A 54,713-nucleotide genomic window follows, 5' to 3' on the forward strand; every position below is an offset into this window, starting at 1 on the left:
GGTGTGCGCTGGGTCAAGGCGCGGGTGCAGGGTTTCGACCCTCTGGGCCAGCTGGTCATCCTTGAGGACGGCCGCGCCATCAGCTATGAACAGCTGGTGGTCTGCCCCGGGCTCACGCTGGACTGGGCGGGCATCGATGGGCTCAGCGAAACCCTGGGCCGCAACGGTGTCACCTCCAACTACCGCTATGACCTCGCGCCCTACACCTGGGAGCTGGTACAGAAACTCAAGCAAGGCCGCGCCGTGTTCAGCCAGCCGCCCATGCCGATCAAATGTGCGGGCGCGCCGCAAAAGGCGCTGTACCTGTCTTGCGACCACTGGTTGCGCAACGGCCATCTTGGTGCGGTGAAAGCCAGCTTCTTCAATGCCGGTGCAGTCTTGTTCGGTGTGGCGGACTATGTGCCCGCGCTGATGAAGTACATCGAAAAATACGCGGTAGACCTCAATTTCTCCCACCGACTGGTCGCCGTGGATGGCCCGAACAAGCGCGCCACCTTCGTGCGCACCCTGCCCGATGGCAGCAGCGAAACGCGCATCGAGGCTTTTGACATGCTCCACGTGGTACCGCCACAAGTGGCGCCGGCGTTTATTCGCGAAAGCCCGTTGGCCGATAATGGCGGCTGGGTCGATGTCGACCCGCATACCCTGCGCCATCGCAAGTACACCAACATCCATGCCCTGGGTGACGTGGCCAATACCAGCAATGCCAAGACCGCCGCAGCGGCCCGCAAGCAGGCGCCGGTAGTGGCCAACAATGTGCTGGTGGCACTGGGCCGGCTGCCCACCCTCGCCCAGTACGATGGCTATGGTTCGTGCCCGCTGACGGTAGAGCGCGGCAAGATCGTCCTGGCCGAGTTCACCTATGGCGGCAAACTGGCACCGAGCTTTCCCAGTTGGTTGCTGGATGGCCGCAAGCCGACGCGCCTGGCCTGGTTGCTCAAGGCGCAGGCGCTGCCGCCGCTGTACTGGCAAGGCATGCTCAAGGGCCGCGAGTGGCTGGCGCGCCCGCAGCTGGTAGCCGAGGGTGGGCAGTGATCGAACATCAATTGTTGGGGGCGGGCCTGGGCGCGATCATCGGTGCGGTGCTGGCGTTGACCGGCGCCGGCGGTGGCATTCTTGCTGTGCCCTTGCTGGTGTTCGGCCTGGGGCTGTCGATGGTCGAGGCTGCACCGGTCGGACTGTTGGCCGTAGGCATGGCGGCGGCGGTTGGCGCAGTGCTGGGGCTGCGTCAGGGGTTGGTGCGTTATCGGGCGGCGCTTTTTATCGCGCTGATCGGCGTAGCAGCGGCGCCGTGCGGGCTGATGCTGGCGCACCGCTTGCCGAATACACCTTTACAGTTGGTGTTTGCCGGAGTGCTGGTGTACGCCTGCCTGCGTATCTGGCGTAAGGCGGCCAAGGAACTGCGCGGTGAGGCCAATGACGCCCATCGCTTTATCGAACCCTGTGTGCTGAACCCGTTGCAAGGCCGCTTGCGCTGGACCCTGCCCTGCGCACGCGCCTTGGCATTCACCGGTGCCTTGTCCGGGCTGCTGTCGGGTTTGCTCGGGGTTGGCGGTGGTTTTGTCATCATCCCGGCCCTGAACCGCTATACCAACCTGCGCATGGCCAGCATCGTGTCCACCTCGCTGGCGGTGATCGCACTGGTGTCCACCGGCAGTGTGGTCAGCGCCAGCTTGGCGGGTGTCATGCATTGGCAGGTCGGAGCCCCGTTCGCATCAGGCGCGGTGCTCGGCCTGCTGCTGGCGCGGCCATTGGCGGCCAGGCTGGCCGGGCCGCGTTTGCAGCAGATGTTTGCGGTGGCCGGTTGGACCGCGGCATTGCTGCTGGCTGGCAAGGCGCTATTGGGCTAGCAGCGCGTCCTGTTCTGCCGCGCACAGCGCCAGCAGGTAGTCCCACACCACCCGCAGGCGCACTGACTTGTGCAGCTCGCGGCGGGTGCAGATCCAGTAGCTGCGCTGGATGGTCTCGCCAGGCAGTACGCGCACCAGCGTCGGGTCGTCGTGAGCCATGTAGTTGGGCAGTACGGCGATGCCCAGCCCCGCGCGGGCAGCAGCCTGTTGGGCAATGACGCTGGTGCTGCGAAACACCACAGTCGGTGCCCGGCAGAAACTGTTGAGAAACAGCAGCTCCTGGCTGAACAGCAGGTCGTCGACGTAGCCGATCCAGTTGTGCCGGGCCAGGTCTTCGCGGTTGCGCAACGGCGGTGCTTGGTCCAGGTAGCCCTGGCTGGCGTAGAGCGCCAGGCGGTAGTCGGTGAGCTTGCGGGTTATCAACAGGTCGGCGTTGGGGCGTTCCAGGTGAATGCTGATCTCCGCTTCGCGGTTGAGGATGCTGACAAAGCGCGGCACCGCCACCAGTTCCACCTCCAGGCCCGGGTAGCGCTCGAACAACGCGTTCATGCGTGGGGTGAAGAACATGATGCCGATGCCTTCGGTCACCCCCAGGCGAATTTTGCCCAACGGGGTGATGGCCTGGGTGATTTCTTCCTGCGCCAACAGCGCGACGTTTTCCATGGCTTCTGCATGCTTGAGCAGGGCTTGGCCGGAGGGGGTCAGCTCGTAGCCCTGGGCATGCTGCACAAACAGTGCTGTGCCCAGGCTTTGCTCGATGCTCTCGATGTGCCGGGCCACGGTGCTGTGGGTAGTGTTGAGGCGCTTGGCGGCGGTAAGCAGGCGGCCGCTGCGCTGCAACTCGAGGAAAAACCGCAGATCGTTCCAGTCGAACATGCTGATCCTTTTTGGCAGTTCGTTCCGGCCTCTTCGCGGGCATGCCCGCTCCCACAGGTACAGAGAACATCCTGAAGGTAACGAGATCCCTGTGGGAGCGGGCGAGCCCGCGAAGAGGCCGGTATAGGCTTACCCCTGTGCTAAAACGCACAACGGCTGCGCGAAATCTCGTGTTTCACCCACGAAATTACGCACTAAGATGGATCGGGACAAGAATAAAAAACGGGCGCGAGGTTGCACATGCCATCAGCCGATTCTGTCTTCGACTACGTGGTCGTAGGGGCCGGTCCCGCCGGTTGCCTGCTGGCCAACCGTTTGTCCGCCGACCCATCCTGCCGCGTTTTGCTGCTGGAAGCAGGTGGCCGCGACAACTATCCCTGGATTCACATCCCCGTCGGCTATCTCTATTGCATCGGCAACCCGCGCACTGACTGGTGCTTCAAGACCGAGGCGCAGCCAGGCCTGGGGGGGCGCGCACTGGGCTACCCACGCGGCAAGGTGCTCGGTGGCTGTTCTTCAATCAACGGCATGATCTACATGCGTGGCCAGGCGGCGGACTATGACCGCTGGGCCGAGCAAGGCAATGACGGCTGGGCCTGGAAGGACGTGCTGCCGCTGTTCAAGGCCAGCGAAAACCACTTCGCCGGCGCCAGTGAGCACCACGGCGGTGACGGCGAATGGCGGGTCGAGCGCCAGCGCTACAGCTGGCCGATCCTTGATGCTTTCCGCGACGCCGCCGAGCAAAGCGGTATCGGCAAGGTCGACGACTTCAACACCGGCGACAACCAGGGCTGTGGATACTTTCAGGTCAACCAGCGCAGCGGCGTACGCTGGAACGCCTCCAAAGCTTTCCTGAGGCCGATAAAGGACCGCGCCAACCTCACTGTGCTGACCGGCGTTCAGGTTGATCAGGTACTGCTCAACAACACCCGGGCGCGGGCCGTGAAAGCATTTTGGCAAGGCGCCTGGCACGAGTTTGCGTCGCGTCGCGAAATCATCCTCTGCGCCGGCGCTGTTGGTTCACCCGGTATTCTGCAACGCTCCGGCATCGGCCCGCGCCAGCTGCTGGAAAGCCTGGGCATTGGTGTACGCCACGATATGCCGGGCGTGGGTGGCAACCTTCAGGACCACCTGCAACTGCGCCTGATCTACCAGATCCGCAATACCCGCACCTTGAACCAGATGGCCAATAGCCTCTGGGGCAAGATGGGCATGGGCCTGCGCTATCTCTATGACCGCAGCGGCCCGCTGGCCATGGCGCCGAGCCAGCTGGGCGCGTTCGTGCGCTCGGGCCCGGAACAGGCCACAGCCAACCTGCAGTATCACGTACAGCCGCTGTCACTGGAGCGTTTCGGTGAGCCGCTGCACCCGTTCCCGGCCTTTACCGCATCGGTGTGCAACCTGCGCCCGGTAAGCCGCGGGCGTATCGATATCAGCAGCACCGACATGAACAGCACGCCGCTGATCGACCCCAACTACCTCAGCGACCCACAGGACCTGCGCGTGGCCGCCGATGCCATCCGCCTCACCCGGCGCATCGTGCAGGCCCCTGCCCTTGCAGCGTTCGACCCCAAGGAATACCTGCCAGGCCCAGCCCTGCAAACCGAGCAAGAGCTGTTTGAGGCAGCCGGCAAGATTGGCACCACCATCTTCCACCCGGTGGGTACCTGCCGCATGGGCAGCGGCGCCCTGGACGTTGTGGATAACCAGCTGCGGGTACACGGCATCCCCGGTTTGCGCGTGGCCGATGCCTCGATCATGCCGCAGATCACCTCCGGTAATACCTGTTCACCGACCCTGATGATCGCCGAGAAGGCGGCGCAATTGATCCTCAAAGGAGCTGCTACCCAGACCTACTTGAACGAAGACGCGATACCGACCCCCTGACCCGGGTGCGTGCAACACCGGCGGCTCGCGGTCAGAAGCCGCCGACAGTGGAACAAAAAGAATAATCACTGTGGCCTGCGGGCCGAGGACAGCAACGATGTCGGATTACATCCAGGAACAGGATGCGGTGGCCAGCAGCCCCAGCCGCCGTGAAGAACGCAAGATCATTTTCGCGTCATCCCTCGGGACGGTTTTCGAGTGGTATGACTTTTTTCTCTATGGAGCGCTGGCAGCGGTCATCAGCAAGCAGTTCTTTGCTGGCGTGAACGACACCACCGCCTTCATCTTCGCCCTCATGGCCTTTGCCGCCGGCTTCCTGGTGCGGCCGTTCGGTGCATTGGTGTTCGGCCGCCTGGGCGACATGATCGGGCGCAAGTACACCTTCCTGGTCACCATCGTGCTGATGGGCCTGTCCACATTCGCCGTGGGGCTGTTGCCCACCTATGCCAGCATCGGCATTGCCGCACCGATCATCCTGGTGATCCTGCGCATGCTGCAGGGGCTGGCGCTGGGTGGTGAGTACGGGGGGGCTGCCACCTATGTGGCCGAGCATGCGCCTCAGGGCAAACGGGGCTTCTACACCGGTTTCATCCAGTCCACCGCCACCCTTGGCCTGTTGCTGTCGCTGCTGGTGGTGCTGGGCAGCCGCTACATCAGTGGCGACCAGTTCGAAACCTGGGGCTGGCGCTTGCCGTTCCTGCTTTCGATAGTGCTGCTGGCCATCTCCACCTGGATCCGGATGAGCATGCACGAGTCGCCGGCCTTCGTGAAAATGAAGGCCCAGGGCAAGGTCAGCAAGTCGCCGATCCGTGAGTCGTTCACCTCCTGGCCGAACCTGAAAGTGGTGCTTACCGCGCTGTTCAGCATCAATGCCGGGCAAGCCGTAACCTTCTACACAGCGCAGTTCTACGTGTTGTTCTTCATGACCCAGATGCTGAAGATGGACCCGGCCCAGGCCAACACCCTGCTGATCATCAGTGTGGTGATTGGTGCGCCGTTCTTCGTGTTCTTCGGCTGGTTGTCGGACCGCATTGGCCGCAAGCCGATCCTGATGCTCGGCCTGCTGCTGGCCACGGTGCTGTACTTCCCGCTATTCAAGGCGCTGAGCCACTACGCAAACCCTCAGATCGACGCCGCCAGCCGGCAGGCGCCGATCGTGGTCACCGCCGACCCGCAAAGCTGTACCTTCCAGTTCGACCCGGTGGGCAAAGCGCGTTTCGACAGCCCGTGCGACAAGGTCAAGACGTTCCTGGTCAAGCAGGGCCTGCCGTACAGCTCGGTAAGCGTGGCCGGCAGCGATGTGGTGGTCAATATTGGTGAAAAGACCATCAATGGCTACGACGAAGCGGCCATGCGCAGCGCAGTGGAGCAGGCTGGCTACCCGGCCAAGGCCGACCCAGGGCAGGTCAACCAGGTCATGGTGGTGGTGCTGATCGTGGCGATGATCCTGATCGCTACCATGACCTATGGCCCGCTGGCAGCCGTGATGGTCGAACTGTTCCCGACCCGCATCCGCTACACCTCGATGTCCCTGCCCTACCATATTGGCAATGGCTGGTTTGGCGGCTTCCTGCCAACCGTGTCGTTCGCGCTGGTGGTGTATACCGGGGATATCTTCTACGGGCTGTGGTACCCGGTGCTGGTGACCGGGATCAGTTTGGTCGTGGGGATTTTCTGCCTTAAAGAGACCAAAGACGTGGATCTCGACAAGGTCTGAGGCTGTTCACAGGGCACAAAAAAACCGGCTGTAAAAGCCGGTTTTTTTATGCCCCAAAAAAACTTATGCACGATTTTAAGAAAAATGTCACACGTAGAAATAAACAGCTAATTCAACGACTTAGCGTTCACTTCAAGCATTTGATCGAAAAACTGCTCACAAGTTATCCACAGATCATCAAGCGGTCTGCTGTTGGGTTTTTTCATCGGCTGGCGGCAGCGAACCCAGGGCCCGTTGGGTGGCTTCGTTCCACGCCGCTGCGCGGTCGTTGAGCTCGGCGATGGCACGTGGCCCGGTGCCATTGGCGTACATCGGCTCGCCAATCACCACTTCGATGGTACCGGCACGCTTGCCCCAACCGGTCTTCGGCCAGAACTTGCCGGCATTGTGGGCAATCGGCAGCACCGGCAGCCCGGCATTCACGGCCAACGCGGTACCGCCGCGGGAGAACTTGCCCACGGTGCCGTACGGCACGCGGGTGCCTTCCGGAAAGATCAGTACCCAAGTCTTCTGCTTGAGCAGCTCGTCGCCTTTGCTTGCCACCTGGCGCAATGCTTCCTTTGGGTTGTCGCGGTTGATCGCGATCGGCCGCAGCATGGCCATGGCCCAACCGAAGAACGGCACGTACAGCAGTTCACGCTTGAGCACCTGGCTCAGCGGCGAAAAGTACTGGGAAAGGAAGAACGTTTCCCAGGTGCTCTGGTGGTTGGACAGGATCACGCAGGGCTCATTCGGCACGTTCTCGGCGCCGGTGACCTTGTAGTCGATGCCGAGAATGGTGCGCACCAGGAACAGCGCGCAGCGACACCAGTACACGTTGATGAACCTGTAGCGCTTGGGGAACGACAGGAACGGCGCGATGAAGAAGCTCAGCGAGCACCACAGCAGCGAACTGGTGCCCAGCAGCAGGTAAAAAAGAAAGATTCTGATCGCCTGCAGGATCGACATAGTGGCTTGTACCGTTGCGGGGCATGCCCGCCTGAGAAAAATGCGCCCGAAGGCGCACCGTTTAAATTAGTTCTCTGGCGATAGCTGCCAGATCGTCGAAAATCAGTGTAGTTTCAGGGACACCTTTTTCCAGGGTCCGCTCGCCCTTGCCGGTTTTCACCAACACGGGTTGTGCACCGACGGCCAGGGCGGCCTCCAGGTCACCTTTGCTGTCGCCGACGAACCAGACGCCTTGCAGGGCGACGTGGTAATGCTCGGCAATCGCCACCAGCATGCCAGGCTTTGGCTTGCGGCAATCGCAGCCTGCGTCCGGCCCGTGCGGGCAATACACGATATGGCCCACCTCGCCCCCCTGCTCCGCCACCAGCTCGCGCAGGCGTGCGTGCATGGCTTCCAGGGTTGCCAGTGTGTAATAGCCCCGGGCAATGCCGGACTGGTTGGTGGCCACGGCCACCGTCCAGCCCGCTTTGCTCAACTGCGCGATGGCCTCGACCGAGCCAGGGATCGGCACCCATTCTTCCAGCGTCTTGATGTAGGCGTCGGAGTCATGGTTGATGACCCCGTCACGGTCGAGAATCAGCAGTTTCAAGGCTTACCCCAGCAGCGAAATGTCGGCCACGCCCAGGAACAGGCCGCGCAGGCGGCTGAGCAGGGCATAACGGTTGGCGCGTACCTTGGCGTCTTCAGCGTTGACCATCACCGCCTCGAAGAAGGCGTCGACCGGGTCACGCAGGGCCGCCAGGCGGGCCAGCGATTCACTGTACTGGCGTGCAGCAGCCATCGGTTGCACGGCCTGGTCGGCCTGCTGGATGGCCGAGTACAGCGAGAACTCGTTGGCGTTGTCGAAGTACTTTGGCTCGACCTGTTCGGCGATGGCGCCTTCGGCCTTGCTCAGCAGGTTCGATACACGCTTGTTCACCGCGGCCAAAGCTTCGGCTTCTGGCAGCTTGCGGAAAGCCTGCACGGCCTGTACGCGCTGGTCGAAGTCAAGAGCGGAGCCTGGCTGCAGGGCACGCACCGACAGGTAGGTGGCCACGTCGATGCCTTCGTCTTCGTAACGCGCACGCAGGCGGTCGAAGATGAATTCCAGTACCTGATCGGCCAGGCCGGCGGCCTTGACCTTGGCGCCGAACTGCTTGACTGCGAACTCGACCGCACCGGTCAGGTTCAGGTCCAGCTGCTTCTCGATCAGAATGCGCAGCACGCCCAGGGCGGCACGGCGCAGGGCGTACGGGTCCTTGCTACCGGTGGGCAGCATGCCGATGCCGAAGATGCCAACCAGGGTGTCGAGTTTGTCGGCGATGGCCACAGCAGCACCGGTGAGGGTCTGCGGCAGCTCGGCGCCAGCACCGCGCGGCATGTACTGCTCGTTCAGGGCCAGGGCGACGTCCTGCGGCTCACCGTCGTTGAGCGCGTAGTAGTAACCGGCAACACCCTGCATTTCAGGGAACTCGCCGACCATCTCGGTGGCAAGGTCGCACTTGGACAGCAGGCCGGCACGGCCGGCGCGCTGGGCGTCGCCGCCGATCAGCGGGGCAATGAACGCAGCCAGTCTGGAAACACGCTCGGCCTTGTCGTACACAGTGCCCAGCTGAGCCTGGAACACCACGTTTTTCAGGCGCTCGTTGAAGGTTTCCAGCGGCTGCTTCTTGTCCTGCTTGAAGAAGAACTCGGCGTCGGTCAGGCGTGGGCGCACGACCTTCTCGTTGCCTTGCACGATCTGCTTCGGGTCGCGGCTTTCGACGTTGGCCACGGTGATGAAGCGCGGCAGCAGCTTGCCTTCGCTGTCCAGCAGGCAGAAGTACTTCTGGTTGTCCTGCATGGTGGTGATCAGGGCTTCCTGTGGCACTTCAAGGAAACGCTCCTCGAACGAGCACACCAGCGGCACTGGCCACTCGACCAGGGCAGTCACTTCGTCCAGCAGCGCAGGCGGCACGATGGCGGTGCCTTCCTGCTGCATGGCCAGCTCGGCAGTACGCTTGCTGATCAGCTCGCGGCGCTCGGCGAAGTCGGCGAGCACGTAGGCTTTGCGCAGGTCTTCGACGTAGTTGGCCGGGGTGGTGATGACGACGTTTTCCGGGTGGTGGAAGCGGTGGCCACGGGATTCACGGCCGGCTTTCTGCGACAGGATGGTGCAGTCGACCACCTGGTCGCCCAGCAGCATCACCAGCCATTGCGTCGGGCGCACGAACTCTTCACGGCTGGCCGCCCAGCGCATGCGCTTGGGAATCGGCAGGTCGTTGAGCGAATCTTCGACGATGGTTGGCAGCAGGCCGACGGTGGACTTGCCCGGGATATGCTGGGAGAAGCGCAGCTTGGCGCCGCTCTGGTCGATTTCCGACAGATCTACACCGCATTTCTTGGCAAAGCCAAGAGCAGCCTGGGTCGGCTCGCCGTCTTTGAAAGCAGCCTGCAGGGGCGGGCCGTCGATGTTGATACTGCGGTCAGGCTGTTGCACGTCCAACTGGCGGATCAGCACGGCCAGGCGGCGCGGCGCGGCGTACACCTGTTTGCCGGTGTAGTTCAGGCCAGCGGCCTGCAGGCCTTTCTCGATGCCGGCCAGGAAGGCGTCGCCGAGGGTGGCCAGGGCTTTGGGTGGCAGCTCTTCGGTGCCCAGTTCTACCAGGAAATCTTGAGCACTCATTGTGCAGCCTCCAGCTTAGCCAACACTTCGTCACGCAGTTCAGGGGTGGCCATCGGGAAGCCCATGCGTGCGCGGGCTTGCAGATAGCTTTGCGCCACGTCCCGGGCCAGGGTACGTACACGCAGGATGTAACGCTGGCGCTCGGTTACCGAGATGGCGCGGCGCGCGTCCAGCAGGTTGAAGGTGTGCGAGGCCTTCAGGACCATTTCGTAGGTCGGCAACGGCAGATCGAGCTTGATCAGGCGGTTGGCTTCGCTTTCGTAGAAGTCGAACAGTTCGAACAGCTTGTCGACGTTGGCGTGTTCGAAGTTGTAGGTCGACTGTTCCACTTCGTTCTGGTGGAACACGTCGCCGTAGGTGACCTTGCCGAACGGGCCGTCGGCCCACACCAGGTCGTACACCGAATCGACGCCCTGGATGTACATGGCCAAGCGCTCCAGGCCGTAGGTGATTTCACCGGTGACCGGGTAGCACTCGATACCGCCTACCTGCTGGAAGTAGGTGAACTGGGTGACTTCCATGCCGTTCAGCCAGATTTCCCAGCCCAGGCCCCAGGCGCCGAGGGTCGGCGATTCCCAGTTGTCTTCGACGAAGCGGATGTCGTGCACCAGCGGGTCCAGGCCGATGGCTTTCAGCGAGCCGAGGTACAGCTCCTGGAAGTTGGCCGGGTTGGGCTTGAGCACTACCTGGAACTGGTAGTAGTGCTGCAGGCGGTTTGGGTTTTCGCCATACCGCCCGTCGGCAGGGCGACGGCTAGGCTGCACGTAGGCGGCGTTCCAGGTTTCTGGGCCGACGGCGCGCAGGAACGTGGCGGTATGGAAAGTGCCGGCGCCTACTTCCATATCGTAGGGCTGAAGCACCACACAACCTTGAGCTGCCCAGTAGTTCTGCAGGGCGAGGATCAGGTCTTGGAAGGTACGCACGGCTGGCGTAGGCTGGCTCACGAAATTCACCTGTATCTGGGGATGCGGATGTAAAGAGCGGGAGTATAACCTGATTCGCCTCGCCCTCTACTCATTGGAGCCTTATGCCACGCTGCTTTTGGTGTACCGACGATCCGTTGTACCAGGCCTACCACGACCAGGAATGGGGAACGCCACAGCGTGACCCGGCGTTGCTCTTCGAGATGCTTTTGCTCGAAGGGTTCCAGGCCGGGCTGTCGTGGATAACCGTTTTGCGCAAACGCGAGCGTTATCGCCAGGTGATGTACGGCTTCGACCCGGTGAAACTGGCGGCCATGAGCGACGAACGCATCGAAGAACTGATGCAGGATGCCGGCATCATCCGCAACCGCCTCAAGCTCAAGGCTGCCCGGCGCAATGCCCAGGCGTGGCTGGCTGTGGATAACCCGGCCGAATGGTTGTGGTCGTTCGTCGGCGGTGCGCCGAAGGTCAACCATTTCACAAGCCGCAGCGATGTGCCGGCGGTTACGGATGAAGCCAAGGCCATGAGCAAGGCCCTGCAGAAAGCCGGGTTCACCTTTGTCGGCCCGACCATCTGCTACGCCTTCATGCAGGCCACCGGCATGGTCATGGACCACACCACCGATTGCGATCGCTACGCCGCCTTGTTGCGCTGAGGGGTTACAATGCGCGCCTTGCTGAAATAAGGAATTCGCCTGTGGAAAAGTTCAAGGGCGCCCTGATGGTCGGGGTGCTGCGCCTGTTTGCCAAGCTGCCCTGGGGCGCTGTGCAGCGCGTCGGCGCGGGTATTGGCTGGCTGATGTGGAAGGTCCCCAACGGTTCGCGCAATGTGGTGCGAATCAACCTGGCCAAGTGTTTCCCGGAGATGGACCCGGTTGCCCGTGAGCAGCTGGTTGGCCAGGCGCTGCGGGATATCGGCAAATCCTTTGTCGAAAGTGCCTGTGCCTGGATCTGGCCGCCGCAGCGTTCGCTGGAGCTGGTCAAGGAAGTGCACGGCCTGGAAGTGCTGGAGCAGGCCCTGGCCTCGGGCAAGGGCGTGGTGGGTATCACCAGCCACCTGGGTAACTGGGAAGTGCTGAACCACTTCTACTGCAACCAGTGCAAACCGATCATCTTCTACCGCCCGCCGAAGCTCAAAGCGGTGGATGACCTGTTGCGCGAGCAGCGCGTGCAGATGGGCAACCGCGTGGCGCCTTCGACCAAGGAAGGCATTCTCAGCGTGATCAAGGAAGTGCGTCGCGGTGGCCAGGTGGGTATTCCTGCCGACCCGGAGCCGGCCGAATCGGCAGGGGTGTTTGTGCCGTTCCTGGGCACCCAGGCGCTGACCAGCAAGTTCGTGCCGAACATGTTGGCGGGTGGCAAGGCGGTGGGGGTATTCCTGCATGCGCTGCGGCTGCCGGATGGTTCGGGCTTCCGGGTGATTCTGGAAGCAGCGCCCGAAGCGATGTACAGCACCGATGTGACCGAGTCGGCGGCGGCGATGAGCAAGGTGGTCGAGCGCTATGTGCGCGAGTACCCGAGCCAGTACATGTGGAGCATGAAACGCTTCAAGAAGCGCCCGGCTGGCGAGCCGCGCTGGTACTGAGTTATCGACTGCGCTTACAGCAGGCTGAATGCAATCCTGCCTGCTGTAGCAGGGACCCTGTGGGAGCGGGTTTACCCGCGAATGCAATGTTGGCTTCACCGACGCATTCGCGGTGAACCCGCTCCCACAGGGACCGCGTCAACCTGCTGTTTTATTGAGTTTCTTCAGGAACACAGTCATCTCTTTCTCGGCCTGCTTGTCCCCATGGGCCTGTGCCGCCACGATCCCGTCTTCCCAGGCCTTGCGCGCCGCTGCCAGGTCACCCTGCAATTGATGCGCCTTGCCCAGCAGCTTCCACGCCGCGGAATACTTGGGATCCTGCTCCACACACCGTGCCAGGTGCACCGCCGCTTCAGCGCCGTTGCCTTCATCCAGCCAGGCCTTGCCCAAGCCAAACCTCAGCAGCGGGTTATCCACACCCTTGGCCAGCATCTTCTCCAGCGATTCGCGCATGCCTTCTTCTCCTAGAAGAAACTCAAGCCGACGTGGAACAGCTTCTCCACATCCCGGATTTGTTTTTTATCCACAACGAACAGGATCACATGGTCCCCCGATTCGATCACGGTGGCGTCGTGGGCGATCATCACTTCTTCGTCGCGGATGATGGCGCCGATGGTGGTACCCGGTGGCAGGGCGATGTCTTCGATGGCCTTGCCCACAACCTTGCTCGACTTCGAATCCCCGTGCGCCACCGCCTCGATGGCCTCGGCCGCACCACGGCGCAGCGAGTGCACGCTGACAATGTCGCCCCGGCGCACGTGCGCAAGCAGGGTGCCGATGGTGGCCAGCTGCGGGCTGATGGCGATGTCGATATCACCGCCCTGCACCAGGTCGACATAGGCCGGGTTGTTGATGATGGTCATTACCTTGCCCGCGCCCAGGCGCTTGGCCAGCAGCGACGACATGATGTTGGCTTCGTCATCGTTGGTCAGGGCCAGGAAAATGTCGGCGTCGGCGATGTTCTCTTCGAGCATCAGGTCCTTGTCCGAGGCGCTGCCCTGCAGCACCACAGTGCTTTCCAGGGTATCGGAGAGGTGCCGGCAGCGGGCCGGGTTCATCTCGATGATCTTCACCTGGTAGCGGCTCTCAATGGCTTCGGCCAGGCGCTCGCCGATCTGCCCACCGCCGGCGATGACGATGCGCTTGTTGGTCTCGTCGATGCGGCGCAGCTCGCCCATCACGGCGCGGATGTCCTTCTTGGCAGCGATGAAGAACACTTCGTCGTCAGCCTCGATCACGGTGTCGCCACGCGGGGTGATCGGCCGGTCGCGGCGGAAGATGGCCGCCACGCGGGTGTCGACGTTGGGCATGTGCGCGCGGATCTGGCGCAGTTGCTGGCCGACCAGCGGGCCGCCGTAGTAGGCCTTCACCGCTACCAGCTGGGCCTTGCCTTCGGCGAAGTCGATCACCTGCAGCGAGCCTGGGTGCTCGATCAGGCGCTTGATGTAGTTGGTCACCACCTGCTCTGGGCTGATCAGCACATCCACCGGGATATGGTCGTTGTGAAACAGCTCTTCCCGGGTGAGGTAAGCCGACTCGCGCACCCGGGCGATCTTGGTCGGGGTGTGGAACAGCGAATAGGCCACCTGGCAGGCGACCATGTTGGTTTCGTCGCTGTTGGTCACTGCCACCAGCATGTCGGCGTCATCGGCACCGGCCTGACGCAGCACCGTCGGCAGCGAGCCACGGCCCTGCACGGTGCGGATGTCCAGGCGGTCACCGAGGTCGCGCAGGCGCTCGCCATCGGTGTCGACCACGGTGATGTCGTTCGCTTCGCTGGCCAAATGCTCTGCCAGCGTACCGCCTACCTGCCCTGCGCCGAGGATGATGATCTTCATCCGCTACTCCCTACCGTTTGTACTTATCCGCGAGAGGCGGCGATCTTGATCAGCTTGGCATAGTAGAAGCCGTCGTGGCCGCCTTCCTGGGCCAGCAACTGGCGGCCGTGGGGCTGGCGCAGGCCGGCCTCGGTGGCCAGGTCCAGCTCACGGGCGCCCGGGGTGCGGGCAAGGAAGGCGCCTACCACTTCGGTGTTCTCGGTCGGCAGGCTGGAGCAGGTGGCGTACAGCAGCATGCCGCCTACTTCCAGGGTCGGCCACAGTGCGTCAAGCAGCTCGCCTTGCAGCGCTGCCAGTGCCGGGATGTCGTCGGCCTGGCGGGTCAGCTTGATGTCCGGGTGGCGGCGGATCACGCCGGTGGCCGAACACGGCGCGTCGAGCAGGATTCGCTGGAACGGCTTGCCGTCCCACCAGCTGGCGGTGTCGCGGGCATCGCAGGCGATCAGCTCGGCGTCCAGTTGCAGGCGGTCGAGGTTCTCGCGCACGCGGGTCAGGCGCTTGGCTTCGAGGTCGATGGCCACCATCTGCGCCAGGCCGGCTTCGGCCTCCAGCAAGTGGCAGGTTTTGCCACCCGGGGCGCAACAGGCGTCCAGCACGCGCTGGCCAGGGGCCAGTTCGAGCAGGTCGGCGGACAGCTGCGCGGCTTCGTCCTGCACGCTCACCCAGCCCTCGGCGAAGCCTGGCAGGCCGCGCACGTCGCAGGCCTCGGCCAGCACGATGCCGTCGCGGCTGTACTGGCAGGCGCTGGCGCCAATGCCCGCTTCGGCCAGCAGTGCCAGGTAGGCATCGCGGCTGTGGTGACGGCGGTTGACCCGCAGAATCATCGGCGGGTGGGCGTTGTTGGCGGCGCAAATGGCTTCCCACTGCTCCGGCCAGAAGGCTTTCAGCGCCTTCTGCAGCCAGCGCGGGTGGGCGGTGCGTACCACTGGGTCGCGCTCCATGCCGGCGAGCAGTTCTTCGCCTTCGCGCTGGGCGCGGCGCAGCACGGCATTGAGCAGGCCCTTGGCCCACGGCTTTTTCAGCTTGTCGGCACAGCCCACGGTTTCGCCGATGGCGGCGTGGGCCGGAATGCGGGTGTAGAACAACTGGTACAGGCCGACCAGCAGCAGCGCCTGCACATCGGCGTCGGCGGCCTTGAAAGGCTTTTGCAGCAGTTGCGCGGCCAGCAGGTCGAGGCGCGGCTGCCAGCGTGCGGTGCCGAAAGCCAGGTCCTGGGTCAGGCCACGGTCGCGTTCATCAACCTTGTCCAGTTGTGCCGGCAGAGAGCTGTTCAGCGAGGCCTTGCCACTGAGCACAGCGGCAAGGGCACGGGCGGCGGCGAGACGTGGGTTCATTGGCCCAGCACCTTGCCGACGGCGAACTTCTCGCGGCGGCTGTTGAACAGGTCGCTGAAGTTAAGCGCCTTGCCGCCGGGCAATTGCAGGCGGGTCAGGCTCAGCGCCTGGTCACCGCAGGCAACGACCAGGCCGTCCTTGCTGGCGGACAGGATTTCGCCCGGGGCGCCCTTGCCTGTGGACAAGTTGGCGCCCAGCACCTTCACGCTTTCGCCATCGAGGGTGCTGTGGCACACCGGCCACGGGTTGAAGGCGCGGATCAGGCGCTCCAGCTCAACGGCCGGGCGGCTCCAGTCGATGCGCGCCTCGTCCTTGTTCAGCTTGTGTGCGTAGGTGGCCAGGGCATCGTCCTGCACTTCACCGTGCAGCGACCCGTCGGCCAGGCCGGCGATGGCCTGTACCACGGCGGGCGGGCCCATTTCGGCCAGGCGGTCGTGCAAGGTGCCGCCGGTGTCATCGGCGCTGATCGGGGTGACCACCTTTAGCAGCATTGGGCCGGTGTCCAGGCCAGCTTCCATGCGCATCACGGTTACGCCGCTCTCGGCGTCGCCGGCTTCCACGGCGCGCTGGATCGGCGCCGCACCGCGCCAGCGTGGCAGCAGGGAGGCGTGGCTGTTGATGCAGCCCAGGCGCGGGATATCCAGCACTGCCTGCGGCAGGATCAGGCCGTAAGCGACCACCACCATCAGGTCCGGCTTCAGCGCGGCCAGTTCGGCCTGTGCATCGGCGTTGCGCAGAGTCTGCGGCTGGAACACCGGGATGTCATGGGCGACGGCCAGTGCCTTGACCGCACTTGGCATCAGCTTCTGGCCACGGCCGGCCGGGCGGTCGGGCTGGGTGTAGACGGCCACGATCTCGTAAGGGCTGTCGAGCAGGGCCTTGAGGTGTTCGGCGGCAAACTCTGGAGTGCCTGCAAAGACGATGCGCATGGAGTTCTCGCTTCAAAATAGAAAAAGGCTTGCCGGAGCAAGCCTTCAGGAAGGTGGGGATCAGGCTTGCTGGCGGTGCTGCTTTTCCAGCTTCTTCTTGATCCGGTCGCGCTTGAGCTGCGACAGGTAGTCAACGAACAGCTTGCCGTTGAGGTGATCGAATTCGTGCTGCACGCACACCGCCAGCAGGCCTTCGCATTCCAGCTCGTAAGGCTTGCCGTCGCGGTCCTGGGCTTTGACCCGTACACGGAGCGGGCGGTCGACGTTCTCGTAGAAGCCGGGCACCGACAGGCAGCCTTCCTGGTACTGGCCCATGTCGTGGGTCAGTTCTTCGACCGTAGGGTTGATGAAGACGCGCGGCTCGCTGCGGTCTTCGCTGAGGTCCATGACCACGACCTGCAGGTGCACGTTGACCTGGGTGGCGGCCAAGCCGATACCAGGGGCTTCGTACATGGTTTCAAACATGTCGTCGATCAGCTGACGCAGGGCGTCGTCGAACTCCGTCACCGGTTTGGCGATAGTGCGCAGGCGCGGGTCCGGGAATTCGAGAATGTTCAAGATGGCCATAAGGTCAGGCAGTCACTGTGCGTTCGGTTGAAAACTGAGCACACATAATAAAGGGAAACGGGGATTTCGGCACCTGGCAAGCTCGTCTAGGGTGTCTATGGGCTTTATAGCCCCCAGCCAATGGACAGGTTTTCAAAGTGTTACTCACAGAGTTATCCACAGGTTGTGCCACGTAGATGGCCCTGTTTCGATCAAGGACGATCCCCATGCCCAGTTACCATTCGTCGCTCTGCCCGCCTGCCGAACTGGAGGCTCGATTACGCCTGCATCGCTTGCCCGAGACAGGATTGCGACGTTTTCGCACCTTGCTGGATGCGTTCGGCAGCGCCTCTAGTGCGCTTAGCGCTCCCGGTTCGGCCTGGCGAGCGTTGGGCATCCCCCAAGCCACCATCGATGCCCGGCGCAGTGCCGAGGTACGCGAGGGCGCGCTCGCCGCAATGGCCTGGTTAGAGCGCCCCGGCCAGCATTTGCTGATGTGGGACGGCCCTGGCTACCCTGCCTTGCTGGCAGAAATCGACGATGCCCCGCCGCTGCTTTTCGTTGCCGGCGACCGGGCCTTGCTCGACCGCCCTCAGCTGGCGATTGTGGGCAGCAGACGTGCCACACCCCCGGCGCTCGACACCGCCCGGGCATTTTCCCGCTACCTTGCGCAGGCTGGTTTCACCATTACCAGCGGGCTTGCGGTGGGTGTCGACGGTGCCGCTCATCGGGCCGCGTTGCAGGCCGGTGGGTGCACGATTGCCGTGCTCGGTACGGGGCTGCAAAAACTTTATCCACAGCGCCATCAAGAGCTTGCGCAGGCGATGATCGACAACGGCAGTGCGCTGGTTTCCGAGTATCCGCTGGACGCCGGGCCACTGCCCGGCAACTTCCCACGGCGCAACCGCATCATCAGCGGCTTGTCGCTGGGCGTGCTGGTGGTCGAGGCCAGCTTGGCCAGTGGCTCGCTCATCACTGCGCGCCTGGCGGCCGAGCAAGGCCGCGAGGTGTATGCCATTCCGGGTTCCATTCACCACCCGGGGGCCAAGGGCTGCCACCAGCTGATCCGTGATGGGGCGCTGCTGGTGGAAAGTGTGGAGCAGATCCTGGAAAGCCTGAAGGGTTGGCAGAACCTGCCGCCTGCAGTTGTGGACAGGTTCGACCATCCCCTGCTTGCCCTGCTGCATGCAGCGCCTCAAACCAGCGAAAGCCTCGCACACTGCAGCGAGCTGCCGCTGGCCGAAGTGTTGGCGCAGCTGACCGAGCTGGAGCTGGAAGGCCGGGTCAGCAATGAAGCCGGGCGTTGGTTTGCCCGCGCGGGCTAAGTACACTGCGCACAAGCAAGGTATTCAGGCGGAGTAACAGCAATGGTGAGCAGTTTTCGTGTGCAACAAGCCGCACGTGAGATCCGGGCGGGCGCAGTAATCGCCTACCCGACGGAAGCGGTCTGGGGCCTGGGCTGCGACCCATGGAACGAGGACGCGGTGTATCGCCTGCTGGCGCTGAAGTCGCGGCCTGTGGATAAAGGGCTGATTCTGATCGCTGACAACATCCGCCAGTTCGACTTTCTGTTCGAGGACTTCCCCGAAGACTGGATCGACCGCATGGGCAGCACGTGGCCGGGGCCGAATACCTGGCTGGTGCCGCACCAGGACCTGCTGCCCGAGTGGGTGACGGGGCAGCATGACACTGTGGCGCTGCGCGTCAGTGACCACCCGGTGGTGCGTGAACTGTGCGCGCTGGTGGGGCCGCTGATTTCCACCTCGTGCAACCCCGGCGGGCGCCCGGCGGCGAAGACCCGGTTGCGGGTGGAGCAGTACTTCCACGGCCAGCTGGACCTGGTGCTTGGCGGCGCGCTGGGGGGGCGGAAGAACCCGAGTGTGATTCGCAACCTGGCAACCGGCGAGGTTGTGCGCCCGGGCTGATACCGCTGGCGAGGGCTTCGCCCTCGATCGCAGGCAAGCCAGCTCCCACAAGTACTGGACATGGCTTGCCGGCGATTTGGCCGCCAACCCCTGCAGATTTTTCTGATTTTGTCTCGAATGGTTGTCCGGTTTGAGGATTGGGAAATATCCTACGACCCGCGTCCCCTGCCATCACCTGTTCAGTAGGAACCAGTGTCTTTAGGCTCTATCCGTCGCCGAATAACTTGGCGATCGGGTGTGGTAGCCCGGATGCATTTTTTCCATGACAGTCTATGGCGGCTGTGCGTGGGAGGCTTTCGAGCCTGCCTGGATTGGAAAATGCCCGGGTCTACCACCTCGCGTACAGTCGCCACCCATTCACGTGGTAGTGAGGGTTGGCGGCCTTGAGGAGCATTTTCCAATGATGAAGAAAATAGTCCCCGATCCACCCCTCCCATGCACCTCCACCCGCCCCTTCGGCCGCTGCGATGCCGGCCACGATCCACTCTTCACCGTCAACCCAAACATTTCTGCCGAGGATGCTCTGGTCCACGTAGCCCTGTACCTGCGCAGCGCCTACGAAACCGGCTACAAAGCCCTGGACTACATGCGCGAAGAGGGCCGTGGCATGTTCTGGTCGAACCTGCATGCGATTGAAATGGCGGAGGGTGTGATTGAGGCGATACTCGATGGCATCGAGTCGACACCGCAGCCGCAGAAGAAGGTGTGAGGGCTGACAGGTGCCTGCCTTGAGGGTTTCAGCGCCTGTGAAATCGAGCGCCGCCCGCGCGGCGCTCGATCTGCGCAACACCACAAAAACCAAGGCAAGCACCTGTCCGCCCTAACGCGGTCTCCTACCAATCAAGGCAACAAAACAGTCGACCCCACAGTCCGCCGCGCCGACAGCTCCGCCTGTGCCTTGGCCGCTTCGCTCAATGGATACCGCTGCTGGATATCCACAACCAGCTTGCCACTCGCAATCATCGAAAACAGGTCATCGGCCATGGCCTGGGTGTTCTCGGCATTATTGGCATAGGTCGCCAACGTCGGCCGGGTGACGTACAACGAGCCCTTCTGCGCCAGGATCCCCAGGTTCACCCCGCTCACCGCGCCCGAGGCATTGCCAAAGCTCACCATCAACCCGCGTGGCTGCAGGCAGTCCAGCGAGGTGAGCCAGGTATCGGCGCCTACGCCGTCATACACCACCGGGCATTTCTTGCCGTCGGTCAGTTCCAGTACACGTTTGGCCACATCTTCGTGGCTGTAGTCGATGGTTTCCCATGCCCCCAGCGCCTTGGCCCGCTCGGCCTTCTCGGCAGAACTCACGGTACCGATCAGTTTGGCGCCCAGGGCCTTGGCCCACTGGCAGGCCAGCGAACCGACGCCACCCGCTGCCGCGTGGAACAGGATCACATCGCCCGCCTTCACTTCATAGGTCTGCTTCAACAGGTACTGAACGGTCAAACCCTTGAGCATCACCGCTGCGGCCTGCTCGAAGCTGATGTTGTCGGGCAGCTTGACCAGGTTGGCCTCCGGCAGCGTATGCACCTCGCTGTACGCACCCAGCGGGCCACCGGCATGGGCCACGCGGTCACCCACCTTCAGGCGGGTCACTCCCTCGCCCACGGCCTCGACCACCCCGGCCGCCTCGGTACCCAGGCCAGAAGGCAGGGACGGCGGGGCATACAGCCCGCTGCGAAAGTACGTGTCGATGAAGTTCAGGCCGATGGCGTGGTTACGCACGCGCACCTGCTGCGGCCCGGGCGGGGTGGGTTCGAATTCCACAAACTGCAGCACTTCCGGGCCGCCATGCTGGCTGAACTGGATACGCTTGGCCATCTCGCACTCCTGTAGTCGGGATCGGGAAAAGGCCTTCTATCGGACGCCTTTGCTTGATCGCCGTCAACTGCGGCGCGTGCGCTGGCGGTGGTATGCTACGCGCGAATTCTTCCCTGCCCGCTCCTGGTGACCCGATGACTAGCCGCACCGAGGCCGTGAAAGCCTACCTGCTCGACCTGCAAGATCGCATCTGCTATGCCCTCGAAACAGAAGACGGCGGTGCCCGCTTCGTCGAGGATGCCTGGGTGCGCGAAGCCGGTGGCGGGGGTCGCACGCGGGTGATCGGCGACGGCAAGGTAATCGAGAAAGGCGGGGTCAACTTCTCCCATGTGTTTGGTGCCGGCCTGCCACCCTCGGCCAGCGCCCACCGCCCCGAACTGGCGGGCCGTGGCTTCGAGGCCCTGGGTGTGTCGCTGGTGATCCACCCGCACAACCCGCATGTGCCCACTTCCCACGCCAATGTGCGGTTCTTCATCGCCGAGAAGGAAGGTGAAGAGGCCGTATGGTGGTTCGGCGGCGGCTTCGACCTGACGCCGTACTATGGCAACGAAGAAGACTGCATCCACTGGCACCGCGTGGCTGAACAGGCCTGCGCACCGTTCGGCGCCGACGTGTACCCACGCTACAAAGCTTGGTGCGACCGCTACTTCCACCTCAAGCACCGTGGCGAGCCACGCGGCATCGGCGGCCTGTTCTTCGACGACCTGAACGAGTGGGACTTCGACACCTGCTTCGCTTTCATCCGCGCCATCGGCGATGCTTTCGTCAACGCCTACCTGCCGATCGTCCAGCGCCGCAAGGACACGCCCTACACCCCGCAGCAGCGCGAGTTCCAGGAATATCGCCGCGGCCGCTATGTGGAGTTCAACCTGGTTTACGACCGTGGCACCCTGTTCGGCCTGCAGTCCGGTGGCCGCACCGAGTCCATCCTCATGTCGCTGCCGCCTCAGGTGCGTTGGGGCTACGACTGGAAGGCCGCACCCGGTAGCGAAGAAGCGCGCCTGACCGAGTACTTCCTGCAGGACCGCGACTGGCTTGGCCAGTAAGCTTGTGGATAAACAAGGAGCCGTCATGGACCAGTACGTCGTTTTTGGTAACCCCATCGGCCACAGCAAGTCGCCGCTGATCCACCGCCTGTTTGCCGAGCAGACCGGGCAGAACCTGGAATACGCCACCCTGCTGGCGCCGCTGGACGAGTTCAGCGATTGCGCGCGCGGCTTCTTCAAGCAAGGCAGCGGCGGCAACGTCACCGTGCCGTTCAAGGAAGAGGCCTACCGCCTGTGCGACAGCCTCACCCCGCGTGCCCAGCGCGCTGGTGCAGTGAACACGCTGAGCAAGCTGGCTGATGGCACCTTGCAGGGCGACAACACCGATGGCGCTGGCCTGGTGCGCGACCTGACGGTGAATGCCGGGGTCGAGCTGGCGGGCAAACGCATTCTCATCCTCGGTGCCGGTGGCGCCGTGCGGGGCGTGCTGGAGCCTATTCTGGCGCACAAGCCGCAGTCGCTTGTGGTTGCCAACCGCACTGTGGAAAAAGCCGAGCAGCTGGCGCGTGAGTTCGATGAGCTGGGGCCTGTGGTGGCCAGCGGGTTTGCCTGGTTGCAGGAGCCGGTGGATGTGATCATCAACGCCACCTCGGCGAGCCTGGCCGGGGAAATGCCGCCGATTGCCGACAGCCTGGTCGAGGCGGGGCGCACGGTTTGCTACGACATGATGTATGGCAAGGCGCCGACGCCTTTTTGCGCGTGGGCTACCCAGCTGGGGGCTGCGAAAGTACTGGACGGGTTGGGGATGCTGGCTGAGCAGGCGGCTGAAGCCTTCTTTATCTGGCGTGGGGTGCGGCCTGATACCGCGCCAGTGTTGGCTGAGCTGCGCCGGCAGCTGGCTCGGGGCTGAAATTGTCGGGGCCGCTTTGCGGCCCATTCGCGGCACAAGGCCGCTCCCACAAAGTACGGCGTACGCCGATCCCCTGTAGGAGCGGCCTTGTGCCGCGAATGGGCTGCGCAGCAGCCCCAGGATCTCAGCCTCACTCCTCAAACCGGATCGGGCACAACTCCACCCCTTCCAGCTTCTGCAATTCCTCGATCACCTGCGGCCTGGCCCGGTGCAGGGTCAAACTCCCGCCCAATCGCCGCAACCGCCGCGCCTCGCGGTGCAACATATCCACACCCGAATAATCGATAAAATTCACCTGCCGCGCGTCAATCACCACATGTGGCCCCTGGCAGCGCTGCAAGCGCACCTGCAGGTAATGCGCCGCACCAAAGAAAATCGACCCACCCACCCGTAACACATCCGCGTCTCCTTCACGGCTTTGCTGTACCCGTGGCCGTGACGTGCGCTTGAGGTAAAAGAACAGCGAAGCCAGCACACCGGCATAGATCGCCGTCTGCAGCTCCAGCAGCAAGGTGGCCGCCGCCGTCAGCGCCATCACCAGAAACTCCGAGCGGCTGACCCGAAACAGCGCGCGAATCCCCCGATGGTCCACCAGCCCCCAGCAGATCAGCAGAATGCTGCCGGCCATGGCCGGTATCGGCACGTGTGCGATCAGGCCGGCGCCGGTAACGGCAAAAAACGCCACCCACAGCGCCGAAAATACTCCGGCCATGGGCGAGCGGGCACCTGCCTCATAACTCAGCCCGGAACGGGTGAAGGAACCGGCAGACAAGTAACCAGAGAAAAATGCACCGGCAATGTTCGACAGGCCCTGTGCGCGTATTTCCTGGTCTGGGTCGATCAGTTGTTCTGAACGTGCCGATAACGAGCGGGCAATCGACAGGCTGGTAACCAACCCCAGCATGCCTACCGCAACGGCGCTGGGCAGCAGACGCAACATGAGCTCCACGTCTAGCAAAGGCAGCGGGCTGAAGGGCGGGAGTTGCCCGGTGAATGCCGCAACGCGCGGCACATGGCCAAAGTAGCCCGGCAACAGCCAGGCCAGCAGGCTGACCAGCACCAGACTTATCAACAGGCTCGGCCAGCGTGGGCGCCAGAGCTTGAAGGCCACGCCGATCACTACGGTGGCCAGGCCCAACAGCAAGGAAGGCAGGTCGACCTCCCCTGCATGGCTGGCCAGGTCCTGTACGGTTTTCAGTGCCGTAGCCTGGCTGGGCAGGTTCATGCCCAGCAGGTTGGGCAATTGGCCCAGGGCAATGACGATCGCAGCCCCCAGCGTGAAACCGAGCACCACGGAATGCGAGACGAAGTTGACCAGCGCGCCAAAGCGCAAGAGCCCGAGCAGCAGCTGGAAGATGCCGCCGAGGAAGGTCAGCAGCAGCACCAGGGTGATGTAATCGGCGCTGCCGGCCACGGCCAGCGGGCTGATGCTGGCGTAGAGCACGATGGAAATGGCAGCGGTGGGGCCGCAGATCAGGTGCCAGGACGAGCCCCACAGGCAGGCGATCAGCACCGGCACGATGGCGGCGTACAGGCCGTATTCGGCGGGCAAGCCGGCGATCAGCGCGTAGGCGATGGATTGTGGCAGGGCGAGGATGGCACCGCTCAGGCCGACCAGCAGGTCCTGGCGCAGGCTGCGGCCCGATTGGCGCGGGAGCCAGGTGAGGAAGGGCAGCAGGTGAATGATGCGATGCATGAGATATTCACATTTCCAAAGGTCCACTGTCCCCTGTGGGAGCGGGTTTACCCGCGAATGCGTCGGTACATGCAATGCAGCATTCGCGGGTGAACCCGCTCCCACAGGGGCGCGTCGTGTCTGAAACTACAGTTTGGCTTTGACGGCCTCCAGGGCATTGCCATCGGCCTTGGTAGTCACCCCAGCCAACCACCCTTCCAGCACCTCGGGATACGTTTTCACCCAAGCCCTGGCAGCGTCATCGAAGCTGATCTTCTTATCCACAACCTCGGCCATGATGGCGTTTTCCATGTCCAGGGTAAATTTCAGGTTACCCAACAGCTTCGCCGCATTCGGGCAGGCTTGTGGATAACCCTTTCGGGTCAGCGTGTACACCTCGCCCTTGCTGCCGAACCACTTTTCCCCGCCAGTCAGGTAATGCATTTTCAGCTTCACGTTCATCGGGTGCGGGGTCCAGCCAAGGAAGGTGATGAACTGCTGTTTCTTCACCGCCCGGTCGACCTGGGCCAGCATCGCCTGCTCGCTGGACTCCACCAGTTTCCACTGACCGAGGTTGAATTCATTCTTGTCGATGATTGCCTTCAGCGACAGGTTGGCCGGTGCACCGGAGCCGATACCGTACAGCTTCTTGTCGAACTGGTCGGCATGCTTCTGCAGGTCGGCAAAGTCCTTCACCCCGGCATTCCACACGTAGTCGGGCACCGCCAGGGTGAACTCGGTTCCTTCCAGGTTACGTGACAGTTGCTGCACATCGCCGTTGGCGATGAACTTGTCATGAAAGCCTTGATGCGCCGGCATCCAGTTGCCCAGAAAGGCGTCGACACGGCGGTCCTTCAAGCCGCCGTAGATGATCGGCACGGCTAGGCTGTCGATCTTCACCTTGTAGCCCAGGCTTTCCAGTAACAGACGGGCCACGGCATTGGTCGAGGCGATATCGCTCCAGCCGGGGTCGGCCATTCTTACGGTACTGCATTGCGCGTCGCTGTCGGCGGCGTGGGCCGTGGCGGTGCCCAGGGCCAGGGCGAACACGGCGGCGGAGAACTTGTGCATGGCGGCCTCTCTTTTCAATCCAGGGGTGCGGGCTGTGGATAACGTGCCTTGCGCTCGAGGTCGTCGAGATCGATGTGGTTGCGCATGTACTGTTGGCTGGCGTCCACCAGCGGTTGGTGGTCCCAGCTTTTCAGCGTGCCGATGGCCAGCGCCTGCGCCACCAAGCGGCGGCGCCGCTGGCTGGCGAGTACCTGCTGGCGCAGGCTGGGTATATCCCAACGCTGTCGTGCTTCATCGGCAAATGCCTGCAGCAGCGCCTGGTGGTCCGGGCTGCCGGCGAGGTTCTCCCGCTCGTGCGGGTCGCGGCTCAGGTCATAGAGTAGCCATGGGTCGTCTTCGCTGTACACGAACTTGTAAGGCCCACGGCGGATCATCATCAGCGGGCCGACCGTGCCTTCGGCCATGTATTCGCCGATCACTTCATCGTGGCCGCCCTGCCCTTGCAGGTGGCCAAGCAGCGAGCGGCCGTCCAGGTGCAGGTTTTTATCCACAGCGCCGCCGGCCAGTTCTACCAAGGTTGGCAGCAGGTCACAGGTCGATACCGAGGCACTGACCCGAGCCGCCGCAAAGTGCTTGGGCGCATGGATCAGCAGCGGTACCCGCGCCGACATCTCGAACCAGTGCATCTTGTACCAGAGGCCACGCTCGCCAAGCATGTCGCCGTGGTCGCCGGAGAACACGATCAGGGTGTCGTCGGCCAGGTTGCACTCCTCCAGGGTTTGCAGCAGCTGGCCGATGTTGTCGTCGATGTAGCTGCAGGCGCCGAAGTAGGCGCGGCGGGCGTCGCGGATCTTGTCCACAGGCAGCGGCTTGTTCCACAGGTCGTAAACCTTGAGCAGGCGTTGCGAGTGGGGGTCGAGTTCTGCCTGGTTGAACTCGGCGCGTGGCATGGGGATATCCACACCCTCGTAGCGGTCCCAATAGCGCTTGGGGATGGTGTACGGGTCGTGCGGGTGCGTCATCGAAACGGTCAGGCAGAATGGCCGGCCATCGTTTTCGCGCACATGGTCGTACAGGTACTGGCGCGCCTTGAACACCACCTCCTCGTCGAAATCCAGCTGGTTGGTACGCACGCACGGGCCGGCCTGCAGTACCGAAGACATGTTGTGATACCAGCTCGGGCGCACATCCGGTTCGTCCCAGTTCACCGCCCAGCCGTAGTCGGCCGGGTAGATGTCGCTGGTCAGGCGCTCTTCGTAACCGTGCAGCTGGTCCGGGCCGCAGAAGTGCATCTTGCCAGACAGCGCCGTGCGGTAGCCCAGGCGGCGCAGGTAGTGGGCATAGGTCGGCACATCGGCGGGGAAATCGGCGGCATTGTCGTAGGCGCCGATGCGGCTGGGCAGTTGGCCGCTGACCAGGGTGAAGCGTGACGGCGCGCACAGCGGGCTGTTGCAGTAGGCCGAGTCGAACACCACCGCCTGCTCGGCCAGGCGGCTCAGGTGCGGCATCTGGATGGGCGAAGGGGCGTAGATCGGTAGCAAGGGTGCGGCCATCTGGTCGGCCATGATGAACAGGATATTCGGGCGCGTCATGGTGGCTTCCATCGTTGAGGGTTATGCGATTCACTTGCCTTCCAAGATGCGACTGCGGATAACATGGGTAAAGCCCATGGTGGGCAATGACTGGGATTAGCTGAGCTTATGTTTGAGCACCTTGCCGAGCTGTCGTTGGATACCTTGCGTGTGTTCGAAGCTGCGGCACGCCTGCGGGGGTTTACTGCGGCGGCGCTGGAGCTGGGCACGACACAGCCGGCAGTGAGCCAACAAGTGAAACGCCTGGAAGCCCAGCTGGGCACGCGCCTGTTTGACCGTATTTATCGGGGCATCGAGCTCACCGAGGCCGGCCAGCTGTTGTTTGAACAGGTACACCAGGGCCTGCAAGCCATGGATGACGGCATTTCCCAGGCCAGCGGGCGTGGCCAGCGAGAAGTGCTGCAGGTGGCCACCGACTTTGCCTTTGCGGCCTTCTGGCTGATGCCAAGGCTGCAACGCTTTCACGAGGCTTATCCACAGGTGGATGTGAGCCTGGTGACCGGCGAACGCAGCCAGGGGATGTTGCGCCCGGACATCGATGTGGCGGTGCTGTTTGGCGATGGGCGCTTTCACCAGGGTGAAAGCCGCTGGCTGTTCGATGAAGAAGTTTTCCCGGTGTGCAGCCCCCGCCTGACGGATGGCAAACCCTTGTCAGCCGTGGCTTTGCAACGTTTGCCCTTGCTGCATTTGAAGGGCGAGCAGGCCAGCCGCTGGTTTGACTGGGCGGGGGTTTTCCGCGGGTTTGGCGTGGCCAGCCCACCGCCTGCGGGGCAATTGCGGTTCGACAACTATACGTTGCTGATTCAGGCAGCGATTGCAGGGCAAGGGGTGGCGATTGGCTGGGGGCACCTGGTGGATGGGTTGGTGGAGCAAGGGTTGCTGTGCCGGCCGCTGGAGGGGAGTTTGCGCTCGCAGCGCGGGTACTACGCGGTGCTGCCGCCGCGCAAGCGGCGTGGGGCGCTGATCGAGCGGTTTGTGGGTTGGCTAGAGGATGAGCGCAGCCTTTGAGATTTTGGGGCCGCTTTGCGGCCCATCGCCGGCAGCCCCGGCGATCTAGACCACGAAGTTCAGATGCTCGCCCCGGTGCAGGTCCAGTTCCAGCATATCCGCCATCCCCGCCGCCACACGTGCCCACCCCTCATCGGGCAAAGCCTGCGGCGTATTGATCAAGGTCCAGTGCAAAGCACTGCGCTGCAACACATCAACCACTTGGTCCACACATTCGCGCTCTGCCTGGCTGTACTTGGCCGGCTCATCCAGCACAGCGAAATCGCCCACCAGCAACAGCCGGCGTATAGTCGTACGCTCAAGCCCCGCCACCAGCGCCTCGCTCAGCCGTGCTTGCCCCGGCAGGTCGCCTGGGGCCAGCGCCGACAACAGGGCAATCACCGCCGAGCCCCCTGCCGCGCTTTGCTCTGCCTGGTCGGCATCGTCCAGCCCGCCTATCTTGAAGTGCAGGCCCGGGCGTGCGGTGTGGCGGTTCAGGTCATCGACCACGGCGGTGACTTCGTGCTGGCGCGACAGCAGCTCGGCCATCAGGGCATTGCCCAGGCTGCTTTCAGGCCCGAACAAGACCAGTTTGTACACTGGGGTTTCGGCGTTTTTCACTGCATCACTCCCTTTGCAGGTGGTGATGGTTGGACCGCAATCAGGAGTTATCGTGCAGAGGATCAAGGGTTACCACGCCCACGTTTATTACGACGCAGCGACCATGGAGCAGGCCCGGGAGCTGTGCGAGGAGGCGGCGCGGCTGTTTCCCGTGACCATGGGGCGCATGCATCAGAAGCCGGTTGGGCCACACCCGGACTGGAGTTGCCAGCTGGCGTTCGGGCCTGAAGTGGTAGGGGTGGTTTTGCCTTGGTTGGCGCTGTACCGCAAGGGCCTGGTGGTATTCATGCACCCGGAAACCGGGGATGAACTGGCGGACCACCGGGATCATGCGATCTGGATGGGGGCCGTGCGGCCATTGAAGCTGTCGATATTTGGTGGGTAGATTTGTATTGCCTATGCCGGCCTCTTCGCGGCACAAGGCCGCTCCTACAAGGAGATCGCAATACCCTGTAGGAGCGGCCTTGTGCCGCGAACGAGGGCGGAGCCCTCGCAATCAATTGCGAGCTGAGCGCACCCCTTCTGCCAGTGCCGAGCACAGGCTGAGTACATCATTTACTGCCTGATCGGCACTTTTAGCCTGGGCAATCTTGTCGACCAGCGCGGAGCCCACCACCACACCATCCGCCAGGCGGGCAATGTTCGCAGCCTGCTCCGGGGTACGAATGCCGAAACCGACGCTGATCGGCAGTTTGGTATGCCGGCGCAGGCGGGCAATGGCCTCGGTCACGTGCTCGGTGGTCGCCGAGCCGGCACCGGTCACACCGGCCACCGACACGTAGTACACGAACCCGGAGCTGCGCTCCAGCACGCGCGGCAGGCGCGCATCGTCGGTGGTCGGGGTGGTCAGGCGGATGAAGTCGATGCCTGCAGCCTGGGCCGGGGTGGCCAGTTCGGCGTCGTGCTCTGGCGGCAGGTCGACGATGATCAGGCCATCGACGCCCGCTGCTTTTGCTTCAGCCACGAACGCGTCGACGCCAAAGCGGTGGATCGGGTTGTAGTAGCCCATCAGCACGATTGGCGTAGTGTGGTTATCCACACGGAACTCGCGAACCATCTGCAGGGTTTTGGCCAAGGTCTGGCCAGCTTCCAGGGCGCGCAGGGTGGCCAGCTGGATGGCCACGCCATCGGCCATCGGGTCGGTGAACGGCATGCCCAGTTCGATCACGTCGGCACCGGCTGCCGGCAGCCCTTTGAGGATCTGCAGCGAGGCGTCGTAGCCCGGGTCGCCTGCGGTGACGAAGGTGACCAGTGCCGATCGGCCTTCGGCCTTCAGTTCGTCGAAGCGTTTTTCAAGACGGCTCATGCCTGTTTCTCCTGGGCGGCCATGTGGTTCATGACGGTTTGCATGTCTTTGTCGCCGCGGCCCGACAGGCACACGACCATCAGGTGATCCTTTGGCAGCTTCGGTGCGCGCTTGATCGCTTCGGCCAGGGCGTGGGAGCTTTCCAGCGCCGGGATGATGCCTTCCAGACGGCAGCTGGCGTGAAACGCATCCAGCGCTTCGTCATCGGTAATGCTGACGTACTCGACGCGCTTCACTTCGTGCAGGTAGGCGTGCTCCGGGCCGATGCCCGGGTAGTCGAGGCCTGCGGAAATCGAGTGGGCGTCGGTGATCTGGCCGTCTGCATCTTGCAGCAGGTAGGTGCGGTTGCCGTGCAGTACGCCGGGTACGCCGCCGTTCAGGCTGGCAGCGTGCTTGTCGGTGTGCACGCCGTGGCCACCGGCTTCGACGCCGATGATCTGTACGCTTGGCTCTTCGAGAAACTCATGGAACAGGCCCATGGCGTTGGAACCACCACCGACGCAGGCAACCAGGCTGTCTGGCAGGCGGCCTTCCTTCTCTTGCAGCTGAGCGCGGGTTTCCTTGCCGATGATCGACTGGAAGTCGCGGACCATGGCCGGGTACGGGTGTGGGCCAGCGACAGTGCCGATCAGGTAGAAGGTGTCTTCGACGTTGGTGACCCAGTCGCGCAGGGCTTCGTTCATGGCGTCTTTCAGGGTGCCGGTACCGGCGGTAACCGGGACGATTTCGGCGCCCAGCAGCTTCATGCGGAACACGTTCGCCTGCTGGCGCTCGATGTCGGTGGCGCCCATGTAGATCACGCACGGCAGGCCGAAGCGGGCAGCGACGGTGGCGGTGGCCACGCCGTGCATGCCGGCGCCGGTTTCGGCAATCAAACGCTTCTTGCCCATGCGCTTGGCCAGCAGCACCTGGCCGATGCAGTTGTTTACTTTATGCGCGCCGGTGTGGTTCAGCTCTTCACGCTTGAAGAAGATCTTCGCACCGCCACAGTGCTCGGTCAGGCGCTCAGCGAAGTACAGCGGGTTGGGGCGGCCGATGTAGTCGCGCTGGAAGTAAGCCAGCTCTTCGAGGAACTTGGGGTCTGCCTTGGCCGCTTCGTACTCGCGGGCCAGGTCCAGCACCAGTGGCATGAGGGTTTCGGCCACGTAGCGGCCGCCGAACGAGCCGAACAGGCCATTGGCGTCGGGGCCGGGGCGGTATTGGGACTGGGTCATGGGGCGCTCCAGGGCGTAATGAATGAGTGATGGGCTTTACTCTAACCACGGCAAGCCCGGCTGAAAACCGATAAGATTGCGCAAACTTGTCAGAAAAACTCACAGGTAAAATGGCCCACGATCTCCCTCCCCTGAATGCCCTGCGCGCCTTCGAGGCTACCGCCAGGCTCAACAGCGTTAGCCAGGCGGCTGAAGCGCTGCATGTTACTCATGGCGCTGTCAGTCGGCAGATCAAGGTGCTTGAGGAGCACCTGGGGGTGGCGCTTTTCGTCAAGGACGGGCGTGGCATCAAACTCACAGATGCCGGTGTGCGTCTGCGCGATGCCAGCGGTGAGGCCTTCGACCGGTTGCGCAGCGTGTGTACAGAACTCAGCCGCGATGTCAGCGAGGCGCCGTTTGTGCTCGGCTGCTCGGGGAGCCTGCTAGCGCGTTGGTTTATCCCCAGGCTTGGTCGCCTGAAGGCGGATTTGCCTGAGTTGCGCCTGCACTTGTCCGCAGGTGAAGGTGACCTCGACCCCCGTCGTCCAGGGCTCGATGCATTGCTGGTATACGCTGAACCCCCATGGCCGGCGGACATGCAGGTGCATGTGCTGGCTGAGGAGCGCATCGGGCCGGTGCTTAGCCCGCATTTTGCCGGCTTCGATCGCTTGCGCGACGCGCCCGCCAAAGCCCTGCTGGAGGAGGCCCTGTTGCATACCACCTCACGGCCACAAGCATGGCCGACATGGGCTGGGCAACAGGGACTGGACCCGGCCGGGTTGCAGTACGGCCAGGCGTTCGAGCATTTGTACTATTTGCTGGAGGCTGCGGTTGCAGGCCTTGGGGTGGCCATCGCGCCACAGCCACTGGTGGCTGATGACTTGAGGGCCGGGCGCCTCAGCGCGCCGTGGGGCTTTTCACCTACCCGGGCAGCGCTGGCCTTGTGGGTGCCGCGGCGCGCCGCAGATGGGCGCGCCGAGCAGTTGGCGCAGTGGCTGCGCCGCGAATTGGAACGCCAGGCGGGTTAGTTGCGACGGGTCAGCAGATAGGCCGCCAGCAGGCCGAGGGCGCCAAGCGCCACGCCAGCCGTTGTCACCGGGTGCTCCTGTGCATAATCACGGGTGGCGATGCCGGTCTGGCGGGTGCGGGTTTTCACTTCCTCGTAAGCATCGCTGAGCAGGCTACGCGAGTGTTTCAGCGCACTTTCGGCGTTGCTGCGGATTGCCTTCACCGACTTCTGGGACTCTTCCGACGCGTCATGCTTGAGGTTTTCCAGGCTTTTCAGAAGGCTTTCGATCTCCGCTTCCATGCTTTCCAGGGATGTTTTACGCAGCGAGTTGCGGTGCATGTTGACTCTCCTTTGCAGTATGGGCTGTAAGGTTGCGACCCTTGGCCCGCGCGAAAGTGCGATCGAACTTTCACCTTGGCGGATGGCTCGCAGGTAAACCAGGCCTACCCTGCTAGGCTGAATTTCACCGTTATCCAAGGAGCGTGAACATGACTGACCATCGCACGTACAAGAAGATCGAGCTGGTGGGATCCTCGCCAACCAGCATCGAAGACGCGATCAACAATGCCCTGGCCGAAGCCGGCAAGAGCATCAAGCACCTGGAATGGTTTGAAGTGGTCGATACCCGCGGGCATATTGAAGGCAACAAGGCCGCGCATTTTCAGGTCACGCTGAAGGTGGGCTTTCGTATCGCCAATAGCTGAACCACTGCCGGGCTGGATGATCCCGGCTTAATAGAGTATTCAGGAGAGGGGGCGCCTTGGCGGGCGCCCTTTCTGATTTCATCTGCACAAGGAAAGCGATCGATGAACAAACTGATTCTGGCGCTGGGCCTGATGACACTGGCCGGTGGTGCGCTGGCGGCGGGCAAGCCGTGCGAGGAGCTGAAGGCGGAAATTGCCGCCAAGCTCGATGCCAAAGGGGTTACTGGCTACAAGCTGGAGGTCGTCAACAAGGGCGATCCGGCCGGCAAGGTGGTTGGTAGCTGTGAGTCGGGTACCAAGGAAATTGTCTACCGCCGCGGTTGATGCGTTGGCTTTTTCGCGGGCTCGCCCGCTCCCACAGGTAATACACAGGGTCAAGCACCCGTGCAGTCCTGTGGGAGCGGGCGAGCCCGCGAAGAAGGTCAGGCGGTCTTGAGAGCCTGCGCCAACAGCTCATAGGACCGTATCCGGTCCGCATGCTCATACAGGTCACAGGTAAAGATCAGCTCGTCCGCCCCGGTCTGCTCCAGCAGCACCTCCACCTTGGCCCTTACCTTCTGCGGGCTGCCGATCATCGCCAGGCCGAGGAAACTGCCTACCGTATCCCGCTCATGGGGCAACCACAGCCCATCCATGCTTTCTACCGGCGGCTTCTGCATCAGGCTCTGGCCGCGAATCAGCGCCAGGATGCGCTGGTACACCGAGGTTGCCAGGTATTCGGCCCTTTCGTCGGTTTCTGCCACCACCATGGGGATGCCCAGCATTACATACGGCTTGTCCAGCGTGGTCGAGGGCTTGAAATGATTGCGGTAAACGCGGATCGCCTCGTGCATGTAGCGCGGCGCAAAGTGTGAGGCAAAGGCATAGGGCATGCCGCGCATGCCTGCCAGCTGGGCGCTGAACAGGCTGGAACCGAGCAGCCACATCGGCACGTCAGTGTCGTGCCCCGGCACGGCGATCACTTTTTGATCATCGGTACGCGGGCCGAGGTAGCGCGACAGTTCCTCGACATCGTCCGGGAAGTCGTCCGGGCCGCCGGCACGGTCGCGGCGCAGGGCGTAGGCGGTCATCTGGTCCGAGCCCGGCGCACGGCCCAGGCCCAGGTCGATACGCCCCGGGTACAGGCTGGCCAGGGTGCCGAACTGCTCGGCGATCACCAGTGGCGCGTGGTTGGGCAGCATCACCCCGCCAGAGCCCACGCGAATGGTCGAGGTACCCCCGGCCAGATAGCCGATCAGCACCGACGTTGCCGAACTGGCGATGCCGTCCATGTTGTGGTGCTCCGCCACCCAGAAGCGGTTGTAGCCAAAACGCTCGACGTGTTGCGCCAGGTCCAGCGAGTTGCGCAACGATTGCCCCGGGCCTGCATCGGCGCGTACAGGCACAAGGTCGAGGGTGGATATTTTCAGGTCACGCAGCTGCGTCATGGGAGCCTCCGCAAAGGTGGTTGGCCAGAGGCCTTTGTAACTCTGTATGGGCATATTCGGGGGATTCAATGGTTGCTGTGCGATTGGTCTGAACTTGCCGTAAGCGGCTGGCCTCTGAATCCATAACCACGTAACCGAATGACCAGGAGGCAGTATGAAAAAGACAGCATCGGCGATCTGGCAAGGTGGCTTGAAGGATGGCAAGGGCCTGCTTTCTACCGAAAGCGGCGCGCTCAAGCAGAACCCGTATGGCTTCAACACCCGTTTCGAGGGCACATCTGGAACCAACCCGGAGGAGCTGATTGGCGCCGCGCATGCCGGCTGTTTCTCGATGGCGTTGTCGATGATGCTCGGTGAAGCAGGGCTGACTGCGGACCGGATCGACACCGCTGCCGAGGTGACGCTAGACAAGCTGCCGGATGGTTTTGCCATTACGGCCGTGCATCTGGTGCTCCGGGCCAAGGTGCCGGGGGCGAGCGAGGCGCAGTTCCTGGAGATTGCCAACAAGGCCAAGGAAGGGTGCCCGGTGTCCAAGGTGCTGAACGCAAAAATCAGCCTGGATGCCGCGCTGGTGGGCTGAAGCGGCGCAACGGAGGCGGTTTGCTGTAGTCTAAACAGCGTCGGCAGCACGCTGCCTTTTCAGGAGCCGTTCCATGATTCGCGTAGCAATCGCCGTGTTGGCTTCCCTGGTCGCCACGTCCACGTTGGCGGCGGTCAAGCCGTGCGAGGAACTGAAAGCCGAGATCGAGGCCAAGATCCAGGCTCAGGGTGTGCCGTCCTACACCCTGGAGATCGTGCCCAACAGTGAGGTCAAGGACCAGAATATGGTCGTCGGCACATGCGATGGCGGGACGAAGAAGATCATTTACCAGAAGAATGATCGGTAGATTCGGGGCCGCTTTGCGGCCCATCGCAGCACAAGGCTGCTCCTACAAAGGTACGCGATCCCTGTAGGAGCAGCCTTGTGCTGCGAATGGGCTGCAAAGCAGCCCCAGCTCACGGAATGCAGAACACGTTGCTCGGCTCGTTCACCAGCACCTTGCGGCTGGCGTCATACAGCAGCACCTGCGGCTCCATCACCGGCGCCCGCGCTTCCAGGCGATAACGCTCCCCGGCCTTGAAGTTGTCAAAGCGCACGGTCAGGTAGCAGGTTCGGTCCCTGGGTTGGGACATGACCCCGCCCGAATAGATTTCATAATCGAAGCGCACCACCAGTTCGTGCTTGCCGGGCGTTACCTGAAAGTAGCGGCCGTCCTCCAGGCGCTTTCCATCGAGGCGGTCGGCCATGATCACCCGGCCGGGGGTCATGGTGTAAAGATCAACCCAGGCCTGCTTGGGGTCGACGGGGGGCAAGGGGCTGGCGCAAGCCCCCAGTGCACTGAGGGCGATCAGCATCATGGGCTGGCGCATGGCAAAACTCCCACTTGCGATTTACAAGTAACAAGCATAGCGCCGTTTGTACGGTTCAGGTGCGTTGGCAGCCGGCGGGCAGGCCCTGGCCGACCATTTTCTGCTGGTCGTCGTAGAGCTTGATCCACGGGCGGAAGCCGATACTGCCAGCGTGCAGCTGGTAGCGCTGGCCGGCGCCAAAGTCCTTGAAGGTCAGTTTGACCTGGCAGTCGCGCCACAAGGGCTCGTCGACCGGGCCGATATTGCTGGGTGTGACCGGGAACTGGTAGCGCACGGTCAGCTCGTGGCTGCCGGGCTGTACTTCGAAATAGCGGCTGTCGGCCCAGTCACGTTCATCGACCTGCACGGCGTCCAGCGAGGTGTTGTCGTAGGGGGTAAGGTCGATCCAGGCCTGGTTCGGGTCCGGGGCTGGCAACGTGGAACAGGCGGATATCAGCAACAGTGAACCGGCGACCAACAATGCACGCATGGCGAAACTCCCCCTTGGCGAGATAGTCTTGGAGCGAATTTGGCCTTGAGCGAGTCATACAGCCCGGATGCTTCGACTTTTTTTTATGCAGCGCTCAGGCCTTGGGGCACTCGACCGCGTTTTCACCCGTTTGGTTCCCCTGGTGGGGGCGCTCCTGCTGAACGGTTGCAGCAGCGTGGCCTACTATGGGCAGCTGGCCGAGGGCCAATTGCAGCTGCTGCGTGCGCGACAGCCAGTCGCGCAGGTGCTTGCCGACCCGGCCACGTCACCGCAGTTACGCTCGCGCCTGGCGCACGCTGAACAGGCGCGGGTGTTCGCCAGCCAGCAGTTGAAGCTGCCGGATAACCGCAGCTACCGGGTTTATGCCGACATTGGCCGGCCTTATGTGGTGTGGAATGTGTTTGCCACGCCCGAACTGTCGTTGCAGCCGGTGACGCACTGTTTCCCGATTGCGGGGTGCGTGGCGTATCGCGGCTACTACCAGCAAGGTGCGGCACGCGGGGCGGCGGCGTTGATGCGCCAGGACGGCCTGGATGTGTATCTGGGGGGCGTGGAGGCGTATTCGACCCTTGGCTGGTTCGACGACCCGATCCTGTCGTCAATGGTCGGTTGGGGCGACGAGCGCCTGGCCACGCTCATCTTCCATGAACTGGCTCACCAGCGCTTCTATGTGCAGGACGATACCGAGTTCAACGAATCGTTTGCCTCCTTTGTCGAGCAGGAAGGCTCCCGGCAATGGCGTGCAGCGCGTGGGCTTGCCGCTGTTGGCGAGGAGCAGGGGCAGCAGCGTGACCAGTTCATCAGGCTGGTGCTGGCCAGCCGTGAGCGGTTGCAGACGATTTATGGCGGGCCGCTGGACGATGCGCACAAGCGGCTGGCCAAGCAGGCCGAGTTTGAGCGTTTGAGGCGTGAGTACCGGCAGGTGCGTGATGGCCAGTGGGGCGGTGACAAGCGTTATGACGCGTGGATGTATGGGCCGATGAGTAATGCCAAGTTGTTGCCGTTCGGGCTGTATGACCAGTGGGTGCCGGCGTTTGCGGCGGTGTTTCGTGAGGTGGGTGGGGACTGGCTTCGGTTTTACCAGCGGGTCGAGCAGCTGGGGCGGTTGCCGATTGAAGAAAGGAAAGCGGCGCTGCAGCGTCTGGTGGTTAGCCTGTGACATTTTGGGGCCGCTGCGCGACCCATCGTCGGCAAGCCAACTCCCACAGGGACCGCGCAAGGTTGGAATTTGATGCAACACCTGTAGGCGCTGGCTTGCCGGCGATGGGCTGCAAAGCAGCCCCCTAGGGCACTCAAGCCTTGATGAATGCCTGATGCATCTCGGCCAAGGTTGCAAAGTGGTAGGCCGGCTCTTCTGCCATCAGTTCTTCCTGGCTACCAAACCCATACCCCACCGCCACTGCCTGCAAGCCATTGCTGCGCGCGCCGATCAGGTCATGCTTGCGGTCCCCTATCATCAGGGTTTGCGCCGGCTCCAGCCCTTCTTCATCCAGCAGGTGGCGAATCAGCTCGACCTTGTTGGTGCGGGTGCCGTCCAGTTCGCTGCCGTAGATCACCTTGAAGTGTTGGTCGAAGGCGAAGTGCCGGGCGATTTCGCGGGCGAACTCCCACGGTTTGGAAGTGGCGATGTACAGCGTGCGGCCCTGCCCGTTCAGGGCTTCGAGTAACTCCGGCACGCCCTGGAACACCAGGTTTTCGTACAGACCGGTGACGCGGAAACGCTCCCTGTAGAAGTTCACCGCCTCCCAGGCCTTGGCTTCGTCGAAGCTGTAGAACTGCATGAAGGCCTGCAGCAAAGGCGGGCCGATGAAGTGTTCGAGGCGGGCCAGGTCCGGCTCGTCGATGCCCAGCTTGGCCAGGGCATACTGGATCGAGCGGGTGATGCCCAGGCGTGGGTCGGTCAGGGTGCCGTCCAGGTCGAAGAGGATGTTTTGCTGTTGCATGTTCGTCTCGTTAGTCGGGTTTATTCCGGTTGGTCGTAGCCTTCGGCCAGATGCTGGTCCTTGAGCTTCACGTAATTGCCGGCGCTGTAGGAGAAGAACGCGCGCTCTTTGTCGTTCAGCAACCTGGCCTGTTTCACCGGGCTGCCCATGTACAGGTAACCACTGACCAGGCGTTTGCCCGGCGGTACCAGGCTGCCGGCACCGATGATCACTTCGTCCTCGACGATGGCGCCATCCATGATGGTGCTGCCCATGCCGACCAGGATTCGGTTGCCCAGGGTGCAGCCATGCAGCATCACCTTGTGGCCGATGGTCACTTCGTCACCGATGATCAGCGGGAAGCCGTCCGGGTTGAACGGGCCGGCGTGGGTGATGTGCAGCACGCTGGCATCCTGCACGCTGGTACGTGCACCGATGCGGATGCGGTGCATGTCGCCGCGTACCACGGTCAGCGGCCAGACCGAGCTGTCTTCACCGATCTCCACGTCGCCCAGCACCACTGCCGAGCGGTCGACGAAGGCACGTGGTCCAACTTTCGGAGTGTGTTGCTGGAAGCTTCGGATGGCCATGATAGCGTCTCTCATCTGTGCCGATAGGCAGGCTGCCTGCTGCGGTCGGCGTCGATTGTAATTAAGATGGAGCAGTGTTTCTTCTGCCAAGGTATCCAAACCGTGACTGCGAACAACCCGCTTCTGCAATCCCACGATCTGCCGCCCTTCTCGCAAATCCGTGCCGAACACGTGTTGCCGGCGATCGAAGCGATCCTGGCCGACAACCGTAAAGCCATTGCCGAGATCCTCGAAAAGCAGGGCAAGGCCCCTACCTGGGCTGGCCTGGTGCTGGCCATGGACGAACTGAACGACCGCCTGGGCGCTGCCTGGAGCCCGGTCAGCCACCTGAACGCGGTGTGCAACAGTGCAGAACTGCGCGAGGCTTACGAGTCGTGCCTGCCAGCGCTGAGCGCCTACTCTACCGAACTGGGCCAGAATCGTGCGCTGTTCGATGCCTACCAGGCTTTGATCAACAGCCCTGAAGCCGCCGGTTTCGACGTGGCGCAAAAGACTATCCTCGAGCATGCCCTGCGTGACTTCCGCCTGTCGGGTATCGACCTGCCGGCAGACAAGCAGCAGCGCTATGCCGAAGTGCAAAGCAAGCTCAGCGAACTAGGCAGCCGCTTTTCCAACCAGCTGCTCGACGCCACCCAGGCCTGGACCAAGCACGTTACCGACGAAGCAGCACTGGCCGGCCTGACCGATTCGGCCAAGGCGCAGATGGCTGCCGCTGCCCAGGCCAAAGGCCTCGACGGCTGGCTGATTACCCTGGAATTCCCCAGCTACTACGCCGTGATGACCTACGCCAGCGACCGCGGCCTGCGCGAAGAGGTGTACGCCGCCTACTGCACCCGCGCCTCGGACCAGGGCCCGAATGCCGGCCAGTTCGACAACGGCCCGGTCATGCAGCAAATCCTTGACCTGCGCCAGGAGCTGGCCGAACTGCTGGGCTACAAGAACTACGCCGAGCTGAGCCTGGCCACCAAGATGGCTGAGTCCAGCGACCAGGTGTTGAGCTTCTTGCGTGACCTGGCCAAGCGTTCCAAGCCTTTTGCCGCCCAGGACCTGCAGCAGCTGAAGGCCTACGCCGCTGAGCAAGGCTGCCCTGAGCTGGCCAGCTGGGACGCCGGCTACTTTGGCGAGAAGCTGCGCGAGCAGCGCTACAGCGTGTCGCAGGAAGCCCTGCGCGCCTACTTCCCGATCGACAAGGTGCTGGGTGGCCTGTTCAGCATCGTGCAGCGCCTGTACGGCATCGAAATCGCCGAGCTCGAGGGCTTCGACAGCTGGCACCCGGACGTGCGCCTGTTCGAGATCAAGGAAAACGGCCAGCATGTCGGCCGCTTCTTCTTCGACCTTTACGCCCGCGCCAACAAGCGCGGCGGTGCGTGGATGGACGGCGCCCGCGACCGTCGTCGCACTGCCGGTGGCGAGCTGCAGAGCCCGGTGGCCAACCTGGTGTGCAACTTCACCCCGGCCGCACCCGGCAAGCCTGCACTGCTCACCCACGATGAAGTCACCACCCTGTTCCACGAATTCGGCCACGGCCTGCACCACCTGCTGACCCGCATCGAGCATGCCGGTGTTTCCGGTATCAACGGCGTGGCCTGGGACGCGGTCGAGTTGCCAAGCCAGTTCATGGAAAACTGGTGCTGGGAGCCAGAAGGCCTGGCGCTGATCTCCGGTCATTACGAAACCGGCGCGGCCCTGCCCCAGGACCTGCTGGACAAGATGCTGGCGGCGAAGAACTTCCAGTCGGGCATGATGATGGTGCGCCAGCTGGAGTTCTCGCTGTTCGACTTCGAGCTGCACGCCAGCCATGGCGACGGTCGCAGCGTACTGCAGGTGCTCGAAGACGTGCGTGACGAGGTGTCGGTCATGCGCCCACCGGCGTACAACCGCTTCCCTAACAGCTTTGCGCACATCTTTGCTGGCGGTTACGCGGCGGGCTACTACAGCTACAAGTGGGCTGAAGTGCTGTCGGCTGACGCGTTCTCGCGCTTCGAGGAAGAAGGCGTGCTGAATGCCGAGACCGGCCGCGCCTTCCGCGAGGCTATCCTGGCCCGTGGCGGTTCGCGCGAGCCGATGGTGCTGTTTGTCGATTTCCGTGGCCGTGAGCCTTCCATTGATGCGCTGCTGCGGCACAGTGGCCTTACCGAAGGCGCTGCAGCGTGAGCGAGGTAGCTGTGAACAAGACCAAGAAGCGCTTCATTGCCGGGGCGGTGTGCCCCGCGTGCAGCGAGCCTGACAAGCTGATGATGTGGAGCGAAGACGACGTACCGCACCGCGAGTGCGTCGCCTGCGGGTTCACCGACACCCTCAACGAGCAGGGCTTGTCGGTGCCCAAGGAGCTCGGCACCCGGGTCAACCACCTGGCACCCAAGGCAGCGCCGGCCAAGGTGCAGACGGTGCAGTTCTTCCCTAATCCGAAGCTGAAGAAACCGACAGAGTAAGCACTGGCTGTCGGATCAGAGGCGCTGGTGGATTCATGGCAGCTGCGATACTGTATGTAAATACAGTATAGGGGTTAGCCATGAATCCTCCAGCACCATTAAAGGGCCGTGGCACGGCGCACAATCCGCACAACCGTTTTGCCCCCAACCATTCGGTGGTCGAGGACGACGGCTGGCATCAGGAAGTGCCGCAGACCCAGGGCACCGAAGTGCGCAGCGAGACGGCGAAATCGGTCATCTCCCGCAATACCTCGCCCGACCTGCCCTTCGACCGCTCCATCAACCCTTATCGCGGCTGCGAGCATGGCTGCATCTACTGCTATGCCCGCCCTTCCCATGCCTATTGGGACCTCTCCCCCGGGCTGGATTTTGAAACCAAGCTGATCGCCAAGACCAATGCCGCTGAAGTGCTCGCGCAACAGCTGAGCAAGCCGGGTTACGTGTGCGCGCCGATCAACCTGGGCTCCAATACCGACCCGTACCAGCCGATCGAGCGGGAGCAGTTGCTGACCCGCCGTCTGCTGGAAGTGTTGCTGCGCTTTCGTCACCCGGTGACCATCGTGACCAAAGGCTCGCTGGTGTTGCGCGACCTCGACCTGCTGGCCGAAATGGCCCGGCAGCGTCTGGCGCGGGTAATGATCAGCCTGACCACGCTGGACGACGACCTCAAGCGGGTTTTGGAGCCGCGGGCGGCGTCACCCAGTGCCCGGTTGAGGGCCATCCGCGTGTTGCGCGAGGCGGGTGTGCCGGTGGGTGTGTTGTGTTCGCCGATGATTCCGATGATCAACGACAGTGAGCTGGAGCGCTTGCTGGAGGCTGCCAGGGAAGCGGGCGCACAGAGCGCGGCCTACATGATGCTGCGCCTGCCACTGGAGGTGGCGCCGCTGTTCGAGCAGTGGCTGCAGGACCATTACCCGCAACGGGCGGCCCATGTGTTGAGCCTGATCCGCCAGAGCCGGGGCGGCGAGCTGTATGACAGCCGGTTTGGTGCGCGCATGCGCGGTGAAGGGGTATTTGCCGAGTTGTTGGCGCAACGGTTTGCCAAAGCCATGAAGCGGCTGGATTTTGAAGGGCGCGAGGCGCAGACGCTGGATTGCTCTGCCTTCTGTCCACCCGGTGGGCAGATGCCCCTATTCTAATGCTCAAGGGGGGGCATCCACAGGCCCTGTAGGAGCAGCCTTGTGCTGCGAAGAGGCCGGTAGAGCTAAAGATCCTCCTCGGCTGCAATGGCCCTTTCGCAGCACAAGGCTGCTCCTACTGGGCCCATTGCCAGCCCTCAATGCAACTAATCCGAGTTAATAATTGCGCTAATACATATTGGCAGTTGATGTTTTTTTGCTATTATCCAGAACCCGCCTTTTATATCTGGAACGCCCGTTCTAGAGCCTTCGAATTAAGTTTCAGTTAAGTTTTCCCCGTTAGCGTAGGAAATCAGTCCACACCGACTGTGATCTATGGCCCGTGCGTGTCATCTAAAACCCTGCATAGCCAGAATCTTTCACCGGTAAAATGGATTTACCAACACACCGTCAAGAGGATGAATCATGCCCGTCAAGGACCCATCCAAGGTCGTTCCGGAGGTACCCGCTGAGGGCGCCGATGCCGCCCTGAAGCACATCGTCGACGGCTTCCTGCGCTTTCACCATGACGTCTTCCCCGAACAGCAAGAGCTGTTCAAGAAGCTCGCCACTGCGCAAACGCCGCGTGCCATGTTCATCACCTGCGCCGACTCGCGCATCGTCCCCGAGCTGATCACCCAGAGCTCGCCTGGCGACCTGTTCGTAACCCGTAACGTGGGTAACGTGGTACCGCCCTACGGTCAGATGAACGGCGGCGTTTCCAGCGCCATCGAATACGCTGTGCTTGCGCTGAAAGTGCACCACATCATCGTCTGTGGCCACTCCGACTGTGGCGCCATGCGTGCGGTACTCAACCCGCAATCGCTGACCAAGATGCCGACTGTTTCCGCTTGGCTGCGCCATGCCGAAGTGGCGCGTACCGTGGTCGAGAACAACTGCTCGTGCGGTACCGAACACGAAACCATGCAGGTGCTGACCAAGGAAAACGTGATCGCCCAGTTGCATCACCTGCGCACCCACCCTTCGGTTGCCTCGCGCCTTGCAGCCGGTGAGCTGTTCATTCATGGCTGGGTTTACGACATCGAAACCAGCAAGATCGAAGCTTATGACGCCATCAGCGACAGCTTCCTGCCCCTGGCTGCTGGCGAGCCGGTCCCCTGCGCCACTCCGAGAGGCCGCTACTAAGCGACCCATCCACCGCTAGAACCTTGATAGCCGGCTGCACCCTATGGGGTGTGGCGCGGCCTTCGGCTGCCTTGAATTCCCTGACTGCCTTGCCGGCAAGCCCGCTGGCGGCCCGCGCTTGCGCGCTCGTCAGGGGCAAACGTGCCCACGGCCAGAGGAATGGCCGTGCGACAGAGAAAGGAGAAACACGGTGAACATTACACAGTTGAAAGCGGCCCTGCCGCGTGAGTTGCTGGCGTCGGTGGTGGTCTTTCTAGTGGCCCTGCCGTTGTGCATGGGTATCGCGATTGCCTCGGGCATGCCGCCGGCCAAGGGCCTGATTACCGGCATTATCGGCGGCATTGTGGTGGGTTTCCTCGCCGGTTCGCCGTTGCAGGTCAGCGGCCCAGCCGCCGGCCTGGCGGTACTGGTGTTCGAGCTGGTGCGCCAGCATGGCATGGCCATGCTTGGGCCGATCCTGTTGCTGGCCGGGCTGCTGCAGTTGCTGGCCGGGCGCCTGCGCCTGGGTTGCTGGTTTCGTGTCACTGCGCCAGCGGTGGTGTACGGCATGTTGGCGGGGATTGGCGTGCTGATCGTGTTGTCGCAGGTGCATGTGATGTTCGACACGGCGCCGCAGCCTTCGGGGTTGCAGAACCTGCTGGAATTCCCGTCCACCGTTGCCGCAGCCCTGCCACAGGAAAACGCAGGTTCAGGCTGGATGGCCGGTGCGCTGGGCCTGGGCACCATCGCTATCATGTGGGGCTGGGAACGCCTGCGGCCGCAGCGGCTGCGCTTCGTCCCTGGCGCCCTGCTGGGTGTTGCCGCCATGACTGCCATCAGTATGTGGCTGGCCTTGCCGGTAAACCGCGTGCAGGTGCCGGCAGACCTGTCCGAGGCCATCGACTGGCTCCGCCCGGCTGACCTGATGCAACTTGCCGACCCTACCTTGCTGGTCGCCGCCTTTGCCCTGGCCTTCATCGCCAGCGCCGAAACCTTGCTCTCGGCCGCGGCGGTAGACCGCATGCACAGCGGCCAGCGTTCGGACTTTGATCGTGAACTGTCGGCTCAAGGTATCGGCAACATGCTCTGTGGCGTGCTGGGCGCGCTGCCGATGACGGGCGTGATCGTGCGCAGCTCGGCCAATGTGCAGGCGGGGGCGCAGACGCGGGCATCGGCAATCTTCCACGGCTTGTGGATGTTGGCCTTCGTGGTGGTGTTGAGCAGCGTGCTGCAGCAGATTCCGGTGGCGAGCCTGGCGGGTGTGCTGGTGTTTACCGGGGTCAAGCTGGTCGACTTCAAGGCATTTCGTGGCCTGGGCCGTTATGGTCGCATGCCGATGTTCACCTATGCGGCGACGGCGCTGGCCATCATCTTCACCGACCTGCTGACCGGTGTGCTGCTGGGCTTTGCCCTGACCCTGCTGAAGCTGGCGTTCAAGGCAGCGCGGCTGAAGATCAACCTGGTGAGCCTGGAGAAGGCCGGGCACATGGAGCTGCGGTTAAGTGGTGCGGCGACGTTCCTGAAGGTGCCGGCGCTGACCCAAGTGCTGGATACCGTACCGGCGGGCACCACGTTGCATGTGCCGTTGGGCAACCTGAACTACATCGACCACTCGTGCCTTGAGCTGCTGGAGGACTGGAACCGCAGTAATGCGGCCAATGGGTCGCGGTTGTTGATCGAGCAGCGGCGCCTGAAGCGGCGGATCGAGGGGCGGTTGAGGACTACGGCAGGGGTTGGTGCATAGCGCCGGAGTCTCTGTTGCCTGATCCGGCCTCTTCGCGGGCGAGCCCGCGAAGAGGCCTGTACAGGAATATCAGGCTGGCTGACCCAGCTCCACACCCAGCTGTCGCGACAGGCAAGGCCAGCGCTTCCATGCCTCGCCGGTTGCCGGGCTGCTCAGCTTTTCGCGGTAAGCCTCCACCGATTCCACCGCAAAGCTTTCGTCATTGAGCATTTCGTCTACCGAGTGGTGCACCACTTCATCCAGCTGGTTGGCAAAGCTCTCGCCAATCAGCTGGTGGGCAATCAGGTTGGCGACCGTGGTGTCGACCGGGATCAGCGGCTGTTGGAAGTGGCGGATGTACAGGTCATTCACCTCTTCCACCAGGCGGTGCGCCAGGTAGGCCTCATCCAGTAGGCAGTCCAGGCCTACATGCCCTTGCATCACGCTGGGCGGCTGCAGGAAGTAGGCCTCGGCAATTTTCAGTACAGGTTTGATCTGCGATTCGATCCCGGCTTCGCGGGCGACCGCGTGGGCGGCCTCCAGCAGTTCCGGAACCTGATCGATGTAGGCGCTGACGAAGCGCGCCAAAGTACCCTGGGCGTCCTGCTCAGGCAGTTGGATCGAGGGGTGCAGATGGGGCAGTTGCAGCTCGAGACGCTGTTTCAATTGGCCGGTCTGGCCTTCATGTTGATGGGCTTGGCTTACCTGCTCGCGTACAGCAGCGATGTTCATGACAACTCCAGGGACATTACGTTTCAAACGGAAGACACTAAATTAGCTCGGTATACAGAATACCTAAGACGCATTTGTTATAAGCGACGCAAACATGTGCGCTCTCAGATATATGGGAGTGCCATTATTGCGCCACACCCTATCAAGCGCGCGGTTTTCAGACCATTCAGTCATTTCGTGAAGTTCATTTCACAGGCTTCATTGCGTGCCATTGGTCGCTGTCTATACTCCCGTTGAACGTGATTCGTTGATGAGGCCCGACTGCTTTTGCAGGGGCTCGGTCGTCGAAGCCAGGCAGTCTTGACCGCCGTTCCCTCTTGCCGCAGGCCACGCCTCCGGGACAACAAGAATTAGAAGGGGAACCCGCAATGATGCGACATCCACATGTCTGGATGGGCCTCCTGTTGTGGTCGGTTTTTGGTCAGGCCAACGCCGCCTGGACCGTGAACATGCACCCGGGGGCGACGGAGGTTTCCAACGCCGTCTTCGACCTGCACATGACCATCTTCTGGATCTGCGTGATCATCGGCGTAGTTGTATTCGGCGCGATGTTCTGGTCCATGGTCGTCCACCGCCGCTCCACTGGCCAGCAGGCCGCGCATTTCCACGAGCATACCTGGGTGGAAATCATGTGGACCGTGGTGCCCTTCCTGATTCTGGTGGTGATGGCCATCCCGGCCACCAAGACCCTGATCGACATCTACGACGCCAGCGAGTCGGACATCGACATCCAGGTCACTGGCTACCAGTGGAAGTGGCACTACAAATACCTGGGCCAGGATGTGGAGTTCTTCAGCAACCTGGCCACCCCCACCGATCAGATTCACAACAAGGCCCCCAAGGACGAGCATTACCTGCTCGAAGTCGACCAGCCGCTGGTGCTGCCGGTGGGCGCCAAGGTGCGCTTCCTGGTGACTGCCGCCGACGTCATCCACTCCTGGTGGGTGCCGGCCTTCGCGGTCAAGCGCGACGCCATCCCCGGCTTTGTCAACGAAGCCTGGACCCGTATCGAAAAGCCCGGCATCTACCGCGGCCAGTGCACCGAGCTGTGCGGCAAGGACCACGGCTTCATGCCGGTGGTGGTGGAGGTCAAGTCCAAGGCCGACTACGACACCTGGCTGGGCGAGCGCAAGGCTGAAGCCGCCAAGCTCAAGGAACTGACCAGCAAGGAGTGGACCCTGGAAGAGCTGGTGGAACGTGGAGACAAGGTCTACCACACCACCTGCGTGGCCTGTCACCAGGCCGAAGGCCAAGGCCTGCCGCCGATGTTCCCGGCGCTCAAGGGCTCGAAGATCGCCACCGGGCCGAAGGAAGGCCACCTGAGCATTGTCTTCCACGGCAAGCCCGGCACCGCCATGGCGGCGTTCGGCAAGCAGCTCTCGGAAGTCGACATTGCCGCCGTTGTCACCTACGAACGCAACGCCTGGGGCAACAACAAAGGCGACATGGTCACGCCGAAGGACGTGCTGGCGCTGAAGCAGGCAGAAGCCAAGTGAACCGGGTTACTCGCGGCAATCAATGGGTTGCAGGAGACAGGACATGAGCACAGTGATCGACGACCACGCCCACGGCCATGAGCACGCCCACGGCCCGGCCAAGGGCCTGATGCGCTGGGTACTGACCACTAACCATAAAGACATCGGCACGATGTACCTGTGGTTCAGCTTCATCATGTTCCTGCTTGGCGGCTCGTTCGCCATGGTGATCCGCGCCGAGCTGTTCCAGCCTGGCCTGCAGATCGTGGAGCCAGCCTTCTTCAACCAGATGACCACCATGCACGGCCTGATCATGGTGTTTGGCGCGGTGATGCCGGCCTTCGTCGGCCTGGCCAACTGGATGATCCCGTTGATGATCGGCGCGCCAGACATGGCCCTGCCGCGCATGAACAACTTCAGCTTCTGGCTCCTGCCGGCAGCCTTCCTGCTGTTGGTCTCGACCCTGTTCAGCCCGGGTGGCGGGCCGAACTTCGGCTGGACCTTCTACGCCCCGCTGTCCACCACCTACGCCCCCGCCAGCGTCACCTTCTTCATCTTCGCCATCCACCTGATGGGTATCAGCTCGATCATGGGCGCGATCAACGTGATTGCCACCATCCTCAACCTGCGTGCGCCTGGCATGACCCTGATGAAGATGCCGCTGTTCGTCTGGACCTGGCTGATTACCGCGTTCCTGCTGATTGCGGTGATGCCGGTGCTGGCCGGTGTGGTGACCATGATGCTGATGGACATTCACTTCGGCACCAGTTTCTTCAGCGCGGCCGGTGGCGGTGACCCGGTGCTGTTCCAGCACGTGTTCTGGTTCTTCGGCCACCCCGAGGTGTACATCATGATCCTGCCGGCGTTCGGCGCGGTCAGCTCGATCATCCCGGCGTTCTCGCGCAAGCCGTTGTTCGGCTACACCTCGATGGTGTATGCCACCGGCGCAATTGCCTTCCTGTCGTTCATCGTCTGGGCCCACCACATGTTCGTGGTCGGCATCCCGGTGGTGGGCGAGCTGTTCTTCATGTACGCCACCATGCTGATTGCCGTGCCCACCGGGGTGAAGGTGTTCAACTGGGTCAGCACCATGTGGGAAGGCTCGCTCACCTTTGAAACGCCGATGCTTTTCGCCATCGCCTTCGTCATCCTGTTCACCATCGGCGGCTTCTCCGGGCTGATGCTGGCCATCGCCCCGGCGGACTTCCAGTACCACGACACCTACTTCGTGGTGGCGCACTTCCACTACGTGCTGGTGCCCGGGGCAATCTTCGGCATCTTCGCCTCGGCGTACTACTGGCTACCGAAATGGACCGGCCACATGTACGACGAAACCCTTGGCAAGCTGCACTTCTGGCTGTCGTTCATCGGCATGAACATGGCCTTTTTCCCCATGCACTTCGTGGGGCTGGCAGGCATGCCGCGACGCATCCCCGACTACAACCTGCAGTTCGCCGACTTCAACATGGTGTCGTCGATCGGAGCCTTCATGTTCGGCGCCACGCAGATCTTCTTCCTGTTCATCGTCATCAAGTGCATCCGCGGCGGGGCGCCGGCACCGGCCAAGCCTTGGGATGGCGCTGAGGGCCTGGAGTGGTCGGTCCCCTCGCCTGCTCCCTACCACACCTTCCAGACACCACCGGAAGTGAAATAGGAACCCGCCATGAACGGCCTGTCGCTGAAACGCCTGGTAACGCGCCTGCTGATGCTGACGGTAGTGATGTTCGCCTTCGGCTTCGCCCTGGTGCCGATCTATGACGTGATGTGCAAGGCCTTCGGCATCAACGGCAAGACCGGCGGGCAATACGAGGGCAGCCAGGTCAGCGACCCGTCGCGTTCGGTGCGCGTGCAGTTCATGTCGACCAATGCCAGCGACATGGTCTGGGACTTCTACTCCACGGCTGACCAACTGGAGGTCAACCCGGGGGCGGTGAACCAGATGATCTTCGTCGCGCACAACCCGACCGACCGACCCATGAGCGCGCAGGCGATACCCAGCATCACCCCGGCCGAGGCCGCGGCGTACTTCCACAAGACCGAGTGCTTCTGCTTTACCCAGCAGGTGCTGCAGCCCGGCGAACGCATCGAGATGCCGGTGCGCTTCATCGTCGACCGCGACCTGCCGGCCAGCGTGAAGCACCTGACACTGGCCTACACCTTGTTCGACATCACCGCTCGCCACCCGCCGGTCGCGCATGTTGCGGCCCAGGACGTCCAGGGCGCCCGTTAAGGGAAGGAGAACAGCAATGGCAAGTCATCAGCACTATTACGTTCCGGCGCAGAGCAAATGGCCGATCATTGCCACCATCGGCATGTTCATCACGGTGTTCGGCCTGGGCACCTGGTTCAACGACATGAAGGCCGGGCACCCAGACTCTCACGGGCCGCTGATCTTCTTCGTGGGTGCGTTGTTTCTGGCCTACATGCTGTTCGGCTGGTTTGGCGCAGTGGTCAAGGAGAGCCGAGCCGGGTTGTACAGCCCGCAGCTGGACCGCTCGTTCCGCTGGGGCATGAGCTGGTTCATCTTCTCTGAAGTCATGTTCTTCCTGGCCTTCTTCGGTGCACTGTTCTACGTGCGCGTGCTTGCGGGGCCGTGGCTGGGGGGGGAAGGGGCTAAAGGTGTTGCGCACATGCTGTGGCCGACTTTCGAATTCACCTGGCCGCTGCTGCACACGCCCGACCCGAAACTGTTCCCGCCGCCCAAGGAAGTGATCGACCCGTGGCACCTGCCACTGATCAACACGATCTTGCTGGTCAGTTCCAGTGTGACCATCACCATTGCCCACCACGCCCTGCGCCGTGATCACCGTGGCCCGCTGAAATTCTGGATGGCGCTGACCATCCTGCTGGGCGTCAGCTTCATTGCATTGCAAGCCTTCGAGTATCACGAAGCCTATACCAAGCTGGGGCTGACGCTGGGGTCGGGGATCTATGGCGCGACGTTCTTCATGCTCACCGGCTTCCACGGCGCCCACGTTACCTTGGGCACGATCATCCTGATCGTGATGTTCGTGCGCATCTTGCGCGGGCATTTCAACCACGAGAAACACTTCGGCTTCGAGGCAGCCAGCTGGTATTGGCACTTCGTCGACGTGGTGTGGGTGGGGTTGTTCATCTTTGTGTATGTGCTGTAGGGCCAATCGCCGGCAAAAAGAGTGCAGTTTCAGAAGGGGGCATGTGAAACCAGCTGACCGCTGAGCAAACCCCAGGCGACCAGGGCAATGGTCAGGGCCGCCAGGGTCACCCGCACGGTCAGAGCCTTCAGCAGACGAGTCGAGTTTTCGTCGTCCTTGACCAGAAACACCAGGCCACTGAACAGGCTGGCAATCGTGGCCAACAGCATCAGGACAATCGCGGCCTTGAGCATGGCGCTACTCCGGGGGGATGCGGTGATGTGGATAAGTATAGCGAGGCGCCCGTGAGGCCGTTTCGCCCAGGCTGGGTACCGACCCTGGTGGTGCTTGCACTGCTGCCGGGGCTGGTTGCGCTCGGCTGCTGGCAACTCGGCCGCGCCGAGGAAAAGCGCGCGCTGCTGGCCACCTATGCCGAGCGGCGCATCGAGGCGCCGATCACCACCGCCCAGCTCGCATCAAGCGACGACAATGCGTTTCGCCGCGTGCACCTGTACGGCCGCTTCGACGCCGAGCACAGTGTATTGCTGGACAACCGCATGCGCGATGGCCAGGCCGGTGTCGAACTCCTGCAACCCTTCCATGACCAGGCCAGTGGCCAGTGGCTGCTGATCAACCGCGGCTGGCTGCCATGGCCAGACCGCCGCGTGCCGGTGCATTTCGATACCCCTGCACAGGCCCTGGCACTGGACGCTTCGGTGTATGTATCGCCCGGCAGCACGTTCCAGCTGCATCCCGACCCTGAAGGCGGCCAATGGCCCCACCTGCTCACTGCCGTTGATGCCGCGCAGCTATGGCCGGCGCTGGGCCGCGAAGGCTTTGCCCATGAGTTGCGCCTGGAGCCCGGCCCGGCGGCCTATCGCCTGGACTGGCCGGTTGTCGCCATGGGCCCGGAAAAACACCTGGGCTACGCCGTGCAGTGGTTTGCCCTGGCGGGTGCACTGGTTCTGCTTTACCTCTATTTCGGCTGGCACCACAACAAGGAGAAACGCCATGGCCACCGCCACTCCACTGGACGTGCCTGAACGTAGCAAGCCCAGAGCCCGCGGGCGTTTGCAGCTTTTGCTGATCCTGCTGGTAGTGCTTGGGCCGATGATTTTGGCCACCAGCATGTACAAGCTGAAGTTTTGGGTGCCAGAGGGCCGCAGTTACCACGGAGCCATGATCGGCAATGGTGAAAGCCGCATCGATATCGGCGTGGCAGGCCAGGACCAGCGTTGGCAGTTGCTGGTCAGTGCGCCCGAAGCCTGTACCGAGGACTGCCAGCGCCTGGTGTACCTGGCCCGGCAAATCCAGGTTGGCCTGGGCCGCGATGCCAGCCGCGCAAGCCATGCGCTGGCCACCGCCCAACCGCTGAGCGCCGACTACCAGGCACTGCTTGGTCGCGAGTACCCGCAGCTGCAACGCTACCCGCTGGATACCCCGCGCTACCGGCAGAAGGTAGGCGAGCCTGGCCCGCAACTGTGGATCGTCGACCCGCACGGCAACCTGGTGCTGCGTTACGACAGCAAGGCCAACGGCAAGCATGTGCTGGATGACCTGCGCCACCTGCTCAAGCTGTCCAACATCGGTTAGGAGCCTGACATGGCCAGACCTGGATTCCGCATTGCTGTGTTCGCCACCCTGCTTGCACTGCTGGTCGTCCTGCTCGGTGCCTATACCCGCCTGACCCATGCCGGCCTCGGCTGCCCCGACTGGCCAGGGTGCTATGGCTTCATCAGCGTGCCCAAGAGCGAGGCCCAGCTCGCCCATGCCGAGCTGCACTTCCCCGATCACCCGGTGGAAGAAGCCAAGGGCTGGGCGGAAATGGTCCATCGCTATTTCGCCGGTACCTTGGCCATGGTGATTGCCCTGCTCGCCTTCCAGGCGCTGCGTCGGCATGCCCGCGATGGCCAGCCTTACCGCTTGCCGGTGCTGTTGCTGGGTGTGGTGCTGGCCCAGGCGGCTTTCGGCATGTGGACGGTCACCCTGAAGCTGTGGCCGCAGGTGGTCACGGCGCATTTGCTGGGCGGCTTCACCACCCTGAGCTTGCTATTCCTGTTGTCACTGCGTCTATCCCGGGCCTTTGCGCCCTTGCCGAAACTGCCACTGAGCCTGCGGCGGATCGCTGCGCTGGCGCTGTTGGTGGTGGTCGGCCAGATCGCCCTGGGCGGCTGGGTCAGTGCCAACTATGCAGCGGTCGCCTGCATCGACCTGCCCACCTGTCACGGCCAGTGGTGGCCAGCGGCGGACTTCAGCAATGGCTTCCACCTGACCCAGCACGTCGGCCCCAATTACCTGGGCGGGCAACTGGACAGTGATGCCCGCACGGCCATCCACATCAGCCACCGCCTGGGCGCGCTACTGGTCACCTGCGTGCTGCTGATGCTCAGTTGGAAGCTGTACCGCTGTGGCCTCCCCGGCCTGGCGCGGCTGGTGCTGCTGGCGCTGGCCCTGCAAGTGGGCCTGGGCATCAGCAACGTGGTATTCCACCTGCCGCTGGCGGTGGCTGTTGCGCACAATGCCGGCGGGGCGATGCTGCTGCTGAGCATGGTGCTGGTGAACTACCGCATTCGAGTGGTCGACAAGGTTCGCGTGGGTGTCGGCCAAGGTTGGCGCCTGCGTCCGGTGGCCGGCGTGGGCATTTCCCATCACATGAGGAACGACTCGTGGCGACGCTTCTGAGCGCACGACGGGCCAGCTGGCGCGATTACCTGGAGCTGACCAAGCCCAAGGTGGTGTTACTGATGCTGATCACGTCGCTGGCCGGCATGTTCCTGGCCACACGAGCGGGGGTCGGCTGGAGCGTGCTGCTGTTCGGCAACCTGGGCATCGGCCTGTGCGCTGGCGCTGCGGCGGTGGTGAACCATGTGGTGGACCGGCGCATCGATGCGCTGATGGCCCGCACTCACAAGCGGCCGCTGGCCCAAGGCCGGGTCGAGCCGCTACCGGCCTTGCTGTTTGCACTGGCGTTGGCGCTGCTGGGCATGGCCCTGCTGCTGGCGTTCACCAACGCCCTCACCGCCTGGCTGACCCTGGCTTCGCTGCTGGGTTATGCGGTGCTCTACACCGGCTTTCTCAAGCGTGCCACGCCACAGAACATCGTCATCGGCGGCCTGGCCGGCGCCGCCCCGCCGTTGCTCGGCTGGGTGGCGGTAAGCGGCCATGTCAGCGCCGAACCCTTGCTGCTGGTGCTGATCATTTTCGCCTGGACCCCGCCGCACTTCTGGGCGCTGGCCATCCACCGCAAGGAAGAGTACGCCAAGGCCGATATCCCGATGCTGCCGGTGACCCATGGCGAGCGCTACACCAAGCTGCATATTTTGCTGTACACCCTGATTCTGCTGGCGGTGAGCCTGCTGCCCTATGCCATCCACATGAGCGGCCCGCTGTACCTGGCTTGTGCCCTGGCCTTGGGGCTGCGCTTCCTGCAATGGGCCTGGGTGTTGTACCGTGGCAGCCGGCCGCACGCGGCGATCGGCACCTTCAAGTACTCTATCGGCTACCTGTTCGCGCTGTTCATCGCGTTGCTCCTCGACCACTACCTGTTGCTGAACCTATGACCCGAACCCAGAAAACCGTCTTCATCCTCGTCGCCCTGGTCGCGTTGATCCTGGGCCTGACCGTCAACAAGGTGCTCAATGGCCGCGACCAGCCCAACCCCGCCGAGCTGATCGACGCCGGCATTATCCTGCTGCCGCAGAGCCGCACCGTGGCCGACGTGACCATGACCAACCAGGACGGGCAGCCGGTACAGCTGGATGACCTGAAAGGCAAATGGTCGCTGTTGTTCTTCGGCTACACCTACTGCCCGGACATCTGCCCGACCACCCTGGCCCAGTTGCGCCAGGTGAAGAGCGAGCTGCCCAAGGAAGCCGTCGACCGGCTGCAGGTGGTGCTGGTGAGTGTGGACCCGAACCGCGATACGCCGAACCAGCTGAAGCAGTACCTGGGCTATTTCGACAAGGACTTTGTCGGGGTGGCGGGGTCGATCGAAGATACCCAGAAGCTGGCCAATGCCTTGAGCATTCCGTTCATTCCGGCGGATACCAGCAAACCGGGGTATACCGTGGATCACAGCGGCAACCTGGCGGTAGTCGGGCCGGATGGGCGTCAGCGCGGGTTCATTCGTGCGCCGTTCAACAACCAGAAGCTGGTGGCGCAGTTGCCCGGGCTTGTGAAGCGGGATTGAGATTTCGGGCCTGCTTTGCAGGCCTTTCGCGGCACAAGGCCGCTCCTACAGGGGTACGCGATCCCCTGTAGGAGCGGCCTTGTGCCGCGAAAGGGCCGCAAAGCGGCCCCAGGGGTTTCAGCTTAAAATGCCGGAACCACAGCGCCTTTGTACTTTTCGATGATGAACTGCTTC

The 54,713-nt window shown here is 62.9% G+C and carries 59 protein-coding genes (2 of these 59 cut by a window edge); 33 read left to right on the forward strand and 26 right to left on the reverse strand.

Annotation, left to right across the window (positions count from 1 at the left end):
• Window positions 1-1,035, forward strand: the 3' portion of a protein-coding gene (locus SB756_RS22060) for an FAD/NAD(P)-binding oxidoreductase (RefSeq protein ID WP_341797177.1). The gene continues 234 nt to the left of window position 1, outside the view; 1,035 of the gene's 1,269 nt are visible here — the last part of the coding sequence; its start codon lies beyond the left edge, outside the window; its stop codon occupies window positions 1,033-1,035.
• Window positions 1,032-1,850 carry a sulfite exporter TauE/SafE family protein gene (locus SB756_RS22065; RefSeq protein WP_410911853.1) on the forward strand — a complete coding sequence of 273 codons (819 nt, stop codon included), beginning with the start codon at window positions 1,032-1,034 and terminating at the stop codon, window positions 1,848-1,850. Before SB756_RS22060 ends, SB756_RS22065 begins: the two co-directional genes overlap by 4 nt.
• On the opposite strand, the gene SB756_RS22070 is transcribed toward SB756_RS22065, so the two are convergent.
• Window positions 1,839-2,726, reverse strand: a complete 888-nt coding sequence (locus SB756_RS22070) for a LysR family transcriptional regulator (protein WP_016497358.1) — start codon at window positions 2,724-2,726, stop codon at window positions 1,839-1,841. The two genes, SB756_RS22065 and SB756_RS22070, sit on opposite strands and share 12 nt — an antisense overlap.
• 240 nt (window positions 2,727-2,966) lie before the next feature.
• Between SB756_RS22070 and SB756_RS22075 the strand changes: the two genes are divergently transcribed.
• Together SB756_RS22075 and SB756_RS22080 are read left to right on the forward strand one after the other, a co-directional pair.
• A complete protein-coding gene (locus SB756_RS22075; RefSeq protein WP_229609558.1) occupies window positions 2,967-4,613 on the forward strand; it encodes a GMC family oxidoreductase in 1,647 nt (548 codons plus the stop codon).
• Window positions 4,614-4,710: 97 nt separating this feature from the next.
• Window positions 4,711-6,330: an MFS transporter gene (locus tag SB756_RS22080; protein ID WP_016497360.1), complete on the forward strand. Its 1,620-nt coding sequence runs from the start codon at window positions 4,711-4,713 to the stop codon at window positions 6,328-6,330.
• Window positions 6,331-6,507: 177 nt separating this feature from the next.
• On the opposite strand, the gene SB756_RS22085 is transcribed toward SB756_RS22080, so the two are convergent.
• From SB756_RS22085 to glyQ, 4 genes are all read right to left on the reverse strand, one after another.
• Entirely contained in the window at window positions 6,508-7,278 is a 771-nt protein-coding gene (locus SB756_RS22085) for a lysophospholipid acyltransferase family protein (RefSeq protein ID WP_016497361.1), read from the reverse strand.
• A gap of 61 nt (window positions 7,279-7,339) precedes the next feature.
• A complete protein-coding gene (gmhB, locus tag SB756_RS22090; protein ID WP_341797180.1) occupies window positions 7,340-7,867 on the reverse strand; it encodes a D-glycero-beta-D-manno-heptose 1,7-bisphosphate 7-phosphatase in 528 nt (175 codons plus the stop codon).
• Between the two features lie 3 nt (window positions 7,868-7,870).
• Window positions 7,871-9,922 (reverse strand): glycine--tRNA ligase subunit beta, encoded by a 2,052-nt coding sequence (glyS, locus tag SB756_RS22095; protein WP_341797181.1) that lies wholly within the window; start codon window positions 9,920-9,922, stop codon window positions 7,871-7,873.
• A complete protein-coding gene (gene glyQ / locus SB756_RS22100; protein ID WP_019471032.1) occupies window positions 9,919-10,866 on the reverse strand; it encodes a glycine--tRNA ligase subunit alpha in 948 nt (315 codons plus the stop codon). Before glyQ ends, glyS begins: the two co-directional genes overlap by 4 nt.
• A gap of 83 nt (window positions 10,867-10,949) precedes the next feature.
• On the opposite strand from glyQ, the gene SB756_RS22105 reads away from it, so the two are divergent.
• Together SB756_RS22105 and SB756_RS22110 are read left to right on the forward strand one after the other, a co-directional pair.
• On the forward strand, window positions 10,950-11,501 hold the full coding sequence (locus SB756_RS22105) for a DNA-3-methyladenine glycosylase I (protein WP_410911856.1): 552 nt from the start codon (window positions 10,950-10,952) through the stop codon (window positions 11,499-11,501).
• 41 nt (window positions 11,502-11,542) lie between these two features.
• A complete protein-coding gene (locus SB756_RS22110; protein WP_016489937.1) occupies window positions 11,543-12,430 on the forward strand; it encodes a lysophospholipid acyltransferase in 888 nt (295 codons plus the stop codon).
• A gap of 138 nt (window positions 12,431-12,568) precedes the next feature.
• Here SB756_RS22110 and SB756_RS22115 read toward each other — a convergent pair whose 3' ends face one another.
• From SB756_RS22115 to def, 5 genes are read right to left on the reverse strand one after another with little or no spacing between them, the layout of a single operon-like run.
• On the reverse strand, window positions 12,569-12,883 hold the full coding sequence (locus SB756_RS22115) for a tetratricopeptide repeat protein (protein ID WP_341797184.1): 315 nt from the start codon (window positions 12,881-12,883) through the stop codon (window positions 12,569-12,571).
• An 11-nt stretch (window positions 12,884-12,894) separates the two neighbouring features.
• Window positions 12,895-14,268 (reverse strand): Trk system potassium transporter TrkA, encoded by a 1,374-nt coding sequence (gene trkA / locus SB756_RS22120; protein WP_063422582.1) that lies wholly within the window; start codon window positions 14,266-14,268, stop codon window positions 12,895-12,897.
• Between the two features lie 23 nt (window positions 14,269-14,291).
• Entirely contained in the window at window positions 14,292-15,602 is a 1,311-nt protein-coding gene (gene rsmB / locus SB756_RS22125) for a 16S rRNA (cytosine(967)-C(5))-methyltransferase RsmB (protein WP_016497367.1), read from the reverse strand.
• Entirely contained in the window at window positions 15,599-16,531 is a 933-nt protein-coding gene (gene fmt, locus SB756_RS22130) for a methionyl-tRNA formyltransferase (protein WP_341797186.1), read from the reverse strand. Before fmt ends, rsmB begins: the two co-directional genes overlap by 4 nt.
• A gap of 60 nt (window positions 16,532-16,591) precedes the next feature.
• Window positions 16,592-17,098, reverse strand: a complete 507-nt coding sequence (def, locus tag SB756_RS22135; protein WP_016497369.1) for a peptide deformylase — start codon at window positions 17,096-17,098, stop codon at window positions 16,592-16,594.
• A gap of 206 nt (window positions 17,099-17,304) precedes the next feature.
• Here def and dprA point away from each other — a divergent pair, with 206 nt between their 5' ends.
• The 3 genes from dprA (at window position 17,305) to SB756_RS22150 (ending at window position 19,711) form a co-directional block, all read left to right on the forward strand.
• Entirely contained in the window at window positions 17,305-18,402 is a 1,098-nt protein-coding gene (gene dprA, locus SB756_RS22140) for a DNA-processing protein DprA (protein ID WP_016497370.1), read from the forward strand.
• 42 nt (window positions 18,403-18,444) lie between these two features.
• Complete coding sequence (locus SB756_RS22145) at window positions 18,445-19,002, forward strand: L-threonylcarbamoyladenylate synthase (protein WP_011953122.1); 558 nt, start codon at window positions 18,445-18,447, stop codon at window positions 19,000-19,002.
• Between the two features lie 400 nt (window positions 19,003-19,402).
• Window positions 19,403-19,711, forward strand: a complete 309-nt coding sequence (locus SB756_RS22150; RefSeq protein WP_341797187.1) for a hypothetical protein — start codon at window positions 19,403-19,405, stop codon at window positions 19,709-19,711.
• 131 nt (window positions 19,712-19,842) lie between these two features.
• Here SB756_RS22150 and SB756_RS22155 read toward each other — a convergent pair whose 3' ends face one another.
• Window positions 19,843-20,820: an NADPH:quinone reductase gene (locus SB756_RS22155; protein WP_410911858.1), complete on the reverse strand. Its 978-nt coding sequence runs from the start codon at window positions 20,818-20,820 to the stop codon at window positions 19,843-19,845.
• A 134-nt stretch (window positions 20,821-20,954) separates the two neighbouring features.
• On the opposite strand from SB756_RS22155, the gene hemF reads away from it, so the two are divergent.
• Together hemF and aroE are read left to right on the forward strand one after the other, a co-directional pair.
• A complete protein-coding gene (gene hemF / locus SB756_RS22160) occupies window positions 20,955-21,866 on the forward strand; it encodes an oxygen-dependent coproporphyrinogen oxidase (RefSeq protein WP_341797188.1) in 912 nt (303 codons plus the stop codon).
• Window positions 21,867-21,891: 25 nt separating this feature from the next.
• Entirely contained in the window at window positions 21,892-22,716 is an 825-nt protein-coding gene (aroE, locus tag SB756_RS22165; RefSeq protein WP_410911860.1) for a shikimate dehydrogenase, read from the forward strand.
• A 130-nt stretch (window positions 22,717-22,846) separates the two neighbouring features.
• Here aroE and SB756_RS22170 read toward each other — a convergent pair whose 3' ends face one another.
• From SB756_RS22170 to betC, 3 genes are all read right to left on the reverse strand, one after another.
• Window positions 22,847-24,412 carry a SulP family inorganic anion transporter gene (locus SB756_RS22170; protein ID WP_410911861.1) on the reverse strand — a complete coding sequence of 522 codons (1,566 nt, stop codon included), beginning with the start codon at window positions 24,410-24,412 and terminating at the stop codon, window positions 22,847-22,849.
• A gap of 126 nt (window positions 24,413-24,538) precedes the next feature.
• Window positions 24,539-25,462 (reverse strand): choline ABC transporter substrate-binding protein, encoded by a 924-nt coding sequence (gene choX, locus SB756_RS22175; protein WP_410911863.1) that lies wholly within the window; start codon window positions 25,460-25,462, stop codon window positions 24,539-24,541.
• A 14-nt stretch (window positions 25,463-25,476) separates the two neighbouring features.
• Window positions 25,477-26,994, reverse strand: a complete 1,518-nt coding sequence (gene betC, locus SB756_RS22180; RefSeq protein ID WP_410911865.1) for a choline-sulfatase — start codon at window positions 26,992-26,994, stop codon at window positions 25,477-25,479.
• A 108-nt stretch (window positions 26,995-27,102) separates the two neighbouring features.
• Here betC and SB756_RS22185 point away from each other — a divergent pair, with 108 nt between their 5' ends.
• Window positions 27,103-28,002: a choline sulfate utilization transcriptional regulator gene (locus SB756_RS22185; protein WP_410911867.1), complete on the forward strand. Its 900-nt coding sequence runs from the start codon at window positions 27,103-27,105 to the stop codon at window positions 28,000-28,002.
• Between the two features lie 45 nt (window positions 28,003-28,047).
• On the opposite strand, the gene SB756_RS22190 is transcribed toward SB756_RS22185, so the two are convergent.
• Window positions 28,048-28,602, reverse strand: a complete 555-nt coding sequence (locus SB756_RS22190) for an NAD(P)-dependent oxidoreductase (RefSeq protein ID WP_410911868.1) — start codon at window positions 28,600-28,602, stop codon at window positions 28,048-28,050.
• Window positions 28,603-28,654: 52 nt separating this feature from the next.
• Between SB756_RS22190 and SB756_RS22195 the strand changes: the two genes are divergently transcribed.
• Window positions 28,655-28,987, forward strand: a complete 333-nt coding sequence (locus SB756_RS22195; protein WP_016497382.1) for a DOPA 4,5-dioxygenase family protein — start codon at window positions 28,655-28,657, stop codon at window positions 28,985-28,987.
• Between the two features lie 111 nt (window positions 28,988-29,098).
• Here the strand turns inward: SB756_RS22195 and trpA are convergent, their stop codons facing one another.
• Both trpA and trpB read right to left on the reverse strand, forming a co-directional pair.
• On the reverse strand, window positions 29,099-29,908 hold the full coding sequence (trpA, locus tag SB756_RS22200) for a tryptophan synthase subunit alpha (protein WP_410911870.1): 810 nt from the start codon (window positions 29,906-29,908) through the stop codon (window positions 29,099-29,101).
• Window positions 29,905-31,122 carry a tryptophan synthase subunit beta gene (gene trpB, locus SB756_RS22205; RefSeq protein ID WP_016497384.1) on the reverse strand — a complete coding sequence of 406 codons (1,218 nt, stop codon included), beginning with the start codon at window positions 31,120-31,122 and terminating at the stop codon, window positions 29,905-29,907. Before trpB ends, trpA begins: the two co-directional genes overlap by 4 nt.
• A gap of 110 nt (window positions 31,123-31,232) precedes the next feature.
• Here trpB and SB756_RS22210 point away from each other — a divergent pair, with 110 nt between their 5' ends.
• Window positions 31,233-32,129: a LysR family transcriptional regulator gene (locus SB756_RS22210; RefSeq protein WP_016497385.1), complete on the forward strand. Its 897-nt coding sequence runs from the start codon at window positions 31,233-31,235 to the stop codon at window positions 32,127-32,129.
• Here SB756_RS22210 and SB756_RS22215 read toward each other — a convergent pair.
• On the reverse strand, window positions 32,126-32,449 hold the full coding sequence (locus SB756_RS22215) for a YqjD family protein (protein ID WP_016497386.1): 324 nt from the start codon (window positions 32,447-32,449) through the stop codon (window positions 32,126-32,128). The genes SB756_RS22210 and SB756_RS22215 overlap by 4 nt on opposite strands.
• Window positions 32,450-32,598: 149 nt before the next feature.
• On the opposite strand from SB756_RS22215, the gene SB756_RS22220 reads away from it, so the two are divergent.
• On the forward strand, window positions 32,599-32,814 hold the full coding sequence (locus SB756_RS22220; protein ID WP_410911872.1) for a dodecin: 216 nt from the start codon (window positions 32,599-32,601) through the stop codon (window positions 32,812-32,814).
• A 102-nt stretch (window positions 32,815-32,916) separates the two neighbouring features.
• Window positions 32,917-33,138 carry a DUF1161 domain-containing protein gene (locus tag SB756_RS22225; protein ID WP_341797199.1) on the forward strand — a complete coding sequence of 74 codons (222 nt, stop codon included), beginning with the start codon at window positions 32,917-32,919 and terminating at the stop codon, window positions 33,136-33,138.
• Window positions 33,139-33,236: 98 nt separating this feature from the next.
• On the opposite strand, the gene SB756_RS22230 is transcribed toward SB756_RS22225, so the two are convergent.
• Window positions 33,237-34,241 carry an LLM class flavin-dependent oxidoreductase gene (locus SB756_RS22230; protein WP_341797200.1) on the reverse strand — a complete coding sequence of 335 codons (1,005 nt, stop codon included), beginning with the start codon at window positions 34,239-34,241 and terminating at the stop codon, window positions 33,237-33,239.
• A gap of 154 nt (window positions 34,242-34,395) precedes the next feature.
• On the opposite strand from SB756_RS22230, the gene SB756_RS22235 reads away from it, so the two are divergent.
• Complete coding sequence (locus SB756_RS22235; RefSeq protein WP_341797201.1) at window positions 34,396-34,821, forward strand: OsmC family protein; 426 nt, start codon at window positions 34,396-34,398, stop codon at window positions 34,819-34,821.
• A gap of 73 nt (window positions 34,822-34,894) precedes the next feature.
• Window positions 34,895-35,128: a DUF1161 domain-containing protein gene (locus SB756_RS22240; RefSeq protein ID WP_016497391.1), complete on the forward strand. Its 234-nt coding sequence runs from the start codon at window positions 34,895-34,897 to the stop codon at window positions 35,126-35,128.
• A 109-nt stretch (window positions 35,129-35,237) separates the two neighbouring features.
• Here the strand turns inward: SB756_RS22240 and SB756_RS22245 are convergent, their stop codons facing one another.
• The gene (locus SB756_RS22245; protein WP_341797202.1) at window positions 35,238-35,651 is read right to left on the reverse strand and encodes a hypothetical protein; all 414 of its coding nucleotides are present in this window, start codon (window positions 35,649-35,651) and stop codon (window positions 35,238-35,240) included.
• Window positions 35,652-35,706: 55 nt separating this feature from the next.
• Window positions 35,707-36,120 (reverse strand): hypothetical protein, encoded by a 414-nt coding sequence (locus SB756_RS22250; RefSeq protein WP_016484245.1) that lies wholly within the window; start codon window positions 36,118-36,120, stop codon window positions 35,707-35,709.
• Between the two features lie 85 nt (window positions 36,121-36,205).
• Between SB756_RS22250 and SB756_RS22255 the strand changes: the two genes are divergently transcribed.
• The gene (locus SB756_RS22255; RefSeq protein ID WP_410911875.1) at window positions 36,206-37,279 is read left to right on the forward strand and encodes an aminopeptidase; all 1,074 of its coding nucleotides are present in this window, start codon (window positions 36,206-36,208) and stop codon (window positions 37,277-37,279) included.
• A gap of 133 nt (window positions 37,280-37,412) precedes the next feature.
• Here the strand turns inward: SB756_RS22255 and SB756_RS22260 are convergent, their stop codons facing one another.
• Both SB756_RS22260 and SB756_RS22265 read right to left on the reverse strand, forming a co-directional pair.
• Window positions 37,413-38,063 carry an HAD family hydrolase gene (locus SB756_RS22260; protein ID WP_410911877.1) on the reverse strand — a complete coding sequence of 217 codons (651 nt, stop codon included), beginning with the start codon at window positions 38,061-38,063 and terminating at the stop codon, window positions 37,413-37,415.
• Window positions 38,064-38,083: 20 nt separating this feature from the next.
• Complete coding sequence (locus tag SB756_RS22265) at window positions 38,084-38,632, reverse strand: gamma carbonic anhydrase family protein (RefSeq protein ID WP_341797204.1); 549 nt, start codon at window positions 38,630-38,632, stop codon at window positions 38,084-38,086.
• A gap of 66 nt (window positions 38,633-38,698) precedes the next feature.
• Between SB756_RS22265 and prlC the strand changes: the two genes are divergently transcribed.
• The 5 genes from prlC (at window position 38,699) to SB756_RS22290 (ending at window position 45,051) form a co-directional block, all read left to right on the forward strand.
• Entirely contained in the window at window positions 38,699-40,786 is a 2,088-nt protein-coding gene (gene prlC / locus SB756_RS22270; protein WP_410911879.1) for an oligopeptidase A, read from the forward strand.
• A complete protein-coding gene (locus SB756_RS22275; RefSeq protein ID WP_016484250.1) occupies window positions 40,783-41,064 on the forward strand; it encodes a YheV family putative zinc ribbon protein in 282 nt (93 codons plus the stop codon). The genes prlC and SB756_RS22275 overlap by 4 nt, the downstream gene beginning before the upstream one ends.
• Before the next feature lie 80 nt (window positions 41,065-41,144).
• Entirely contained in the window at window positions 41,145-42,203 is a 1,059-nt protein-coding gene (locus SB756_RS22280; RefSeq protein WP_410911880.1) for a PA0069 family radical SAM protein, read from the forward strand.
• Between the two features lie 405 nt (window positions 42,204-42,608).
• Window positions 42,609-43,328 (forward strand): carbonic anhydrase, encoded by a 720-nt coding sequence (locus SB756_RS22285; protein ID WP_016497399.1) that lies wholly within the window; start codon window positions 42,609-42,611, stop codon window positions 43,326-43,328.
• 190 nt (window positions 43,329-43,518) lie between these two features.
• Window positions 43,519-45,051, forward strand: coding sequence for a SulP family inorganic anion transporter (locus SB756_RS22290; RefSeq protein ID WP_410911883.1), 1,533 nt, complete (start codon window positions 43,519-43,521; stop codon window positions 45,049-45,051).
• A 69-nt stretch (window positions 45,052-45,120) separates the two neighbouring features.
• On the opposite strand, the gene SB756_RS22295 is transcribed toward SB756_RS22290, so the two are convergent.
• Window positions 45,121-45,762: a hypothetical protein gene (locus tag SB756_RS22295; RefSeq protein ID WP_016497401.1), complete on the reverse strand. Its 642-nt coding sequence runs from the start codon at window positions 45,760-45,762 to the stop codon at window positions 45,121-45,123.
• Window positions 45,763-46,130: 368 nt separating this feature from the next.
• Here SB756_RS22295 and coxB point away from each other — a divergent pair, with 368 nt between their 5' ends.
• Genes coxB through SB756_RS22315 form a run of 4 tightly spaced genes read left to right on the forward strand, consistent with a single transcriptional unit; the run spans window position 46,131 to window position 50,371 of the window.
• On the forward strand, window positions 46,131-47,258 hold the full coding sequence (coxB, locus tag SB756_RS22300; protein WP_016497402.1) for a cytochrome c oxidase subunit II: 1,128 nt from the start codon (window positions 46,131-46,133) through the stop codon (window positions 47,256-47,258).
• Window positions 47,259-47,301: 43 nt separating this feature from the next.
• Window positions 47,302-48,891: a cytochrome c oxidase subunit I gene (gene ctaD / locus SB756_RS22305; RefSeq protein ID WP_341797209.1), complete on the forward strand. Its 1,590-nt coding sequence runs from the start codon at window positions 47,302-47,304 to the stop codon at window positions 48,889-48,891.
• Window positions 48,892-48,900: 9 nt separating this feature from the next.
• Window positions 48,901-49,467, forward strand: coding sequence for a cytochrome c oxidase assembly protein (locus tag SB756_RS22310; protein ID WP_016484257.1), 567 nt, complete (start codon window positions 48,901-48,903; stop codon window positions 49,465-49,467).
• 16 nt (window positions 49,468-49,483) lie between these two features.
• Window positions 49,484-50,371, forward strand: a complete 888-nt coding sequence (locus SB756_RS22315) for a cytochrome c oxidase subunit 3 (RefSeq protein ID WP_341797211.1) — start codon at window positions 49,484-49,486, stop codon at window positions 50,369-50,371.
• 29 nt (window positions 50,372-50,400) lie between these two features.
• Here SB756_RS22315 and SB756_RS22320 read toward each other — a convergent pair whose 3' ends face one another.
• The gene (locus SB756_RS22320; protein ID WP_016484259.1) at window positions 50,401-50,604 is read right to left on the reverse strand and encodes a twin transmembrane helix small protein; all 204 of its coding nucleotides are present in this window, start codon (window positions 50,602-50,604) and stop codon (window positions 50,401-50,403) included.
• A 51-nt stretch (window positions 50,605-50,655) separates the two neighbouring features.
• On the opposite strand from SB756_RS22320, the gene SB756_RS22325 reads away from it, so the two are divergent.
• From SB756_RS22325 to SB756_RS22345, 5 genes are read left to right on the forward strand one after another with little or no spacing between them, the layout of a single operon-like run.
• Complete coding sequence (locus SB756_RS22325; protein WP_410911884.1) at window positions 50,656-51,393, forward strand: SURF1 family protein; 738 nt, start codon at window positions 50,656-50,658, stop codon at window positions 51,391-51,393.
• Window positions 51,362-51,943, forward strand: a complete 582-nt coding sequence (locus SB756_RS22330) for a hypothetical protein (RefSeq protein ID WP_341797213.1) — start codon at window positions 51,362-51,364, stop codon at window positions 51,941-51,943. Before SB756_RS22325 ends, SB756_RS22330 begins: the two co-directional genes overlap by 32 nt.
• A gap of 9 nt (window positions 51,944-51,952) precedes the next feature.
• Window positions 51,953-53,032: a COX15/CtaA family protein gene (locus SB756_RS22335; RefSeq protein WP_341797214.1), complete on the forward strand. Its 1,080-nt coding sequence runs from the start codon at window positions 51,953-51,955 to the stop codon at window positions 53,030-53,032.
• Window positions 53,017-53,910 carry a heme o synthase gene (gene cyoE, locus SB756_RS22340; protein ID WP_410911885.1) on the forward strand — a complete coding sequence of 298 codons (894 nt, stop codon included), beginning with the start codon at window positions 53,017-53,019 and terminating at the stop codon, window positions 53,908-53,910. Before SB756_RS22335 ends, cyoE begins: the two co-directional genes overlap by 16 nt.
• Complete coding sequence (locus SB756_RS22345) at window positions 53,907-54,539, forward strand: SCO family protein (RefSeq protein WP_049275720.1); 633 nt, start codon at window positions 53,907-53,909, stop codon at window positions 54,537-54,539. The genes cyoE and SB756_RS22345 overlap by 4 nt, the downstream gene beginning before the upstream one ends.
• 122 nt (window positions 54,540-54,661) lie before the next feature.
• On the opposite strand, the gene SB756_RS22350 is transcribed toward SB756_RS22345, so the two are convergent.
• Window positions 54,662-54,713, reverse strand: partial view of a MetQ/NlpA family ABC transporter substrate-binding protein gene (locus tag SB756_RS22350; RefSeq protein ID WP_410911887.1) — the end only. Its footprint extends 719 nt past the window's final position; 52 of the gene's 771 nt are visible here — the last part of the coding sequence; its start codon lies off the right edge, out of view; its stop codon occupies window positions 54,662-54,664.

It is taken from the genome of Pseudomonas sp. SIMBA_068, assembly GCF_046534705.1.
Taxonomy (GTDB): domain Bacteria; phylum Pseudomonadota; class Gammaproteobacteria; order Pseudomonadales; family Pseudomonadaceae; genus Aquipseudomonas; species Aquipseudomonas putida.

Excerpts from the sequence above, each read along its gene's own strand:
- SB756_RS22215 (WP_016497386.1), bottom strand. The coding sequence starts at position 32,449 with ATGCACCGCAACTCGCTGCGTAAAACATCCCTGGAAAGCATGGAAGCG.
- SB756_RS22075 (WP_229609558.1), top strand. The coding sequence starts at position 2,967 with ATGCCATCAGCCGATTCTGTCTTCGACTACGTGGTCGTAGGGGCCGGT.
- SB756_RS22210 (WP_016497385.1), top strand. The coding sequence starts at position 31,233 with ATGGCCCACGATCTCCCTCCCCTGAATGCCCTGCGCGCCTTCGAGGCT.
- trpA (WP_410911870.1), bottom strand. The coding sequence starts at position 29,908 with ATGAGCCGTCTTGAAAAACGCTTCGACGAACTGAAGGCCGAAGGCCGA.
- SB756_RS22080 (WP_016497360.1), top strand. The coding sequence starts at position 4,711 with ATGTCGGATTACATCCAGGAACAGGATGCGGTGGCCAGCAGCCCCAGC.
- SB756_RS22220 (WP_410911872.1), top strand. The coding sequence starts at position 32,599 with ATGACTGACCATCGCACGTACAAGAAGATCGAGCTGGTGGGATCCTCG.
- choX (WP_410911863.1), bottom strand. The coding sequence starts at position 25,462 with ATGCACAAGTTCTCCGCCGCCGTGTTCGCCCTGGCCCTGGGCACCGCC.
- glyS (WP_341797181.1), bottom strand. The coding sequence starts at position 9,922 with ATGAGTGCTCAAGATTTCCTGGTAGAACTGGGCACCGAAGAGCTGCCA.
- SB756_RS22260 (WP_410911877.1), bottom strand. The coding sequence starts at position 38,063 with ATGCAACAGCAAAACATCCTCTTCGACCTGGACGGCACCCTGACCGAC.
- SB756_RS22250 (WP_016484245.1), bottom strand. The coding sequence starts at position 36,120 with ATGCGTGCATTGTTGGTCGCCGGTTCACTGTTGCTGATATCCGCCTGT.
- hemF (WP_341797188.1), top strand. The coding sequence starts at position 20,955 with ATGACTAGCCGCACCGAGGCCGTGAAAGCCTACCTGCTCGACCTGCAA.
- def (WP_016497369.1), bottom strand. The coding sequence starts at position 17,098 with ATGGCCATCTTGAACATTCTCGAATTCCCGGACCCGCGCCTGCGCACT.
- SB756_RS22335 (WP_341797214.1), top strand. The coding sequence starts at position 51,953 with ATGGCCAGACCTGGATTCCGCATTGCTGTGTTCGCCACCCTGCTTGCA.
- coxB (WP_016497402.1), top strand. The coding sequence starts at position 46,131 with ATGATGCGACATCCACATGTCTGGATGGGCCTCCTGTTGTGGTCGGTT.
- prlC (WP_410911879.1), top strand. The coding sequence starts at position 38,699 with ATGGAGCAGTGTTTCTTCTGCCAAGGTATCCAAACCGTGACTGCGAAC.
- SB756_RS22225 (WP_341797199.1), top strand. The coding sequence starts at position 32,917 with ATGAACAAACTGATTCTGGCGCTGGGCCTGATGACACTGGCCGGTGGT.
- aroE (WP_410911860.1), top strand. The coding sequence starts at position 21,892 with ATGGACCAGTACGTCGTTTTTGGTAACCCCATCGGCCACAGCAAGTCG.
- SB756_RS22310 (WP_016484257.1), top strand. The coding sequence starts at position 48,901 with ATGAACGGCCTGTCGCTGAAACGCCTGGTAACGCGCCTGCTGATGCTG.
- SB756_RS22085 (WP_016497361.1), bottom strand. The coding sequence starts at position 7,278 with ATGTCGATCCTGCAGGCGATCAGAATCTTTCTTTTTTACCTGCTGCTG.
- SB756_RS22105 (WP_410911856.1), top strand. The coding sequence starts at position 10,950 with ATGCCACGCTGCTTTTGGTGTACCGACGATCCGTTGTACCAGGCCTAC.
- SB756_RS22245 (WP_341797202.1), bottom strand. The coding sequence starts at position 35,651 with ATGCGCCAGCCCATGATGCTGATCGCCCTCAGTGCACTGGGGGCTTGC.
- trpB (WP_016497384.1), bottom strand. The coding sequence starts at position 31,122 with ATGACCCAGTCCCAATACCGCCCCGGCCCCGACGCCAATGGCCTGTTC.
- SB756_RS22320 (WP_016484259.1), bottom strand. The coding sequence starts at position 50,604 with ATGCTCAAGGCCGCGATTGTCCTGATGCTGTTGGCCACGATTGCCAGC.
- SB756_RS22115 (WP_341797184.1), bottom strand. The coding sequence starts at position 12,883 with ATGCGCGAATCGCTGGAGAAGATGCTGGCCAAGGGTGTGGATAACCCG.
- SB756_RS22285 (WP_016497399.1), top strand. The coding sequence starts at position 42,609 with ATGCCCGTCAAGGACCCATCCAAGGTCGTTCCGGAGGTACCCGCTGAG.
- SB756_RS22230 (WP_341797200.1), bottom strand. The coding sequence starts at position 34,241 with ATGACGCAGCTGCGTGACCTGAAAATATCCACCCTCGACCTTGTGCCT.
- SB756_RS22345 (WP_049275720.1), top strand. The coding sequence starts at position 53,907 with ATGACCCGAACCCAGAAAACCGTCTTCATCCTCGTCGCCCTGGTCGCG.
- SB756_RS22330 (WP_341797213.1), top strand. The coding sequence starts at position 51,362 with ATGGCCACCGCCACTCCACTGGACGTGCCTGAACGTAGCAAGCCCAGA.
- SB756_RS22170 (WP_410911861.1), bottom strand. The coding sequence starts at position 24,412 with ATGCATCGCATCATTCACCTGCTGCCCTTCCTCACCTGGCTCCCGCGC.
- SB756_RS22265 (WP_341797204.1), bottom strand. The coding sequence starts at position 38,632 with ATGGCCATCCGAAGCTTCCAGCAACACACTCCGAAAGTTGGACCACGT.
- ctaD (WP_341797209.1), top strand. The coding sequence starts at position 47,302 with ATGAGCACAGTGATCGACGACCACGCCCACGGCCATGAGCACGCCCAC.
- SB756_RS22185 (WP_410911867.1), top strand. The coding sequence starts at position 27,103 with ATGTTTGAGCACCTTGCCGAGCTGTCGTTGGATACCTTGCGTGTGTTC.
- fmt (WP_341797186.1), bottom strand. The coding sequence starts at position 16,531 with ATGCGCATCGTCTTTGCAGGCACTCCAGAGTTTGCCGCCGAACACCTC.
- SB756_RS22150 (WP_341797187.1), top strand. The coding sequence starts at position 19,403 with ATGATGAAGAAAATAGTCCCCGATCCACCCCTCCCATGCACCTCCACC.
- SB756_RS22315 (WP_341797211.1), top strand. The coding sequence starts at position 49,484 with ATGGCAAGTCATCAGCACTATTACGTTCCGGCGCAGAGCAAATGGCCG.
- SB756_RS22235 (WP_341797201.1), top strand. The coding sequence starts at position 34,396 with ATGAAAAAGACAGCATCGGCGATCTGGCAAGGTGGCTTGAAGGATGGC.
- SB756_RS22070 (WP_016497358.1), bottom strand. The coding sequence starts at position 2,726 with ATGTTCGACTGGAACGATCTGCGGTTTTTCCTCGAGTTGCAGCGCAGC.
- trkA (WP_063422582.1), bottom strand. The coding sequence starts at position 14,268 with ATGAAGATCATCATCCTCGGCGCAGGGCAGGTAGGCGGTACGCTGGCA.
- SB756_RS22240 (WP_016497391.1), top strand. The coding sequence starts at position 34,895 with ATGATTCGCGTAGCAATCGCCGTGTTGGCTTCCCTGGTCGCCACGTCC.
- SB756_RS22280 (WP_410911880.1), top strand. The coding sequence starts at position 41,145 with ATGAATCCTCCAGCACCATTAAAGGGCCGTGGCACGGCGCACAATCCG.
- SB756_RS22255 (WP_410911875.1), top strand. The coding sequence starts at position 36,206 with ATGCAGCGCTCAGGCCTTGGGGCACTCGACCGCGTTTTCACCCGTTTG.
- betC (WP_410911865.1), bottom strand. The coding sequence starts at position 26,994 with ATGACGCGCCCGAATATCCTGTTCATCATGGCCGACCAGATGGCCGCA.
- rsmB (WP_016497367.1), bottom strand. The coding sequence starts at position 15,602 with ATGAACCCACGTCTCGCCGCCGCCCGTGCCCTTGCCGCTGTGCTCAGT.
- SB756_RS22295 (WP_016497401.1), bottom strand. The coding sequence starts at position 45,762 with ATGAACATCGCTGCTGTACGCGAGCAGGTAAGCCAAGCCCATCAACAT.
- SB756_RS22155 (WP_410911858.1), bottom strand. The coding sequence starts at position 20,820 with ATGGCCAAGCGTATCCAGTTCAGCCAGCATGGCGGCCCGGAAGTGCTG.
- dprA (WP_016497370.1), top strand. The coding sequence starts at position 17,305 with ATGCCCAGTTACCATTCGTCGCTCTGCCCGCCTGCCGAACTGGAGGCT.
- SB756_RS22145 (WP_011953122.1), top strand. The coding sequence starts at position 18,445 with ATGGTGAGCAGTTTTCGTGTGCAACAAGCCGCACGTGAGATCCGGGCG.